The sequence below is a fragment of the Aeromonas sp. EU05-FHT14A05 genome (assembly GCF_058791175.1).
The window spans coordinates 344027-401697 of record NZ_JBYTDH010000002.1; the positions used below are offsets into that span (position 1 = coordinate 344027).

The following is a 57671-nucleotide window of genomic DNA, read 5'->3' on the forward strand; positions in this document are numbered from 1 at the left end:
GACCAAAATCGTCTGCACCATAGGTCCCAAGACCGAATCCAAAGAAATGCTCGGCAAGATGCTCGACGCCGGCATGAACGTCATGCGCCTGAACTTCTCTCACGGTGATTACGAAGAGCACGGCACCCGTATCCGCAACCTGCGTGAAGTGATGGCCGAGACCGGCAAGCACGCAGCCATCCTGCTGGATACCAAGGGTCCGGAAATCCGTACCATGAAGCTGGAAGGTGGCAACGATGTCTCTCTGGTCGCCGGCCAGACCTTCACCTTCACCACCGACCAGACCGTGGTTGGCAACAAAGACAAGGTCGCCGTGACCTACGCCGGCTTCGCCAACGACCTGCGCGTCGGCAACCGCATCCTGGTTGACGACGGCCTGATCGGTCTGGACGTCATCGAAATCACCGAGCGCGAAGTCATCTGCAAGGTGCTGAACAACGGTGATCTGGGCGAGAACAAGGGCGTCAACCTGCCGGGCGTCTCCATCAAGCTGCCGGCCCTGGCCGAGAAAGACAAGCGTGACCTCATCTTCGGTTGCGAGCAGGGCGTGGACTTCGTTGCCGCCTCCTTCATCCGCAAGAAAGAAGACGTGCTGGAAATCCGTGAGCACCTGAAGGCCCACGGTGGCGAAGCCATCCAGATCATCTCCAAGATCGAAAACCAGGAAGGCCTGGACAACTTCGACGACATCCTGGCTGTCTCCGACGGCATCATGGTTGCTCGTGGCGACATGGGTGTGGAAATTCCGGTTGAAGAAGTGATCTTCGCCCAGAAGATGATCATCACCAAGTGCAACAAGGCACGTAAAGTGGTCATCACCGCCACCCAGATGCTGGATTCCATGATCAAGAACCCGCGTCCGACCCGCGCCGAAGCCGGCGACGTGGCGAACGCCATCCTGGATGGTACCGACGCCGTCATGCTGTCCGGCGAATCTGCCAAGGGCAAGTACCCGCTGGAAGCCGTGACCATCATGGCCACCATCTGCGAGCGTACCGACGCCGTGATGCCGTCCAACCTGTCTGCTGCCAATGACAGCAACAAGCTGCGCATCACCGAAGCCGTATGTAAAGGCGCGGTCGAGACCTCCGAGAAGCTGGACGCCCCGCTGATCGTGGTTGCCACCGAAGGCGGCAAGTCTGCCAAGGCCATTCGCAAGTACTTCCCGAAAGCCTGGATCCTGGCCATCACCACCAACAAGAAAACTGCTGCCCAGCTGGTCCTGACCAAGGGTGTGGTTGCTCACGTGGTTGACAGCATCGCCTCTACCGACGATTTCTATCGCATCGGCAAGGAAGCGGCACTGCAAAGCGGCATGGGCCTGAAGGGTGACGTGGTCGTCATGGTCTCCGGTGCCCTGGTACCGAGCGGTACCACCAACACCGCCTCCGTTCACGTACTGTAATCAGTCCTGAACCATTGAAAACGGCGCCTTGGGGCGCCGTTTTTTTTATCTCTCCCCCCTGCTGCCTCCCTCGCGCCGGTGCTAGAATCCACGCGGATTTCCCCCCAGTGGGAAACCTCCCGAATCTCGCATAATCACCCGGACGTTTTATGCCCTCAATACAGTTCAGAAGAGCCTCGGCCACCCTGTTGCCGCTGCTCTGTTTACTCATCAGCCTCTGCGCCCCGCAAGCCATGGCGCAGGATCTGCCCCAGCGCGCCACCGTACAGCGGGCGCTCGATGCCCTCGGCAAGTCAGAGACCCTCACCGTCAGCCAGCAGGCGGATCAGAAGTTGCTGACCGACACCCTTGCCCTGCTCGACAGCATCGAGAAGGAGCAGGCCAAGGCCAAGGCGCTGGCACAGCGGGTTCGCTCCCTGCCCGGCGAAATGAAAGAGATAGGCGCGAAGATAGACTCCCTGGCCCAGGACAAGGGTCCTGAGCAGCTCAGGAGCGAATACGCCAGCATGAGCCTGGCGGAGCTGGAGAGCCGTCAGCCGGAGGTGCTGGCCAACATGCAGGATGCCCAGGAGGCCCTCGGCACCATCGGCAGCCAGATCACCAGCCTGCAGACCCTGCCGGAGCGGGCCCAGGCCAACATGAGCCGCGCCTATCAACGCAGCCAGGAGATCCGCACTCGCCTGAACTCCGGGGACGGCGTGAGCAGCGCCGAGAAGATGAAGCTCAATACCGAGCTGGCCTTGCTGGACTTGCAACTGGCCAACCTGCAAAAGGATCTGGACAACCGCACCAGCATGCAGGATCTGGCGGTCAAGCAGCGCGACTACCAGAGTGCGCGCCTCGCCCATGAAGAGCAGAAACTGCAGGCTCTGCAGGAGCAGAGCAGCGCCAAGCGCCTCGGCGACACCGAGAAGGCCGCCGAGCAGACCGGCGAGCTGGTCGCCACCCAGAACAACCCGCTGGTGCAAAAAGAGCAGGAGATCAACCACCAGCTCAGCCAGCAGCTCATCAGCGCCACCACCAACCTCAACCTGCTCGCCCAGAAAAACCTGCAGGCCAAGAGCTGGCTGGAGCGCGGCACCCAGACCGAGCGCAACCTGAACGAACAGGTGCAGATGCTCAAGGGCAACCTGCTGCTGTCACGCATCCTCTATCAGCTCTACCAGCAGCTGGAGGCCGCCCCCTCCACCCTGGTGAAGAACCTGGAAGAGCAGATAGCCGACCTGCACCTGGCCCAGTTTGAACTGAGCCAGCAACGGGATCAGCTGTTCCAGAAGGGCCAGTATCTGGACAACCTGATCGCCAACAGCAGGGAGACCGTCAGCGAAGAGGACAAGGCCATCCTGGTCAAGCTGATCGACACCCGCATCAGCCTGCTCGATCAGCTCAACCGCCAGATGGATGCCCAGCTGACCAACGCCATCAGCCTGCAGCTCACCCAGCAGCAGCTGACGCGCATCTATGCCTCCATCGAATTCACCCTGCAACAGCACATCTTCTGGGTCAGCAGCAACAAGCCCATCGATGGCAAGTGGTTCATCAACTGGCCGGGTCATGCCTACAAGCAGGCCTCCGACTGGGTGCTCAAGCCGGACTGGCAAGGCTGGGGCGACATGCTGCTGGCGGTCTCCCTGCTGGCCCTGCCGCTGCTGCTGGTGGGTGGCCTGCTGCTGTGGAAACGCCCGACCCTGGTCAAGCGCCAGCAGCGGATCGCCAAGGATCTCGGCCGCTTCCGCCAGGACAGCCAGTGGCACACCCCGCGCGCCCTGCTCTACACCGTATTGCAGCGCCTGCCGGGAACCCTCTTCATCCTGGCCGCCGGCCTGCTGCTGGCCTATTGCGGCCTGCTGAGCCCGCGCCTCATCTTCCAGATCACCCTGAACCTGGCACTGGGCTACCTGGTGTTCAGCGTCTACCTGTCGGTGATGCGCCCTGGCGGTATCGGCGAGAGCCACTTCCGCATCCCGCGGGACGAGCTGCAGGCCAAGCGCAACAGCATGCGTTATCTCTGGCTGCCCCTGCTGCCCCTCATCATGCTCTCGACCAAGGCGGTGGTGGAGCCCTCATCGCTGGGCAACGACGTCATCGGCCAGGCGCTGACCATGCTGCTGCTGGGGCTGACCGCCTACCTGGTGCTGCCCATCTCCCGCGCTCGCATCAAGGGCGAGGCCAGCATGCTGCAGACCATAACGGCCGTCGCCCTGGCGCTGGCGCCGGTGGCCCTGATGGTGCTGGCGGCGCTCGGCTACTACTACACAGCCCTGAAGCTGACCGGTCGCCTGATCGAATCCTTCTACCTCATCATCATCTGGAGCCTGGTCTATCGCACCGCCCTGCGTGGTCTGGAGCTGGCGGCCCGCCGTCTGGCCTACCGCCGCGCCGTCGCCAAGCGCGAGCACAAGCCTTCGGAAGATGCGGAAGGGGGCGAGGCCATCGAAGAGCAGCCCATGGATCTGGAAGAGGTCAGCCAGCAGTCCCTGCGCCTGACCCGCATCATGCTGCTGCTGGTGTTCGGCGTCGCCTTCTACTGGCTCTGGTCCGATCTGGTCGCTGTCTTCACCTACCTCGATAGCGTGGTGCTGTGGCACAAGAGCGAGGGCACGGGTGCCAACGCCGTGCTCTACCCCATCAGCCTGAGCGACGTGCTGACCGGCCTGTTCCTGTTCGGGGCGGCCCTGTCGCTGGCCCGCAACCTGCCAGGCCTGCTTGAGGTGCTGGTGCTCTCCAAGCTGCGCCTCGCCCAGGGCACCGCCTACGCCTTCACCACCATGCTCAACTATGTGCTGATCGGGATGGGCTCGCTCACCGCCCTGGCCATGCTGGGGGTCCAGTGGGAGAAGCTGCAGTGGCTGGCCGCCGGCCTCTCGGTCGGTATCGGTTTCGGCATGCAGCAGATCGTCTCCAACTTCATCTCCGGCATCATCATACTGTTCGAGCGCCCGGTGCGGATCGGGGATACGGTCACCATCGGCACCATCTCGGGCACGGTCAACAAGATCCGCATCCGCTCGACCACCCTCACCGACTTCGACCGCAAGGAGGTGATCATCCCGAACCAGCAGCTGATGATAGAGCGGCTGATCAACTGGTCCCTGTCCGATACCGTCACCCGGGTCATCGCCCGGGTCGGGGTGGCCTATGGTTCGGATCTGGAGCTGACCCGCAAGCTGTTGATGCAGGCGGCCACGGAGAACAGCCGGGTCTTGAAAGACCCAGCCCCCATCGTCTACTTCCTCACCTTCGGCCCCAGCACCCTGGATCACGAGCTGCGCTTCTTCGTGAGCGAGCTCGGGGATCGCAACCCGGCCATCGATGAGCTGAACCGCCGCATCGACGTACTGTTCCGTGAACACGGCATCGACATCGCGTTCAACCAGATGGACGTCCACATCAAGAACCGGCAAGGGGACGAGCAGAAGATAGAGTCCCGCCCGGGCCTGCCGCCGCCCAATGGTGGCAAGCCGGCCTGATGCCGACCTCCTGCCCCTGTAAACAGGCTCCTCATTGGAGCCTGTTTTTTTTACCCGGGCTGCCGGCCTTGAAAGCGGGAGCAGGCCCCCAATATAGGAAAGACAACGGAATGTCACCCACGAGGATCTCATGGACTATCTCTACGCCGTGGTGCTCTTTGCCATCTCGGCATCGGTCACCCCGGGACCGAACAACATCATGGTGATGAGCGCCGGCGCCAACTTCGGCATCAGGCGCAGCCTGCCGCTGCTCATGGGGATCTGCGTCGGCTTCACCCTGATGCTGTTGCTGGTGGGGCTGGGCTTCGGCCAGCTGTTCACCCTCTTCCCCAGCCTGCACTTCGTCATCAAGTGCGTCGGCACCCTCTATCTGCTCTATCTCGCCTGGCTGATTGCCCGCTCCGCCGACGAGGTGACGGGAGACACCTCCGCCCGCCCCCTGGGGTTCCTCAAGGGCGCCCTGTTCCAATGGGTCAATGCCAAGGCCTGGGTGGTCGCCACCGGCGCCATCGCCGCCTTCACCAGCGCAGGGGCCGACTTCCATCAGCAGAACCTGACCATAGCCCTGACCTTCTTCATCGTCTCCTTCCCCTGCGTCGGGCTCTGGCTGCTGTGCGGCACCCTGCTCAAACGCTGGCTGACCAATGCCCTCGCCCGCCGTCGGTTCAACCATGCCATGGCGGCCCTGCTGGCCCTCTCAGTGGTGCCTGTCATCCAGGAGATCCTGAGCCGGCCCTGACACCGCGCACATGAGCCCATCAAGAAACACAGGCCCCGAAGTGGGGCCTGTGTTGTTAGGTGTCAGCTATCACCCGGCGCGCATAAAGGCCGCCTAGCTGCAGGCACCGATCAGCTTCCAGGGGTCCCCTGCGCTCGGCACATTGCCACTGTTCCACCACTTGGCCTCATAGATATTGCCGTTGTAGGTCACCTGGTTGCCCGTGGTATACACAGACCCGGTGGCCCAGCTTGCCGGGCAACTGCTGCCCTGCTCGAAGCTGACCGACAGGCTATGGGCACCCTTCACGGCGGTGAAGGTGTAGCTACCAGCCACAGCCTGCGCCACACCATCGACGGTGAGGGATTTCACCTTGTAACCGGTATCGGGCAACAGGGTGACGGTGAAGCTGGTTCCCCCCTTGGCCTTCAGCACACCGTTCACCGGCGCTGGTGACAGAGTGCCGCCGACCCCGACGTTCACGCTGATGTCGAAGAAGACGGGAATGTCGATGGTGGCTTCGCTGTAGCTGCCGCTAAAACCGGCGAAGTTGGTCGCACTGAGGGTATTCACCGCCGTGTTCTTCAGCACTATCTGCTTGGCGTCCCCCTTGGCATAGGGTTCAACCAGGCTGATGACCACGTCGCTCCCCTCCTGGCTCAACTTGATGCCAGAGAAAGGCACCGGCTGGTTGCTCGGGGTGGTGATGACCGTCTTGGCCGGATCGAAGCGACTGACGACCAGCGTCATGTTCCAACCCCAGTTCAGCGAGCTAAGCGGCACTATATAGCCGAGGCGATCGTAGCTGCCGGTGACATTGGTGAACATCTCGGGCCTGATATCCTTGAGGGTCAACCCCACCAGCTCATAGGAGGAGTAGATGCCGCCATCCTCCGCCTGCGGGCCTATCACCACCGAGGTGGCCGTCTCATAAGCCTTCAGGTGTTTGAAGCCGATGCCGGCGCTGCCCGCAATCTTGTCGACCGCAGGATCGAAGCCCTGGACCACCTGCTTGCCCGAGTTCCAGGCCAGGGTGTAGATATCGGATTTGGTGATGACGGCAGCCGGATTGGCCTGCACCGACGCCGCGCTGACCCCCTTGAGCAGGACGCGCTGACCGGCAAACTGCAACTCGGCGCCATCGGCGACATCACCAATCACCAGATCCGCCAGGGGATCCGCCATGCTCCAGCCACGCAGCACGATGAGAACATTGCCTGGGGTGAAGTCATTGACTGTGGTCAGACCGTTCGTCTGCTCGTTGAGCAGGATCTGATCCTTGCCACCACCAGTGATGACAATGTCATTGCCCCAACCGGCCGTCAGCACCTCATCATAAGGTGAGCCCTGGGTGATGCTGTCACCAGGGGTGTCAAACAGGCTGTTGTAGTCACCAAACTTGTAGACGTACTTGGTGATGCAGGTCCCGAGCTCATCACAGGTGATCTGATCCTTGGTCAGCAGGGCGCCGACCCCCCAGGCGCCACGCAGGTGTGCCGCCGCCAGTATGCCTGACATGGTGGCACGGACCTGAATTGGCTGACCGTTGTCATCCTTATCGGGCCAGCTCTTGGCCAGGGCCTGGGCCCAGGTCATGTTGGCGTCCTTGAGCAGCTTGCTTATCACCTGATAGTTGAAATGCATGGCGTCGCGCATCACCAGCTCCTGCTTCTCCGGCAGGCGCAAGTCCGCCAGGGAGTTGACCCCATTCTTGCCGACGAAGGTTCCCTGCCAGCGGTTGACATCGGTCACATAGACCTTGTTGCCGCCCGAGCCCTCAATCTCGGCCAGGGCCTCGGTCTTGCAACCCGCCCAGGTGGAGTCCGGCACGAACATGTAGAAGCTGTCGTACTCCTTGCCATCGACAGTCACCTGTTTCGGGCTGTAGTAACCGGCATCGATCAACACCGCCTCACCCAGCTGATAACCGATAAAACCCCAAGCGTTCAAGGAGTTGTATTGCATCTTCCGGAACATGGCCGCATCGGTCGGGGTGGCGGAATTATAGATGTTTCCCACCCCCAACTTGTTGAAGAAGCCACTGATGGTGGTCGGCTCGGACAACATGCTGCCGGTCGAACAGTCCCGTACCAGACGACCCGGCGCCGTCACCTGGGCATAGGTGTAGACAGGGTTGTCGAGGTTTTGCAGATAAAAATCTGCCAGTGCCGGATTGATACCGGATTCAAAGTTGCGCAGCGCATCCAGGAAGTCCTGAGTGCCCCCCTTGGCCGCCAGAGCGGGGACAGCCAACGCGAGCAACACGGTTGCCGACACTATTTTCATGGTGCTTTTCAAAGCCTGAACCCTCTAATTAGTCCATTAATCACCGGGCAATTGCCCATGCAGGCTCCCAACAACAGACTCCTAGGAGAAATCCCCCGCCATCCGGGATGGCGGGAAAAGCAAAAGTTAACTGACCAGACTCACCGCCCGGCTGTGCTGGGTCGCCAGGGTGCCATTCAACACTTGCGCGGCGGCGCGAGCGCTCTCGGGGCGGGCCGAGTGGCTGCACAGGTAGTAGCGCACATCCGGATAACCGAGCAGGTCATAAGGGCTGCGCAGTGCCACCACTATCAGTTTCTCGACCTCGCGGCTGAGCCGGCGGACCAGGGCCTGGGCCTCCCCTTGGGCGAAGTCTTCTCCGGGCAGAGGATGGTGCTCGGTCACCACCAGCAGCCAGTCGTCGCCGACGGTTGCCAGCTGCTCGGGCGTCACGGACAGCACCCGTCGAGCGCCCTGGTCCAGAGCCGCAAGGAAATGATCGAAGGCAGGTTCACGCTGGTTGGGGCCTATGCCACGGGGATTGGTGAGGTTGTGATAGCTGGTCGCCGGTGTGGCGTTGAGCACATAAAAGGGCCCCTCGCCCAACTCGGGCACCTGGCGTAGCCAGGTGAGCGCCTGGTTGGCACAGCGGTTGGCCACCTGCTGGTTTGCCGCCATGTCGGTGGGTTGATAGAGCGCCATGGGCACCAGCTTGGCGAGCTTGAAGGCAAGGATGCGAGCCAGGGCGGCATCGATCACTGCCTCGTCCAGATCCCCCGCCGCCACCGCGGCCATGATGCCGTGGATCATGGCGAACTGCTTGTCGAGGTAGGAGTCGCTGTGATCGTAGTGCTCCTCGGAGAGCATGATCATGTTGATGCCCGCCTTGAGCGCCAGCACTGCCGCCGTGGCGGGGGAGTAGTGGTGTACGATGGCCCCCATGTTCATGCTGTCGGAGATGATGATGCCCTCGAAGCCCATCTCGGTGCGCAGCAGATCCTGCAAGATGATCGATGAGAGCGTGGCCGGGTGCTGACTGTCGAGCTGCGGATAGAGGATGTGGCTGGTCATGATGAGATCCACCCCGGCATCGATGGCGGCCTGGAAGGGCCGCAGATCCTGCTCGCGCAACTCGCTGAGGGACTTGTCGACCCTGGGGATCTCCCTGTGGGTGTCACCCTGGGTGTCGCCGTGCCCGGGGAAGTGCTTGCCGCTGCCACAGATACCCCCCTGATGCAGACCGCGCACCGCCGCCGCCGCGTGCAACGCCACCTTGGCGGGCCTGTCCCCGAAGGAGCGGCTGTCGATGATGGGGGAGCTAGGATTGAAGTTCACGTCGCAGCAGGGCCCCAGAATGCAGTTGAAACCGGCAAGGCGCATCTCCTCGGCCATGGCCTTGTACATGGCTTCGGTACCCTGCCCGGTCTCGGCCACACCGAGAGCCAGATTGCCGGGCCCAGTGGTGGACTCCCCCACCAGCACACCCCAGGCCCCCTCCTGATCCACTCCGAGCAGCAGCGGTAGGCGACCCTGCTCGGCACCTATGCTGGCCAGCTCCCGAGTCAATTGCTGGGCCTCGGCGAAGGTATCACCGTTGTCCTGGCTCAGGTAACAGCCTCCCAGGTTGTACTCGACTATCATGGTGCGCGCCTGCTCGGCGGACTTGCCCGGGAAGGCCAGGATGAACAACTGACCCACCTTCTCTTTCAGGCTCCAGCCGGAGATGATGCTCGCCACCTTGGGATCCATCTTCATGATCTCTTCCTTAAGCATCTGATAATAAACTTATTTTTTTCGCAGCTGCTTGAGCTGCCCCATGGTGAAGGTGACGGCGACGATGACGATGATGCCGCGCAGGATCAGTTGCTGATCCACGTTCAGCCCCATCAGGATCAGGCCATTGTTGACCATGCCCATGATGAGGGCGCCGATGACGGATCCCACCACCATGCCCTTGCCACCAAACAGATTGGTCCCCCCTATGATGACGGCGGCAATCACCAGCATGAGATCGCTCTCCCCCAGGGTATAGCGGGCGCTTTGCAGCCGCCCCGAGTAGAGGATGCCCGCGAGGGCGGCGAGAAAACCGTTGAGCATCAGCACGTAGAGCTTGATGCGGTTGATGTTGATGCCCGAATACATCGCGGAGATCTTGTTGCCTCCGGTAGCCAGCACCTGCTTGCCGAAGCGGGTGTTGCGCAGCACGAAGGCGCCTGCCACCGTCACCAGAATGGTCCAGATAAAGAGCACCGAGATGGGCCCTATGTCACCCGAGCCAAAGATGAACACATAGAGGTCGTTGTCGATGGGGATGGATTGCAGCGAGGTGGACCAGCGAGCGATGCCGGTGATGATGCCGGTGGTACCCAGGGTCACCAGGAAGGAGGGAATGCCGACCTGGGTCACGAACAGGCCGTTGATGGCCCCTATCATGGTGCCCACCATGAGCGCCGCCGAGACCGCCAGCAGAATGCTGTCCGTCTCCTGCAGGGTCAGCGCCGCGACTATGGCACTGAGTGCGACCGTGGCGCCGAACGAGAGATCTATCTCGGCGGCACTCAGCACGAAGGTCATGCCCACCGCCATGATGGCGATGGTGGCGGTCTGACGCGCAATGTTCATCAGGTTGACGGCGCTCAGGAAGCCCTTGTCATGCAATACCACGGAAAAGAACACGAAGATGCCGACGAACACCATGTAGATGATGTAGTCGCGCCAGTTGATACCGCGGCCCTTGGGCGCCGGCAGAGTTAAATCTTTCATCCTTGACTCCTTGCTTGTTATTGAACCGCCGCCAGCAGCGTCTCTTCATTCACCCGTCGCCCTTCCAGGCAGGCGACGACCCTATGTCCCTTGTTCACCACGCAGGGCTCCTTGTTTGTCATTGAACCGCCGCCAGCAGCGTCTCTTCATTCATCCGTCGCCCTTCCAGGCAGGCGACGATCCGCCCCTTGTTCACCACATAGATGAGGTCACAGAAGCTGGCGACCTCGGCATATTCACTCGACACGAAAATGGCCCCGTTACCGGCGGCGACATAGCTGTCCACTATCTTCATGATTTCGTACTTGGCATGGATATCGATGCCGAAGGTGGGATCGTCGAGCAGCAACACCTTGGCCTTGGTGGAGAGGCACTTGCCGATCACCACCTTCTGCTGGTTGCCGCCGGAGAGAAAACGCACCGACTGTTCGGGACCGCTGGTCTTGACCCCCAGGCTCTTGATCTGGGCCCGCACCATGGCGTCTCCCTTGAGCTTGTCCAGGCCCAGTCCCTGGGTGAGCCGGTCATAGGCGGCCATCAACATGTTGTCGGCCACCGAGAAATCGAGCACCAGGCCCTGGCTGCGCCGCTCCTCCGGTACCATGTTGATGCCAAGCGAGATGGCCTGCCTGGGTGAGCGGATCCGCACCGGCTCGCCATCGATGCGGATCTCGCCCGCCTGGATGGGTGTCAGGCCATAGATGGCCTCAAGGATCTCGGTACGGCCACTGCCCAGCAGACCCGCCAATCCCACGACTTGGCCCGGCATCACCCTGAGGGAGATGTCGTGCAGCTGTGCATTCGAGACGCCCTCCAGCTCGAGCAGAGGCACGGCATCCACGGCAGACCCCGGGCGTGACCAGCTCAGGCTGGTGTCACCCTTGCTGCCGAGCATGGCCTCGACCAGTGCCTCGACGCTGGTGTTGGCCGTATGGGTGGCAAGCACCGTATGGCCGTCACGCAGCACGGTCACGGCGTCGCAGACCCGCATGATGTCGCTGAGATAGTGGGTGATGTAGATGATCGACATCCCCTGGCCCTTGAGGGTGGCGATCACCTTGAACAGTTCGTTGATCTCATTGTTGGAGAGCGAGGCGGTCGGCTCGTCAAGCACCAGGATGCGGGCATTCTGGGCCAGGGCCTTGGCTATCTCGACGAACTGCTGCTGACCAACGCTCAGCCGCCCCACCTCGCAGTCCGGATCCAGATTGACACCCAGCATGGCGAGCAGGGGGGCGGCACGCCTGACCCTGTCCCGGTTGGAGATGATCGAGCCACTCTCGCCGCCGCCAGCCAGGAAGATGTTGTCGGCCACCGACAGGGTCGGTACCAGGCTGAGATCCTGATACACCATGGCGATCCCCTCGGCCTGCGCCTCTTTGGGGGTGGTGAAGCGGCAGGGTTTGCCAAACAACAGCACCTCGCCACCGTCCCGACCATGAAAGCCGTTGAGCAGCTTGACCAGGGTGGACTTGCCCGCCCCGTTCTGACCGACGATGGCATGCACCTCGCCTCGCTTGAGACGAAACGACACATTCTTGAGCACGGGGATGCCGTCAAACCCCTTCTTGATACCACTCGCCTCTATGGCGTACAGCTCCATGTGATAACTCCTTCCATGAGATGGCATGGGCCACTGCCTCAGGGCAGCGACCTATGGACTTATTGGCTGAGTGCCTTGGTAACGGCGGCCGGTGGATCCCGACGCAGCGCCTGTTGCCAGGCATCGGCCAAGTTGTCGCGGGTCACCGCATCGGCGGAGACGGTGACGAAGGGAGGGGTCTGTTCTCCCAGCTTGGCCAGGGCCCCCATGGTGGCCAGGGTCTGGCCGAGGTCATAAGGTAAATCCGTCACTATGCCGGCCACGTTGCGGCCCTTGGCCATGTCCAGGGCATTGGCGGCGCCCAGGTCCATGGTGATCACCTTGATGTCACTGCGTCCGGCGGCCCGCGTCGCGGCGACCACCCCTTCGGCGATGGAATCCCAGGGGGCATAGATGGCCTGGATGTCCGGGTGCTGGGTGATGAGAGCCGAGGCGACCACCTCACCATCATTGGCGTTGGCAATGCCCTGCTTGGCAAGGATCTGGACGCCCGGGTGGTGCTTGGCCAGGTTGGCCAACACCGCCTGATCCCGCTGATTGGTGACGTAATAGTTCGCCTCGTGGTAGATGAAGCCTATCTTTCCCTGCTCGCCCACCGTCTTGGCCAGCATGTCGGCAGCCAGACCACCCATCTCGAACAGGTCGTCGGTAACGATGCCGGCGTAATCCTTGCCATATTCAAATCCCGTTGGCAGGTTGCTGATCAGCACCAGCTTGCTGCCTTGCTGGACCGCGGGGCGAAAGGCCGCGGCGCCGGAGACGGGGTCGACCACCAGGGTAAGAATGATGTCGGGAGCCATGGCCATCACGGTTTCCACGTCCGTCCTCTGCTTGTTGGCATTGAATTCGGCATCGGTCACCGCCACCACTTTGACGTTCAAGTCATGGAATCTGTCTTTGGCACCCTTGATGAGGGCACTCGACCAGTCGGAGGTGGTGTGCATCAGGATGGCGGCCGTGTAATGCTGGGCCTTGACCCTGTCTTGCTGGGCAGTAGTGAGTGTTACCTGGGTATAAAGGGTTGGTTGTTCGCCATTGGGACCCAGGGTCGTGGTCGCCTCGGCGGCCTGGGCCCCGTTGCCGAGCAGCATGGCGGCGGTCAATGTCGCCAGTAAAAAGTGTGAGCGTTTTGCCAACATGGTATTCTCCCTATATCCATTGAGTGGTCGATAGGCATTATCTAGGTGTTTTATAGACTGTAATGAGAGGTATCTCACTAAAGAGCGCGATGTTTTTGCGACGCAGCTCACAGGATGTTCAGTTTTTGTTAATTAATGACAGGAAAAATCTGAGCGTCTGGGTATTCACTGGGTGAGCCGAACACAACAACAGGGATGAATGAAGGCGAAATACGGGGACTTATCACGAGATGCAGAACTGGAAGGAACATGAGTAACAAGCTGATCCCTATCGTCGAGCAGGGGCTCTGCCATCAACTGCTGGCGCGCAATGACATCTATTTCATCAGCTTCGATGAGCAGGAGCAGGTGGTGGCATCCAGCTATCCGGTGGATACCCTGACCCTCAATCGGCTAGACGATCTGGTGTTCCTGGTAGGTCCCGACTACCTGAAGGCCATACGCCAGCGGATCCGGGGCAACCTGCCCACCTTGCATTTCGAGATCCTTAACCTTGCCTTCGAGCTCTTCGCCCATGACGGACCGGACGGCACCCGCATCTGGTGCCTGCAGATCAAGCCGAGCGAGAGCCAGGACGCCTCAGGCATAGAGCAGGATCACCGGCTCATCAACGAACTCGCTCACTCCCTGGCCGCACTCAGCGACAGCCAGGGGGCGGCGCCCGGTGAGCAGCATCAGCAGCTGATCGCCCGCCACCTGCCCGAAGTGGAGCAAAAACTTACCCAAATTCAAGATCCGGCCCTCAAGATGTGCCTGGAGCTGATCCGCGCCAGCATGGAGAAGAGCCTGCAGGAAGACGGCAACCAACGCCTGCTGGAGGTGCTGACCCCCTCGGAGATGCAGGTGGCCGAGTTCATCCGCAGTGGCATGTCCAGCCAGGAGATCGCCAGCGCCCTCAATGTGGCGCGCAAAACGGTGGAGAATCATCGCAACAGCGTGCGCATCAAGCTGGGGCTGGCCAATCGCGGCGTCAACCTGCGCAACTACCTGCTGAGCCTGGAAAAATAACCCGTGCCACAACAAAGACAGGGTCGGCCAATCAAGACGATACCCTGCACAACTACTTGCCTGGCCTGGAGCAATCATCCGATGATGAGCGCCAGAGCATGAAGGAGATCACAATGCAGCAAGTCGTTTATGTCGCCAACCCGGTGAGCGGGTTGATCCATGTGTTTCGACTCGAGGATGGCGAGCTGGTCCCGCTGCAGGAAGTCCAGACCGGCGGCGAGGTGCAGCCCCTGGTCATCAGCCCGGACCAGCGCTGGCTCTATGCGGGGGTGCGCCCCGACTTTCGGGTGCTGAGCTACCCCATAGCCGCAGATGGCCGGCTCGGGACGCCCTGCTCGGCGCCGCTCGATGGTAGCGCCTCCCACACCTGCACCGATGGGACCGGGCGCTTCTTCTTTGCCGCCTCCTACGCCTTCGACCACCTCAGCGTCTCGCCCATGGATGACGCAGGTAGGGTGCTGGCCCCCCACCAGCGCATCGACCGGCTGATGGCCGCCCACTCGGTGACCCTGCTGACAACCAGCCAGGGTCACCAGGAGCTGCTGGTCGCCTGCCTCAAGGAGGATGTCATCCGCCGCTTCACCCTGGGAGAGGATGGTCAGCTGAGCCACCATCCCCTGGGTGACATCCACACGGCCCCCGGCGCCGGGCCTCGCCATCTGGCGCTGCACCCCACCAACGGCGATCTCTACTGCCTCAATGAGCTCGATGCCACCCTCAGCCGCTACCACAGGGAGGCGGATGGTCTCATCGGCGCGCGGGAGAGCCTGGACATGCTGCCCGAGGGTTATCAGGGAGAGCGCTGGGGGGCCGACATCCACCTGACCCCGGATGGGCGCTTTCTCTACACCAGCGAGCGGGCCAGCAGCCTGCTCAGCCTGTTCGAGATCGACCAAGGGGACGGCGCCCTGACCCTGCTGGGCCACTTCCCGACCGAAGCCTGCCCCCGCGGTTTTGCCATCGACCACAGCGGCCACTATCTGATCGCCACCGGGCAGAAGTCCCACAGCCTGGCCGTGCACCGCATCGCGGCGCAGACGGGCGAGCTCAGCCTCTCGTCCCGCCAACCCGTGGGGGAAGGGGCCATGTGGGTGAGGGTGCTGAGGCTGGACAAGCCCGCCTGACGGGCCTGAAGCCGCAGAAATGCGCGCGGCGCTCTGATGAGCGCCGCGCAGTGAACACTTGTGTCCGGGCCTTATCTGCTGCCGTTGAGCTCATCGTCCGGCCAGTACTTGTAACCCTGCATGGTGGCCTGCGCCGCCAGCCCCTGCTCGGTGAGCTGGTACATCTTCACCTTCTGGAAGTCGGCATTGGCCGCCTCGCTGACCACCACCTTGCCATCGTCCGCCGACTTGGCGGCCAGATCCGCCTGGGCGCTGGCATCGAACCCTGTGGTGATGAATCTGTCCAGGGCGGCGGCATCGTTGAAGATGATCACGGCCTGGAATTTCTTGATCCCCATGCCGATCCCCATGCCGGCGGTTGCCATCTTCATGTAGGTGTCGCGACCGGTGCGGTTGTCGCGAAGCACCCCATAGCCACTGCCGGCACTCAGTACCAGCAGGTTGTTGTTCACATTGGTGAAGACGGCATAACCCTTGGATCTTGCCACCTCCTGTCTGGTGCTCCCATCCTGAGCATACAGGGTGGAGAGGGTCTGCTGGCGCATCTGCTGAATGTGGTTGCGTTGCTCGGCGGGGGTATCCCCCTTGGCACAGCCAACCAGCAGCAGAACGGCCAGTATATGAATCCATAGACGCATGTCATTACTCCTTCGTGTCTCATGTGCGGGGGGCTGAGGGGGCCTCCCGATCCGGAACCGGATCAGAGGCCATCCGACCCGCTATCAGCGTTCACCGTCCGGTGCCCCGGGGCGCTGGCCAGATACAAGCCCCCCTTCGCGTCAGTATAACCAGCGCCACTGAACTTCTGCTGACCCGGCAAGCAGTGGGGCCCCGCCACCCTGGACTATCGGTGGCAAGATCCCGCTGCGCCGCCAACGGCTGCCCTACCCCTTGGTCACCTCGCCGAGAAACTCGGTGAAGCGCCGCCAGGACTTGGCATCGGCATCGGCGCGGTAATTGTCCGAGCCAAAGACGCTGAAGGCATGGGGGGCGCCGCTGTAGCTGGTCGCCTCGTGCTTCACCCCGGCGCTCTCCAGCTCGGTGATGAGGGCCGCGAACTGGCCCAGCGACACCGCCTGATCCGCGCTGCCATGCTGGATAAGCAGGCTGGCCCTGGTCTGCTCGTAGTTCTGGCCGGCCGGGGTCTCCAGCCCCCCGTGCACGCTGACGATCCCCTTGAGATTCGCACCGCTGCGGGCCAGCTCCAGCACGGCGGCGCCGCCAAAGCAGTAGCCCATCGCCACCGCATTGTCGAGGCGGCCGCCCTGCCTGCCCGCCTCGGCGAGTCCTGCCTGCAACAACTTGCGCATCCTGGCCCTGTCCTGATAGAGCGCCCCGGTGAGGCGCTTGCGCTCTTCCACGGCGGTAGGCCTGACGCCTGCTCCGAACAAGTCCACCGCGAACACGCTGTAACCGAGCGCCACCAGCATCTCGGCCCGCTTCACCTCGTAGTCCGTCAACCCGTCCCAGTCGTGCACCAGCACCACCAAAGGCGCCTGCTTGTCGGCGGCGGCCAGGTAATAGCCTTCGAAGGGCTGACCGTCGACCTGGTAGCGCACCGCACCGGCCTGGGCCGCGCCCCCCCAGATAATCCCCAGCAGGGCCAGGATCCATCTCGTCTTCATGTTCGTCTCCTTGACTGTGAACAACGCCCCTGATTGTAGTCGCCAGGCCGAACCCGATGGGTCAAGGCGCTCGCGGTGGGAGGCCACAAAAGCAAGAGGCCACCCAGGGGTGGCCTCTTGTCATCGGCATGGTGCGTCCAGGATCAGTATCAGTCCTTGGCCGACTCCATGGCCCCCTCTTCGGAGTGCTGGGGCAGGATGAGGTTCAGCAGAATAGCGGCCACCGAGGCCAGACCGACACCCGCCAGGGCGAAGTCACCTATCTTCATCTCCAGTGCGCCCACCCCCACTGTCAGGGTCACGGCGACGATGGCGATGTTGCGGGCCAGCCCCAGATCCACCTTGGACTCCACCAGGGTCTTGAGACCGATGGCGGCGATGGATCCGAACAGCAGCAGCATGATGCCGCCCATCACCGGCATGGGGATGGAGGTGAGCAGGGCGTTGAACTTGCCGAAGAAGGCCAGAATGATGGCGAACACCGCGGCCCAGGTCATGGTGACCGGGTTGAAGTTGCGGGTGATCATCACGGCACCGGTCACTTCCGCATAGGTGGTGACGGGGGGACCACCGATGAAACCGGCGAAGCAGACGCCGATGCCGTCACCGGCCAGGGTGCGGTGCAGGCCAGGATCCTTGGTGTAGTCCTTGCCGGTCACGCCGCCGATGGCCAGTACGCCGCCGATGTGCTCGATACAGGGGGCGATGGCCACCGGCAGCATGAAGAGGGCAGCGGCCCAGTTGATCTCCGGGGTCTCGAAGTGGGGCAGCGCCAGCCAGGGGGCATTGATCATGCCATCGAAGCTCACCTGGCCCATCAGCACGGCGGCCACATAACCGGCGATGACGCCGGAGAGGATGGGGATGAGCTTGATCCAGCCCTTGCAGAACACGGCCGCAATCAGGGTCACCGCGAGCGAGATCCCCGCCAGGGTCAGCGCAGTGGCAGGGGCCACCACTTGCTCGGCCCCGGCACGGCCCATGGCCATGTTGCAGGCCACCTGGGCCACCGACAGGCCAATCACCATGATCACGGGACCAATCACCACAGGGGGCAGCAGCTTGTGCACCAGACCCATGCCGCGCACGCGAATGATGGCCGCCAGGATGAAGTACATGAAGCCGGCGGCAAACAGACCGAACATGGTGGAGGGCAGGCCCCAGGTCTGGGTGGCATAGATGATGGGGGCGATGAAGGCGAAGCTGGAGCCGAGGAAGATCGGAACCTGGCGACGGGTGCAGAGCTGGAACAGCAGGGTGCCTACACCGGCGCCAAGCAGGGCCATGGAGGGGTTCAATCCGGTGAGCAGGGGCACCAGAACCATGGCACCAAAGGCGACAAACAGAATTTGCAGCCCGGCGACGCTTTGCTTGACCAAGGAAAACATGGGTATCCTTAATTTTTTGATAACTGACAGGGATAATTGACACTTTTCAGTCATCACAAGACTTTTTCAAGGCATGAGATGCGCCACTTGGCGTCATTCGTTACCTTTCACTGCTTGGGGAGGGCATGAAACTGGCTTTTTAGGCGGAATTCGTTGCTACAAGCATCGAGTATGCGATTTTACGCACTTTTGTGGCCGACGCCAATCGTTTTTCTGGCCGAATGTGATGACAAGGCTTTCAGCCCGGGCCGCCATTCACCGCCTGCTGCGGGCGCAAGTTCGAAAAAGGGTGGCATCCGCCGCCCCTCGCCCCTGTGGTGGCCGGGAGCAAAAAAAAAAACGGGGTGGCAGTGCCACCCCGTCGCGATTCCCGTCCCGTGTCAGACCCGGCGATAGGGCAGATAGACAGGCTCCCACATGTGGCTCAGGATGTGCTGCTGCAGATCCTGGCCAATCAGCGGATGGGAGGGGTCGCGTCGCACTATGTCCTTGAGCACGGCGGTCGCCACGTGTACCGAGATGTTGCGCAGCTCGCTGATCCTCGGGTAGACGGTGCCCCGGGCGAGATCCGCCTCATCCACGCACTCCGCCAGCGCGAAGGCCGCTGTGGTGAAGATGTCCGGGCTTATCTCGCGGATCTGGCTGACGATGGCGGCCAGCCCCACACCGGGGAAGATGAAGACGTTGTTGCCCTGGCCGACCCGGAACGTCTGGCCCTCATGGTGCACGTCCTTGAACGGACTGCCGGTGGCGACGATGGCGCGGCCCTGGCTCCAGCGGAAGATGTCTTCCGGCAGCGCCTCGCAGTTGGCGGTGGGGTTGGAGAGGGGGAACACCATGGGGCGCTCGCAGTGGGCCAGCATCAGCTGGATATGCTCCTCCTGGAAGGCGCCACCGGCCCCGCTGGTGCCGAGCAGCACGCTGATGGGCACGTGGCGCAGCACCTCGGTCAGCCCCGCCTTGCCCTGCAGATCCCACTGGGCCAGCAGCAGGCCCGGCTTGGCGTAGCGGCGCTTGTATTCATCCAGCCCCTCGCGGTTGTCGCACACCAGCCCCTGGGTATCCAGGATGTAGATGCGATCCCGCGCCGCCTGCGGGTCCAGCCCCTCGCGGATCATCCCAGCGCAGATCTGATCCGCCACCCCGACTCCGCCGGCCCCGGCCCCATAGACCAGGTAGTGCTGCTGACCCAGGGTCTCGCCCTTGGACTTGACGGCACCTATGATGCCCGCCAGCACCACGGCCCCTGTGCCCTGGATGTCATCGTTGAACGAGGGCAGCGTCTGCTGGTAGCGCGACAGATTGTTGAAGGCGTTGGACTTGCTGAAGTCCTCCCACTGCAACACGGCGTTGGGGAAGTGGCGCTTGACCCCGGCCACGAACTTGTCGATGAAGTCGTCGTACTCCTTGCCGCGAATGCGGCGATGGGGCTGACCCAGGTACATGGGGTCGTCCAGCAGCGCCTGGTTGTCGGTGCCCACATCCAGCGCTATGGGCAGACAGCAGGCGGGATGGATGCCGGCCCCCAGGGTATAGAGGGAGAGCTTGCCAATGGGGATGCCCATGCCCCCCACCCCCTGATCGCCGATGCCGAGGATCCCCTGGCTGTCGGTCACGACGATGATGCGCACCGCCTTGGCGTCCATGTGGCGGGCGAGAGAACCCATGTCATCGACGTTCTTCGGGGTGATGTAGAGGCCACGGGGCTTCTGGAAGCGGTGGCTGAACTCCTGGCACGCCTTGCCCACGGTCGGGGTATAGATGTAGGGGGTCATCTCCTCCACGTGGCGCGACAGCAGGGCGTAGAACAGGGTCTCGTTGCGATCCTGCAGGGCCCGCAGGTTCTGGTACTTCTCGATGTCGCTGCAGGCGCTCAGGAAGCCCTGATAGACCCGATCCAGCTGGGCTTCGAAGGTCTGCACCTGGGGCGGCAAGAGGCCGTCGAGCTCGAAGTCGGCCCGCTCCTGTTCGGTGAAGGCGGTGCCCTTGTTGAGGTTGCGATCGTTGAGCAGATCGGTGCCTGTCAGTGCAACGGGGCGAAAGTCCTCTCCCTGTGCGTCTTTCCACAGCAGATATTGTCCGGTAGCCATAGTCATTCTCTTTGATTTACATGAAGTTGCCATTCGGCAGGAGAGCAAGACTCAGATTGCAGGGATCATATGACGTTTGGGGATTCGGTTTTGTGAGCTTGGGCATACCCTGCGGCCAAAGCCCCCTCTCCTGCCGGACTCGTGGCCGCCGGGCTTGCCCCGGCGGGGCGCTTGGCGCAAGATCGGCAGACACTCGATGCCGCCAGCGCCCTGCTGCGCGGCATGCCACCCTAGAGACCCCAGGAGCCCCATGAGCCGCAGCGACCTCCCCTTCCCCGTCTCCGCCGTGATCCTGGCCGGCGGCCGTGCCACCCGCATGGGGGGCGACGACAAGGGCTGGGTGCCCCTGGCGGGCAAGCCCCTGATAGTCCATGTGCTGGAGCGTCTGCGCCCCCAGGTGGACGAGGTGCTGATCAACGCCAACCGCAGCGAGGATCGCTACCGGGCGCTGGCCCCCGTCATCGGCGACGCGCAGGCCGACTTCCAGGGGCCGCTCGCTGGCATGCAGGCTGGCCTTGCCGCCGCCCGCCACGACTGGGTGCTGTTCGTGCCCTGCGACGGCCCCGCCCTGCCCCGGGATCTGATGGCCCGCTTTCGCGCCGCCATGACGGCGCAGAGCGAGCTGGTGGTGGCCCACGACGGCCAGCACCTGCAACCCGTGGTCGCCCTGCTCCATCGCGCCCTGCTCCCCTCACTGCAACTGGCCCTGGCAGAGGGAGAGCGCAAGACCGGGGCCTGGTTTGCCCGCCACCGGATGACGGTGGTGCCCTTTGCCGACCAGCCCGATGCCTTCGTCAACCTCAACAGCCCGGCCGAGCTCGCCGCCTACGAGGCGAGCCTGCCGCATCAGGAGCCGCTGGCGGGGGGCGTGCGACCATGAGCGCCCCAGGGCCCCTGCTCGGCTTCGTCGCCTGGAGCGGCACCGGCAAGACCACCCTGCTGGAGCGCCTCATCCCCCTGCTCGGCCAGCGCGGCCTGCGGCTCGGGGTGCTCAAGCATACCCATCACCGCTTCGACATGGACAAGCCGGGCAAGGACAGCCATCGCCTGCGCCAGGCCGGTGCCCGCCAGGTGATGGCGGCCTCCTCCCTGCGCCACGCCCTGATCTGCGAGACCCCGGAGCAAGAGCCCTCTCTGGAGGCGCTGCTGGCCCGTTTCGACTGGGCGCAGCTCGATCTGCTGCTGGTCGAGGGGTTCAAGCATCGCCATTTTCCCAAGATAGAGCTCCATCGCCGCGCCCTCGGCAGGCCCCTGCTGTTCCCGGAGGACCCGGACATAGTGGCGCTCATCAGCGATGCGCCGGAGGCAACGACCCTGCCCCAGTTTCGTTTCGAGGCTCTGGACGCCATCGCCGACTTCATCTGCGCCCGGCTGCCCCGGGATGCCAGCAGCCAGCCCACCTTGCCGCCGCTGCAGCTGCTCGCCCTGGCTCTGGAGGCCATGCCCAATCCGGCGGGGGAGGCTTGCCTGCCCGGCCACCTCAGCCAGGATGCCAACGGCTGCTTGCAGGTGCGCCCGGCAAGTGCTTTCATGCCTTCTGCCCTGCCCCCGGCCAACTGTGTGATCGAGTGCCCTGCCCGATCGGCCATCACCCAGGGTGAACGGGTCCGGATCCGCCTCTTGCCGTGATGGGGAGCGTCCGCCGGCACGGCAACACGAGATGATCAACCTGACATGAGACGACTTCCTTGCGCCTGAACACGCCGCTCTCCCGCTTCGATCTGCTGATCTATGGTCGCTACCGCCTGGTCCACGGCCTGCGCATCGCCCTGGCCTTCACCCTCACCTTCCTGCTGACCCGGGAGCTCAAGCTGCCGGAGAGCACCTGGCCCCTCATCACCCTGGTGGTGGTGATGGGCCCCATCTCGTTCTGGGGCAACGTGCTCTCCCGGGCGCTGCAACGGGTGGTCGGCACCATCTTCGGTGCCGCCTGCGGGGTGGTGGCCCTCTATCTGGAGCTCGACTCCCTGCCCCTGATGCTGGTCTGGTGCAGCGCCATCATGTTCCTGTGCGGCTACCTGGCGCTCGGCAAGCGCCCCTATGTGGGGCTGCTCATCGGCATCACCCTGGGGGTCATAGTCGGCGGGGTGCCGGGAGACATAGAGACGGCGCTCTGGCGCAGCGGCGACGTCATCCTGGGATCCATGCTGGCCCTGCTGTTTTGCAGCATCTACCCCCAGCGGGCCTATACCCACTGGCGGCTGCAGATGCACGACAGCCTGCAGCAGGCGCAACGGATCTATCACACCCACCTCTCCCCCAATATCCTGGAGCGCCCCAGGCTGGCCCAAAGCCACGCCCGCCTGCTCACCAAGATAGTCAGCCTGCGCCCCCTGCTGACGCCCGCCGTCAAGGAGACCCGTCTCAACAGCTCACTGTTCGAGGCCGTCCAGACCACGATGCGCAACACCTTCTGCACCCTGGAGATGCTGGCCAACACCTACTGGCGCGATCGCCAGAGCCACTTCCTGATGCAGAGCCACCCCGGCCTGCGCGCCTGCCAGCAGGCCACGGAGGCGGTGATCATCCAGCTCGCCCTCATGCTCAAGAGCGGCGACAGCAGCGCCGCCGAGCAGGCCATCGCCCGATTGCAGGCGGCGGCCGCCGAGGTGCAGGCCGAGGTGCGCCCGGGGGCCGACGACGAGGCCACCATCAGCGGCTACCTCTGGCTCAACCTGCAGCTCACCGAGCAGATAGCCCACCTCCACCGCCTGCTGGGGCTGGTGATGAACCCGCCCCGCAGCCAGGGCGGCAAACCGGGCTAACAGAACGCCCCGCATTGCGGGGCGTTCCTGTCTTTGGTCTCCGTCCCCTCGGGCCATGACGACGCCGTCGGCCTTAGCCGGCCTGCGCCAGGGGCTGCTCGGGGCTGAGGTAGAGGGAGAAGTCCCGGATCCCCGCCTGAAGGGCGGCGAAACAGTCGGGATCGATGGCGCTGCCCAGATGCTCGGCCATCATCTCCAGCGCCTGGGGCACAGGGATCGCGTCCCGATAGGGGCGCTTGGCGGTGATGGCGTCGAAGATGTCGGCGGTGGTGATGATGCGCGTCTCAAGGGAGATCTCCGCCCCCTTGAGTCCCTTGGGGTAGCCCTTGCCGTCCAGCCGCTCATGGTGGGCCCCGGCCACCTGGGCCAGCTCCTCGAAAGCGCCGATGCGGCTCAGGATCTCCTCGGTATAGGCGGCATGCAGCTGCACCGCCGCCCACTCCTGCCCATCGAGCTTGCCCGGCTTGTCGAGGATGGCGTTGCTCACCCCGAGCTTGCCCACGTCGTGAAGCAGGGCCCCCCGCTTGAGCCAGCGCCGTCTCGATGCAGACAAGCCCATCTGGGCGGCGAGAATGTCGGTATAGAGCGCCACCCTGCCGCTGTGACCCGCGGTATAGGGGCTCTTGGAGTCCACCACCTGACCGAAGGCCGCGGCGATTTCGTCCAGATAATCCTCATCGAGCGCCACCTCCCCCTGACCTGCCGGGTGGTCGAAGACCCACTCGGTCAGCCTGGGATCCACCAGCCCCTGCCAGAACGCCTCGTTGGCCAGCGCCTCAAACTCGGCGACCAGGGCGGGATCAAACCAGCTGCCGCTGCGCTCGCGCAGCTCCCTGAGCGCCGCATCCGGCCCTGCGGCGGCATGAAACACATCCACCACCTGACAGAGCAGGGCGATGCGGGAGAAGAGCGGGATCGCCTCCCCCGCCAGTTGCAGCGGCCGCCCCTTGCCATTCCAGTGCTCATCGAGGGAGAGGATGCCGTTGGCCACCTCGTCACTGAAACGCAGCTGGCGAGCGATGTCCGCCCCCCGGTGACAGCGGGTCTGGATCAGCTCGTTGGCTATCTGATCGCCGTTGCGAAAGATGTGGAACAGGCTGCGAAAACGGCCGAGCAGATCCGCCTGCAAGCCGGTGTGACCCAGCACGAAGTTGACCACCTCGGAGAGGGAGCCATCCACCAGTTTGAAGTCGCGCTTGAAGTGAAGATCGTCGGTGAGATAGAGCTCGCAGATGCGGGCGGCATTGCTGCTGCACCCCAGATCCTTGAGCAGCAGGGTGTAATAGAGGTCATGGCGCTGCCGGGCATCCAGTCCCAGCCGCTCCCCCAGACGGGCACCTATCCAGCAGCAGCGGATGCAGTGTCCTCGTGGTTGACCCTCGGTCATGTCCAGGGCATGACTGAGGGAACCAATCAATTCAGCCAACCGCAATCCGGTCACCGCCATAGCCTGCTCTCCCTTAGACATAATGGCGATCTTGCCAGCCGCTTGATGGCGATCTTGCCAGCCGCTTGTTTATACCCTTTTCAGATGGAAAAAGATCGGCTTTCTGACGAAGTTACACTTCCACCTTGCCTGCGCCTGCCTTTTCGTCCAGCTGCTTGCGGGTCAGGGTCGAGACCAGCTTGTCGTCCAGGTAGATGTCCAGCAGCTCGCCGCGCATCTCCCCGCGCATCATGTCGCGATGGCCGTCGATATAGTGGATCTCCATCTGGGCCGTGCGCTCGTCCGGGTAGCTCACCTTCACCTCGCGCACCCCTTGCGGCAGCATGGCGAGCGGCACCTTGTTGAGGGCCGGATCCAGATGCTGGTTGACCTTGATCACCGCATCGGCCTTGTGATCCACCAGGGCCGGGGACTTGCCGGTGATGGGGTTCTTGCCAGACCAGAATTCGATGGTGTTGAACACGAACAGATCCGCCGTTGCCGCCAGGCCATAGACGGGGGAGAGCAGGACGAAGACACCGGCACGGCCGTAGCGATTGTCCACCACGCTGAGGTTGCCCTTGGTCACCATGGAGGAGAGCCCCATCTGCCCCATGCAACCGCCGAGCCCCATGCTCGCCACCGTCCCCAGCAGCAGGGCCAGGGCCCTGCCTTTCTGTCGTACTGCCATTGTTCTCTACCCCTCAATGAAAAATGAGGCGGCAGCCTAAACAAGGGGGCGGGGCGCCACAATTCACAAGGCCGGGGTGGTACAGCCAGGGTTCAGCTTGGTGGCTTGTTCGCTCACTCTTTTGGCGATCTCGCCAGAGGGTGTCGCAACCGCAGGCGGCTCAGATGGAGAGTGCCGAGACCGTCTGGGAGACCCGGCTCGCCTCCTGGTGGATGTCGTTCATCAGCTTGTCCACCTCGCTGATTTGCTGCTTGCCGAGTTCGGCGCTGCCCGCCACCCCGGCCATGTCGTCGGTCACCCTGGCGGTCAGCTCGCGGTTCTTCTGCACCACCTTGGCTATCTCGGCGGTGGAAAGGGAGGTGCGGGCCGCCAGCTGGCGCACCTCGTCCGCCACCACGGCAAAACCCCGTCCCTGCTCCCCCGCCCGCGCCGCCTCGATGGCGGCGTTCAGAGCCAGCAAATTGGTCTGATCGGCGATGGCGCTGATGGTCGAGACGATGGCCTCTATGCTCCTGGACTGCTCGTTGAGCTGGCCGACGAGGGCGATGGCCTGATCCACCTGGGCGGCGATGAGGGAAGAGGTATCGACCACGGCGCGCAGCAGCTCGGCCCCGGCCTCGGCGCTGCAGAGGGTCTCCTGCGCCGTGCTGTGGGCGAGGCGGGCCGCTTCCCGGGTGGCGTGGTTCTGCTCGATGCGGGCCGTGATGTCGCTGGCGAACTTGACGACCTTCACCACCTTGCCGCTCTGATCCCGGATCGGGTTGTAGGTGGCCTCCAGCCAGACGGCGTCTCCCCGGCTGTTGTGGCGCATGAAGAGACCGGACTTGAACTGGCCACGGGCCAGCTCCTCCCAGAACCTGGGCTGCTCGCGCAGGAAGGCCTCATCGCAGAAGATCCTGTGATGCTTGCCCGCAATCTCGTTCAGGCGATAGCCCATGGTGTCCAGGAAGTTGGCGTTGGCGCCGATGATCTCGCCGCTTGGGGTGAACTCTATCATGGCCCGGGAGCGGTCCAGCGCCTGGGAGAGCGCCTCCAGGTGTTGCAGCCGCTGATGCCGGGCCGTCACATCGCTGGCCAGCTTCACCACCCGGGTCACCCTGCCCTGGGTCTTCACCGGGAAATAGCTCGCCTCCAGCCAGCGGGTCTCCCCCTGCCTGTTCACCCGCTCGAAGGTGCCGGACTGCGCCTCCCCCTGGGCGAGGCGGCGCCAGAACTGCTGATAGTCGGTGGAGCCGGTCCAGCCTTCGGGGCAGAGCAGGCGGTGGTGGCGCCCCTGCAGCTCGCCCGCGCCATATCCCATCAGGCTCAGGAAGGGCTCGCTGACCTCCAGGATCTCCCCGTCCGGGCTGAAGATGATGGTCGCGGCACTGCCCTTGATCGCCTGGGCGAAGCCCTGCTCTTCCTCGAGCCGAGCCTGACAGGCCTGCAACTGCGCCTTGAGTTTGTGATTGAACATGACACTCCTACCTCGTTGACGATCCGGATCGGCACCACAGCCTCCCCCACTGACTGTATCGGCCCCGCGAGTCTCAAGATGAGTGGTCAGATGACCTTGGACCACGGGGCGCGCAGTGTAGAGAAAAGCAACGCCGCCGCCAAGAGCGCCAGTACGTAAAAGAATCGACTCAGGATCACTGCGCCTCGCTCAGGGCGCCGGGCACCACTCCAGGCAGGCCGGGTTGGAAACAAAACCGAGCCGCTCGTAGAGCGGACGCCCCTGATCGCTGGCGTGCAGCCACAGCTTGCCCAGCCGCTGTTCCCGGGCGTGGGCCGCCATGGCATCGAGCAGGACGCTCGCCATGCCCCGCTTACGCCAGGCCGGCCGGGTATACATGTTGAGCAGATAGGCCTCGCGCCCCGCCAGGTTGCCCGGATAGGGGGGCCGCACGAAGAGCGCCAGGGTGCCGCACGCCACCGCCTCCCCTTCGACCTCCACCAGCCAGGAGCGGGCGCTGCCCTCTTCCTGTGCCCGGGTGAAATAGGTCAGCGTCGCCTGCCAGAGGGCGGGGTCCTCATCGGGCCGGGCAAGCTCCCCCATCTCGCAAAAGAGCGCCATGCGAAGATGCACCAGGGCGGGAATGTCGGCGGCCAGGGCCTCGCGAACCATCATCTATATCTCCTTCGGTGACATGACAGGAAGGGGCCCGCAGTCCCCTTCATCTGGCAGCCACGTTAATGGCCGCTGCGCCCCTTTGCAAGGCGCCAGCTGTCCAGCGACAGGGGGCCAGCCCCCCACACCGCCAGGGTCAGCAGCATCCAGCCCCACAATTGGTGATCGTGAAAGCCCCCCGCCCACAGGGTGGGATAGGAGATGACCGCCATGGCGTTGAAGCCAAACAGCAGCAAGGCGACCGGGCGGGTGAAGAGCCCCGCCAGCAGGAAGAGCGGCAGCAGCAGCTCGGTCGCGGTGCCCGCGTAGGCCGCCCACTGCCAGGGCAGCAGGGGCACCTGATACTCGAACTCGAACAGGTAGAGGGTGGAGTCCCAGGCCGTGAACTTGAGCCAGCCGGATCGCAGGAAGACGGCGGCGACCCAGAGCCTGGCCAGCAGCAGCAGGGCGCCGCTGCACCAGGGCAGAATGCGCTCGGCAAAGAGGCCAAGCGGCTTGGTGAGAGTCTGTGTTGTCATGGGGCAAGCTCCAGATCGACCAGCAGATCGAGGGTGATGAGGGGGGTCAGGTGTTCGGCCATGGTCGGCTCCCGGGCCAGCAGGCTGGCCAGCGGCCTGCCCTGCTGGCAGCCTTGCAGCAGGCGCCAGGCGGCAGCATCCAGGGGAATGGGCTCGACCCTGTGGCCGGGGCGTTTTTTCAGGGCCAGCCAGCAGGGGGCATCCAGCCCGCTGACCGTCTCCCCGCCGTGCAGGGCCATCTGCCAGAGCGCCAGCACCGGATGACGGCTCTCGAGCAGCAGCAGATCGCAGGCGGGATGCAGCACCAGCCGATCCCACTGGGCCGGGGCAAGGGCGGCGAGCCGCTCGGCGGGCCAGCGCCTGGACTCTGGCGCCAGCAGGGAGGCGCGCTCCAGCAGCCACTCGAAGCGGGCCAGCTCCCCGAGCCAGGGCAGAGCCCGGGTGGTGGGCAAGCCTTCGAGCCAGTCGCCAAAACCCTCCCCATAGTCCATGACGCTCCCCTCCTCCAGGGGGGCGGTCAGCACGAACCCTCGCGCCGCCGCCTCAAAGAAGGTCTCCCCCACCATGGCGCGTACCGCGGGATAGCTGCTGGCGAGCACCTCGGTGAGGCCGAGGATGAAGTTGTTGCGATAGATCTGCAGCAGGGCGTCGGGGGCAAAGCGCCCCGGCTGGATGTGCGCGAGGATGGCGTCATCCTCCCCGAGCAGACCGCTCGCAAAGCAGCTTTGCAGGGAGGCCAGCTCAGACATGGGTGGCCTCCCGGGAGGTTGGCTGCGCCGCGCTCAGTATGGCGTCGGCACGTCCGGCCTCTTCCAGCAGCACAGGCAAGGGGGGTATCTCCAGATCCCACTCGATCAGGGTGGGGATGGCGCAAAGCCCGCAGATCTGCCGATAGAGCGCCCACACCGGCTCGGCCACAGGGGCGCTGTGGGTGTCGATATAGAGGTGCCCCTGGGGCAGGGCCTTGTCGGTAAACCCGGCCAGGTGGATCTCCCCGACCGTCCCGAGATCGATGGTGGCCAGGTAGTCGGCGCAATCCAAGCCGTGATTGACGCTGCTGACATAAAGGTTATTGAGATCGAGCAGGACGCCGCAGCCGCTGCGCCGCGCCAGCTCCGCCAGAAACTCAGCCTCCCCCATCTCCCCGGGCAGCTGCAGGTAGGAAGAGGGATTCTCGATGAGCAGTTGCCGGCCCAGGGCCTGCTGCACCCGCTCTATCTTGTCGCTCATGTGCGAGAGGGCCTCGCGGGTGTAGGGCATGGGCAGCAGATCGTTGAAATAGCGCCCGCCTATGCTGCCCCAGCTCAGGTGCTCGGAGACCCGCACCGGCGAGATGGCCGCCACCAGGGCCGCCACCAGGGCCGCCAGCTGGCGCAGGTGCGCAGGGTCGAGCGGGTCGGCGGAGCCAAGGGACATGCCGACCCCGTGCAGGCTGACGGGGTAGTGCCCGGCGAGCTCGGCCAGCACCTCGAAGCCCTTGCCGTGGCGCTCGAAGTAGTTTTCGCTGTGCACCTCGAGCCAGCCTACCCCGGGCAGGGTCTGGCGGATCTCGTCATAGTGGGGGGGGCGTAAACCTATACCGATCAAGGGGTTCATGGCGGGGCTCTCTCAAAAGATGAGGGCCATGATGTGGCGGGCGCCACACCATGGCACAGTGCTTACTTGGGTTGCAGCGACCCGCCAGCGAGCTTCTCGCACAGGCCCTTGGGCACCACCACGAAGGCATCCCCCTGGGCATCCATCTTGGCGGTACCGGCGCAGGAGCCCCCCTTGGTGGCGCAATCGTTCTTGCCCGCCTTGACCACGCCGTAGCACTTCTCCTTGTCGTCCGCCGCCATGACTGGCGCGGCGATGAACTGGGCACCCAGGGCCAGCAGACCCGTCATGGCAGAGGCAATGGCAGTACTCTTTTTCACGTTCATGTCCATTTTCCTTATTGTCGTGAGTGGTGTCTCCGGCGCATCTCATCCGGTTACGTCCAATAGAACCGGACGAGGGGAGAAAAGATTTCCCCAAAATTGAAAAAATCCTGAAAAAAAGCCAACAAAAAACCAATAACATATTGTTTTAAATGAATATAAATTTAATCGAAAAATGGGGATATGCGGCGGCGCGGCCATCCCTTGTCAAGGGGGCCTTGCTCCGCCACCGCACAGGCACCACAACAAGAGAGGGGCACATGGCCCCTCTCTTTTCCCAGACGAGCACCTTCCCAAGGCGCTCGCTCACCCCTTGCCCCTGGGCTCAGGTGGTCTTGACACACTTTTGCACGAAGCTGTTCTTGGCCGCCCCGACGAGCTTCTTGTCGGCGGCCGCCTTCTCGCACTGGGCCGCCTTGTCGGTGGCGGCGTCCGTCTTCACACACTTCTGGATAAAGCTGTTCTTGGCCGCCCCGGCCAGCTTCTTGTCGGCGGCCGCCTTCTCGCACTGGCTCGCCTTGGTGCTGGCCGAGGCATCCTTGACGCACTTGCCCACAAAGCTGGTCTTGGCGGCGCCCGCCAGCTTCTTCACCGCGGCCTGCGCCTCGCACTCCTGCTGCGCCGCGCTGTGGGCCGTCCCCATACCGAACAAAATTACCGTCATCAGGATGGCAATGAATTTCATCTGGCAAACCCTCGTTGTTGATTTGATTGTGATTCTGGCGACAAAGGGACAAGGCTCAGCGCCCCTCTCCTTTCAGGTTGCACTATAGTCGCCCCGTTTGAAGACAACCAAGCCGCCCCCCTGTGTTCCGCCAGAGGCGGGAGCGGGCGCACCTGGGGGGAGCGACCAGAATGCCCGCTCTTTTAGTCTCTTTTGTGAACAATGGCCCTATAGTGTCTTGAGTCCCTCTACCCAAAGGTGCCCCATGAACGCTCCTCGCCCCCCCAGATGCACACTGTCACTGCCCATCTTCATCCCGGGTCTGCTCTTCATCCTGGGGCTGCTGGCCGTCTGCTCCCTGGCGCCGGAGGCGGCCGCCCGCTTCTTCGGCAGCGGCCAGAGCTGGATAGCCGATCACTTCAGCTGGTTCTATGTGCTGGTGGTCGGCATGTTCCTGATCCTGCTGCTGGTGCTGGCCTTCAGCAGCTACGGCAACATCCGGCTCGGGCCGGACGACGCCAGGCCCGAGTTCAGCTTCACCTCCTGGCTCGCCATGCTGTTTGCCGCCGGCATGGGCATAGGGCTCATGTATTTCGGGGTGGGCGAGCCCATGACCCACTTCGTCTCCCCGCCCCAGGCGCCCCCTCTGACCCCGGTGGCCGCCCGCGAGGCCATGGTCACCACCTTCTTCCACTGGGGCTTTCACGCCTGGGCCATCTACGCCATCGTCGGCCTGGTGCTGGCCTACTTCGGCTTTCGCTACAACCTGCCCCTGACCATACGCTCGGGCCTCTACCCCATCTTCAAGGAGAAGATCCACGGCCCGCTCGGCCACGCGGTGGACGTCTTCGCCCTGGTGGGCACCATCTTCGGCATCGCCACCACCCTAGGTTACGGGGTCTTGCAACTGTCGGCGGGGATCACCCGGCTCACCGGGATGGACACCTCGGGGGAGCTGTTCCGCTTCGGCCTCATCGGGGTCGTCATCGCCCTGGCCGGTCTGTCGGCGGTCACCGGGCTCGACAAGGGGGTCAAGCGCCTCTCCGAGCTGAACCTCTTCCTCGCCATAGTGCTGCTGCTGTTCGTGCTGGTGGCCGGCCCCACCCAGTACCTGCTGGGGGCCCTGTCCGAGAACATAGGCAACTATGTCTCCTCTTTGAGCCAGCTCACCTTCCGCACCTTCACCTACAGCGAGACCCGCCAGGCGGGCTGGTTTGGCAACTGGACCCTGCTCTACTGGGCATGGTGGATCTCCTGGTCCCCCTTCGTCGGCCTCTTCATCGCCCGCATCTCCCGCGGGCGCACCCTGCGCGAGTTCATCCTGGGCGTCTTGTTCGTGCCCACCGCCTTCAACCTGCTGTGGATGACGGTGTTCGGCAACGCGGCCATCTGGGCCAGTCAGCAGGAGGGGGGCCAGACCCTGATCGACTCGGTCGGCAACATAGACACCCTGCTGTTCAACTTCTTTGACCTCTTGCCGGGGGCCGACATCACCTCGGCGCTGGCGGTGATCCTCATCAGCGTCTTCTTCGTCACCTCCGCCGACTCGGGGGCCTTCGTCATCGACAACATCGCCACCCAGGGCAAGGAGGGCTCCCCCATCTGGCAGCGCCTGTTCTGGGCCCTGCTGCTCGGTGTCACCGCGGGCACCCTGATGAGCACGGGGGGGCTGGCGGCGCTGCAATCCATGACGCTCATCGCCGCCCTGCCATTCGCCTTCATCATGGTGCTGCTCTGCCTCGGTCTGGTGCGCGGCCTCATCGCGGACAAGGAGCACTCGGCCAGGCGCCTCTCCCCCGCCACCGATTTTTGGAACGGCAAGCAGTGGCGCACCCGCATGGATCACCTGCTGAGCCCTTCCACCGAGGAGGATGCCCGCAGGTTCCTGCGCGAGACAGCCCTGCCCGCCCTGACCGCCCTGTGCCGGGAATTCGAGGCCCGCGGGCTCACCAGCCGGGTCGAGCAGGATGCGGATCAGTGCCACCTGCTGGTGCCTCAGGAGGGACGGCGGGACTTCTGCTACGGGGTGCGCATCGAGGCCCGCCCCGCCCCCGCCTTCAACCCCCTGGAGGCGACCCACAACCACGATCCCGAGGCCCGCATCTTCGAGCCCATCACCTTCTTCGCCGACGGCCGCGCCGGTTACGACATCCAGTACCTGACCCGGGACGAGCTGAGCGCCGACGTCTTGCGCCAGTACGAACGCTATCTGGTGCTGAGCCAGGACCAGGGGCAGGATCTGCTAAGCGCGGCACCGGAGCACAGCCCGCCGGAGTCTGGGACCTGATGGCCCGTCGGGGCGGCGGTTAATCAGGCCTGCTCCGGGGAAGGAGACGGCCATATAATCAAGGGATAGAAGGCAGCCTAGGCACTAACTAACGCTTGATAAAAAGAGAAAGGGCCCAAGGCCCCTCTTGCTACACTGTACTCCTCGCCAGAGTCCAGCGATTTTCACGCACTTTCCGACAAAGCTGGTCTTGGCTGTCCCCGCCAGTTTCTTAGCCACAGCCTACGCCTCGCATTGCTGCTGAACCTAGTCTTGGGCAAAAACCAAGTTGATCAACAGGGTACCGCTACGGAGCAGGCCGGACAGGATGGCAATATGCTTCATATGACGTTCCTATTGTGATGTGTTTGCAACTGCTGATTGTTGCCGCTGATCCTCTGTATCGCCAAGAGCCGATGACCAGACAGGGAGCCCCCTAACAAGCCTCCTCCCAACGACAAGCCTTTCCCCTCTTCCTCACCAGCACCAATAAAATCGAGGGAGTGTATGTCGAATTGCTATTCGATGAGATTGGTTGAATCGAGGCAAAAAATGCGATTTTTCTGATAGTTACATTACCTTTTGACTGGCAAGCGCAGATAAAAACGGCGTAATATAGCAAAATGGTGCCTATTGAATTGCAGTGGGCAACAGCCCTCGCTGGTCAATGGAGCATATTGGAAGCTGTAATCCACGGGCGGTAGCGTTAATTTTGAACATTACCATTACCATTACCATTACCACTTACATGCTAGAGAGTAAGATGAGTAAGGGCATTGATAATAGATCTCGCCAGATGTAATCCACTACATTTATACTTGTAAGCTTTTAGGCCAGTTGACATTATGTATTCATCTAAGTGATGAATAACAGTACGACCGTTACTTATTATCCCCTAATTATATAGCAGCATTGTAAACAAGCAGGTTTTCATGTGCCAAACTAAAAAACGAAAGCAGCCAAAAGGGCAAACAACATCCAAAAGATTATATTTGAATGTTAATTGCCAACTCGATTATCTAAAAACGCTGTATCTACTCTATCAAAAAAATCGAGAAGTATTCGAATCGTCAATAAAGTTTCTCATATCTAATCCGATTAGCTTTCAACATATTCAATTTCAAGACGAAATATTCAAACGCAGCCTACATAAAACACATTATGTAGTGACGAGTAAAGATGTTCGCCAGGTTATCTATTTAATACTAGAGATATTAAGCAAATCCTCACGTCAAGTTCAAAGCTATTTGAGATGTAAAGGAAACATTGAAAACCTCATTCTTTTAGGTAAATACAACGACGCATTAAGCCTTTTAGATGAACATAAGTCTGAGTTTGGAATATCTTATTGGTACTTTGAAAACTTATTTGGAATTTATTCTATCCAAGATAAGAAATTAGAGGCATACAAAATATATGAATACTACTCCAAGACGATGACTGACGTTGAGTCTCGAGATCTCAACCTACTTTTAGAACGCTCAAATAAGTCTGTTTCTGCCGAAAGGTTTGACTTTATCACTAACAGTCTAATTGATAGCATAGACCAGACAAGCATAGATCGAAAAATAATTAATTTTATGTTTAACTTTGATGCTAGCTCTAGCTATGACATAAAATCCGCTCTGGAGTTTTCATTAAAATTAAATCTCCCCGATGTATACAACATAATATCACGCTCTTTAGCATATTTATCTGCTTATCAGGTTGGTCACTTCACCGACATTTGTAAGCTTATTAATATATCAAGAAATACAACTAATAGTGATCTATGGTTAAATAAAATACTTAAAAGTGAACACTTGAGTTTTGATTATATTTCATGCCTTACAGTGTATTTATCTGGAAATAATTCAAACTCTAAACAATGGTCTCTTACACAGATAAAATCAAATCCTAGAAACTATATCTATTTTGACGTTTTTATCAAATCAAGCGCTTTGTCAAATGAAAAGCATGAGTGCTTCAACTTAATAGATAATTATTTATCTTCTTGTATTGACTTTCTATTATCATATAGGATTGATGAACTAGATAATGCAATAAAAATCTCTCAGCAGTTCAATAGCATGAACTGCTTGCAATATATTAATATTTTAAAATCAAAAGAGAATTATTCTTTCTTAAATGATAAGCCTAAAAACATAAAGCGATTTTTATATTTATTGTCAGTGATTGAGAAAACAGACTCTTTCGATTTAGAACTTAATTATCATATTAATAATTTAAGATTATCAAAGAATGATTCATTTCCAAAATATAGATTAAACAAATGGATATCAGATTCCGACTTTGAGCGTAAACACTATGATGCTTACTTGGAAAAAGTTGTCACTTATGAGGCCTACCCGCAGCATATGATGAACGAAATAATAGAAAAAACTATTTATGCAAAATATAAGTTAGATAGGTTAGATGACGTAATTCTTGATATTGTTAGTTTGCTAGTAAAAAAAGATTTAATGTTGAAAGCAAATTTTATTTCTGCTATCTATGAGCCATCAAAATACTGTTTTGATAAAATTAGTGAAATGACACTAATATTTAACTTCATACTTTATAAATCAAAATTAATAACCCTGCAAAGGTTGGCATTATACTGTGACTCTTTCCTTAAACTTAATAGCCTTAATTCTTTCGAAAGCTATGTTCCGCGTGATGCTTTTGGTAACTTCGTCTTAACAAAAGTTATTACTTTAGATTTGATAAAAAAACAAAGAATGAAGTTTGACTCGGATCATCTTATTGTAAGAGCAACAGTTCTAAAAAATGCAGACAAAGCATCTCCGCTTTCAGATCTTGATAGACGAGAAATTGATCGTTTGGTCAGAGAATACGCAAGAAAAATTTCATTGGTTAATATCGGAAATGGTAAGTTGTACTTGAATGAAGATTTCCTGATAAATGAAATGTATCAGTATTTATTTGATGACTTTCTAGCAATAGAGCATTCAGTTGGCTTAGAGAAAGATATTTTTTCTACATTAACAATTGAGTCTCCAGAAACAAAATCACATGAGCTTGCGGTTGATTTTCTTTTTAAAGCTAGAGATATTTATGCTGTTAATGAGAAATTTGGAATTGAAAATTCATTAAACACTCATTTTAGGCATAACAGTATAGTACCCACTCTAAGAGCTCCTTTAGTTAGAAATAGGTTAGAGTGCTCTTTATTATCAGGTGAATACACAGATAACAAAATGCTTGAAGATCGTTTTCTCAGGTCATTTAAGAGACAACCATATGATGAACTTCAAACACTTTCCAAATCGCTATCTTCAAATATAGATACCGCACTTAATTTTTTGAAAGATACATATCTACATGTTTATCTTAATGATCTACAGGATAAACAAATGTTGTTTAAATATGAGATCTCTAAAGAAGACACTTTCACTTTCATCTCATTAATCAATGCGGGTTCCACATATGAAGACATGCTTGGTTGGTGTGTATCACTATTCAATAAAAAAACTGACCAATTGCTAGAAATAGGAAGAAATTATATTTGCAGCACCCTTTGCTCCGATTTATTATGTCAGGTAAATGATTTCAAAGAAAAATTAGTAAAATATATAGACAAAGATGACCTTATATTTAAATCTATTGGTGAGTTAGAATCTGATATATTTAAAACATGCCAAGATGTTTCAGAATGGTTCAGTTTCATTAAGCAAGTAAGGCAAGATTTTCAAATATCAGTACCAATAGAAGAAGCTATGGATTTTGTAAAAAAAACAAATCCATATAAAGATATATCCATTAATATGGATATGAAGTATAATCATTTGGTGAAGGGTGTATATCTCTTTAGCTTAATAAACATTTTTATTATTCTATTCCAAAATGCAGTAAAAAGTAATAGAGAAAAATGCAACGTAAATGTAGATATAAAAGAACATAAAGATAAGTGCCTGACAATTAATGTATCAAATTTTTATGACATAACTAATTTGGAAAAAGTTATAGAGATATCATCCAACATCAGAAAGGGTAATTTTCTAAAAGGTGCAAAAGAGAATTCCGGCAGTGGAATATATAAAGTTTATAGACTAATGCAAATCGAAATGAGGAACGTTAAAAACGTATCTATCAGAATTAATGAGGGGAATAAAAAACTTTCTGTTGAATGGACGATGAGTACAGGTTTTGAGGAGAGATTATGAAAATTCTAATTATAGAAGATACTGATGAAAAGTTAGACAATATTATCTCTTTTTTGGATGAACAACATCATAAATACTCTATTGCTAAAAGCAGACACAAAGCTCAAATGATGGTGGAGGATTTAAGCTTCGACTTTATTATACTAGATATGACCCTTCCAGAAGATGACGCAGTAAATTCTGAGTTAGTTCCTTTAGCTGGATTAGATATTCTAGAAATAATGAGCTTTGAGGGAATACCTACTCGGACAGCGATATTAACTGGCTATGATCGATTCGGAAGGCATCATAATTCAGTGTCTATCAATGAACTATCTAGTGAAATATCTAATAGTTACTCTAAAATTGTAACCAATGTTATATATTACGATGGATATTCCGAAGATTGGAAGTCAGAATTAAAAAAATGCTTGGATAAATTATGATAAGAGTTTTAGTAATTGAAGACTCAGAAAATAAGCTGGCTGGTATACGACAACACATCGAGTCGATTGGGGTACATAAAGATCTTATTCATGAAGCAAAATCAATAAACACCGCACTATCCGAATTGGAGAGAACAAACTTTGAAGTGGTTATTGTCGATATGGCACTCCCTCAATCAGATGATGATTACGAGATAGATAAAAAGGCTGGCATTGCGATTCTTGAGTGTCTAGCACAAGCAGTTTCAGACCGAAGTCTAAGGATACCGGACAGCTTAGTAGTATTAACTCAATATCCTGAACTAATTTCAAAATATGCGGAAAATCTAAAAAACTGTCGAATGTACGCAACGTTATATGAACACGCTAGTGATGATTGGAAAGAAGAGATAACTAATGTAGTTCAAAATAGAATAGCAATATTCGATCAAAAGGAACCTGTAGCTTTTGATCAAAATGTTGTTGTAACCATTCATGGTATTAGAACTTATGGTGGTTGGCAAAATAAAATAGAACAGAAATTTCAGAATGGATATATCGTTAAATCATATGGATTTAACTTTCATAATGCGATTGATTTTTTTTCTGAGAAATCATCAAAAAATGAAATAAAACTATTTGTAGACTACTTGGAGAATCTGAAAAAAGAATACCCTATAGCAAACCTGCATATTATATGCCATAGCTTCGGCACATATATTACATATCATGCCTTATGTAATATGCAATCAAGATTAAACATTGGTAGTTTAATTCTAGCTGGAAGTATTCTTAAGCCAGAGCAAAATATAAACGAAGTTTATAAAAAACATAATATAAAACGAATAGTAAATGATTGCTCTTTAATCGACATCCCTCTTCTTTTGGCTCAACTTATCAGTAATAGATATTCACTAGCAGGTATTGTCGGGCTTAAGGGCGATAAAGGTAGAATAAATAATAGATATTTTTCAGGTGGGCATTCATTGTACTTTAGTGACACACACATTGATGGTTGGCAATCTATTATTATCAATGATTCTAGTTTTAAGTTTAGTGATAAAGGATGTGATAATGTCCTGATGGATATATACTATGGAGTAATTGTAAATAAATTTAGATTTAGATTGGCCATAACCTTGTTACTTTCATTGCTTTTTTTTATTTTACGCATTAATAACTAGACCATGAAATGATTATATATTTCACCATGTTCTAAAATTAAAATTACAGTTCTTTATTGCGTAAGAATTTTATAATTTACAATACAAATAACACTGGCGACATTTTATACAAAAATTAAAGCTATAATTTAGTTTCAAACCAGCCACCGTAAGCTGCCATGCACTGCTATCTTGACCACATATAGCCTAGGCAAGCTATCCGGAATAAAAATCCCCCGTTGCCGGGGGATTTTTATTCCTATCGGTTAGCCAAGGGCAAAGACTTAAGCCCGCAGGAAAGCTCGCAGCGGGGCAAACTCCGCCGGCAGGTTGTGGGACAAGAGCGGCAGGGCGGCGTGCTTGGCGAGCGGGCCTGGCAGCGGCACGTCCAGCCCCAGGATCCCGTCCACCGACTCCTTGAACTTGGCGGGATGAGCGGTGCAGAGGAACACCCCCACTTCATCCTCACCGAGTTGCTCCCCCAGCAGATCCCAGGCAATCGCCCCGTGGGGTTCGCACAGGTAATCCAGCTGGTGCAGGCGTTTGAGCGCATCGCGGGTCTGGGCATCGTCACGCATGCCTGAGCCCAGAGTTTCCAGCGCCCAGTCATTGCGGCGGCACAGCTCTTCCACTCGCGGCCAGTTGTTGGGGCGGCTCACATCCATGGCGTTGGAGAGGGTCGCCACCGTCTGGTGCGGCTCCCACTGGCCGGATTTCAGGTAGCGCGGCACGGTATCACGGGGAAACCTGGGACACCCACCTTTCTGAGCCAGCCATTACTCGGCTGGCTAGCTCCCTCATCACACATATCTCCTCCAAGAGCCCGCTAGAGATCGGACAAGCAAGCAATTTTTACCTGGCGGGCCGCGTGTTCAGACGTGGTAATGCCTGACACCACACAAATGCCAAGGGAACAAAAACCTGGGACACCCACCTTTCTGAGCCAGCCATTGCTTAGCTGGCTATATCTCTCATCACACACAGCTCCCCCCAAGAACCCGCTAGAGATCGGACAAGCAAGCGATTTTTACCTGGCGGGCCGCGTGTTCAGACGTGGTAATGCCTGACACCAAACAAATGCCAAGGAGGGTAAAACGGGATCTAACAGATTAACAAGGTGGCTGATAACAAAATCTGGGACACCCACCTTTCTGAGCCAGCCATGGATGAGGATCTGGGAGATGAGGATCTGGGACACCCACCTTTCTGAGCCAGCCATTACCTGGCTGGCTATATCTCTCATCCACAGCTCCCCCAAGAACCCGCTAGAGATCGGGTAAGGAGAAATCTGGGACACCCACCTTTCTGAGCCAGCCATTACCTGGCTGGCTATCTCTCTCATTGGTAAAATCTAGGACACCCACCTTTCTGAGCCAGCCATTACCTGGCTGGCTATATCTCTCATCACACACAGCTCCCCCAAGAACCCGCTAGAGATCGGGTAAGCAAGCGACTTTTACGTGGCGGGCCGCGTGTTCAGACGTGGTAATGCCTGACACCACACAAATGCCAAGGGGGGGTAAAACGGGATCTAACAGATTAACAAGGTGGCTGATCACCAAAATCTGGGACACCCACAATTCTGAGCCAGCCATTACCTGGCTGGCTATCTCTCATCACACACAGCTCCCCCAAGAGCCCGCTAGAGATCGGGTAAGCAAGCGATTTTTACGTGGCGGGCCGCGTGCTCAGACGTGGTAATACCTGACACCAGACAAATGCCAAGGGGGGTAAAACGAGATCTAACAGATTAACAAGGTGGCTGATGGCATCGTCGCTGGCCGCAGTGCCAGGCAAACTGCTGGCAGTGGTCTTTGTCACCCACCACTCTGATGCCCTGGCGCCTGAACAGTGTCACTTGTTTCAACCAACGGGCACCATCAAGGCCCAATCGCGCCAGAATGGGAGCCAGGTGAGCAGGGATATAGCCCCGCTTGTCAGCTCTTATCGCGCGACCTGTCCAATCCACCAGCATTAGATAATCGGTAAAGGCATAAGGCAGGCCCTCCGGTTGGGCTTGGCTTGCGAATGGCAGCAACAAAGGTGGCAATGGCGCGTCTGGTTGCTCTCCCTCAAAGCGTTGCTTGATGCTGGTGTAATCGCTCTCCTCAGGTCGGTCCGCCAATGCCGCCCGTATCGGGTTGAGATCAACGTAGGCCATGCAGGCCAGCAGGGCTGATTCGGTGAGCAGGGCCTAAGATCTGGGACACCCACCTTTCTGAGCCAGCCATTACCTGGCTGGCTATCTCTCTCATCACACACAGCTCCCCCAAGAACCCGCTAGAGATCGGGTAAGCAAGCGATTTTTACGTGGCGGGGCCAGTGTTCAGATGTGGTAATGCCTGACACCACACAAATGCCAAGGGGGGTAAAACGAGATCTAACAGATTGAGAAATCTGGGACACCCACCTTTCTGAGCCAGCCATTACCTGGCTGGCTATATCTCTCATCACACACCGCTCCCCCAAGAGCCCGCTAGAGATCGGGTAAGCAAGCGATTTTTACGTGGCGGGCCGCGTGTTCAGACGTGGTAATGCCTGACACCACACAAATGCCAAGGGGGGAAAACGGGATCAAACGGATTAACAAGGTGGCTGATGGCATCGTCGCTGGCCGCAGTGCCAGGCAAACTGCTGGCAGTGGTCTTTGTCACCCACCACTCTGATGCCCTGGCGCCTGAAGAGTGTCACTTGTTTCAACAAAAAATCTGGGACAAAAAATCTGGGACACCCACCTTTCTGAGCCAGCCATAACCTGGCTGGCTATATCTCTCATCACACACAGCTCCTCCAAGAACCCGCTAGAGATCGGTTAAGCAAGCGACTTTTGCTTGGCAGGCCGTGTGTTCAGACGTGGTAATGCCTGACACCACACAAATGCCAAGGGAGGTAAAACGGGATCTAACGGATTAACAAGGTGGCTGGTGACATCGTTGCTGACCACAGTGCTGCGCAAACTGCTGGCAATGCTCCCTGTCACCCACCACTCTGATGCCCTGGCGCCTGAACAGTGTCACTTGTTTCAACCAACGGGCACCATCAAGGCCCAATCGAGACAGAATGGGAGCCAGGTGAGCAGGAATATAACCCCGCTTGTCAGCTCTTATCGCGCGACCTGTCCAATCCACCAGCATTAGATAATCGGTAAAGGCATAAGGCAGGCCCTCCGGTTGGGCTTGGCTTGCGAATGGCAGCAACAAAGGTGGCAATGGCGCATCTGGTTGCTCTCCCTCAAAGCGTTGCTTGATGCTGGTGTAATCGCTCTCCTCAGGTCGGTCCGCCAATGCCGCCCGTATCGGGTTGAGATCAACGTAGGCCATGCAGGCCAGCAGGGCTGATTCGGTGAGCAGAGCCTGACTCTTGAAGCGCCCTTCCCAGAAATGGCCCTTGCAGCCATCCTCCCGATTCGCCTGCCGTGCCAGGTTTTCATTGAGCAGCCGCACAAACCAGCTGATGGAATGAAGCCGCTCCCGCCACTGCCCTATCAGTTGTTGCACCACAGTCCGTTCGGGCTCAATCAGGGATTCCCCCTGATACCAGCGCCGCACCAACAGCGGCCACTGGAACAGTGCCGCCCAACGTTCGGCCACCTCCCGCTCACTCCAACTTGCTGCGGTGTCGGGCTCCACTTTGAGCACCAGGTGATAGTGGTTGCTCATCACCGCATAAGCGCAAATACCGATGGCAAACAGTCGCGACAGTTGGCCCAGCTTGTCGACCACCCACTGGCGACGATGCTCGTAACTCTGACCAGAATGGGCATCTTCCCCGCACAGAAAAGCTCGCCGCACGCAGCGGCTGACCACATGGTAGTAAGGCGTATCTTGCAGGCTGATTTGACGTGAACGGGCAATGGTCATGGCTCACCCCCTGGGCTGTAACCTCTCAAGCCAAGTACACGACTAAACCGCTGTCAAAAAGGTGGGTGTCCCGACTTACACGCCGTGTCAAAAATGTGGGTGTCCCAACTAACCCCTCCCAACTAACCCCTCCTCCTCCAACTTATCCCTCCCAACTTCCCCCTAATCGTTTGCAGGCCGATCGCCGGGCTGCTGCGCCGCCAGCAGCGTTGTGCCGTAGGAGTTGTCCACTGTGCAGCGCCACTGCCCGCCGGGCTCTTTGCGAAACACATAGGTGGCGCGGCGGGTTTCATCAATCCAGCCCTCGCCGCCCGGGTAGCGCAGCCGGGTCTCCATGATCACCAGGGCGTTGTCGGCCCCCTCTATCACCTCCATGGCCCCCTGGGTCACCTCAAGGCGGCCGTCAAAGTACTCGGAGATGGCGGTGAAGGCGCGGCGGATGGCGGGAATGCCGCGCACCACCATGCCGGGTTTGACCACCAGGGCAGCGTCTTCGGCGTAGAAGGTCATCAGGGCGTCGAAGTCGCGCCGGGAGATGGCGGCGTCGCAGGTCTCGATCAAGGTGCGAAGGGGATGCTGGCTCATGTCGTGCTCCTTGTTTCAGGGTCATCATCCAGGGCGGGGTTTCCCTCCCTCTGCCAGACATAAAAAATCCCCCGCTCTCGATATAAAAACGGGGGATCTTCAGCGTCTCATGGCGACTTAGCCGAGCAGGAAGGCCTTGAGGCGGCCAAAGTCTGCGGGCAGGTTGTGGGAGAGCAGCGGCAGCGCGGCATGCTTGGCAAGCGGGCCTGGCAGCGGCACATCCAGATTCAGGATCTCGTCCACCGACTCCTTGAATTTGGCCGGATGGGCGGTGCACAGGAACACTCCCACTTCATCTTCAGCCAGCTGCTCGTTCAGCAGATCCCAGGCAATGGCGCCGTGGGGCTCGCACAGGTAATCCTGCTGGTGCAGGCGTTTGAGCGCATCGCGAGTCTGGGCATCGTCACGCATGCCAGACCCCAGGGTCTCCAGCGCCCAGCCTTCACGGCGGCACAGCTCTTCCACCCGTGGCCAGTTGTTGGGGCGGCTCACGTCCATGGCATTCGACAGCGTTGCCACCGTCTGGTGCGGCTCCCACTGGCCGGTTTTCAGGTAGCGCGGCACGGTATCGTTGGCGTTGGTGGCGGCGATGAAACGCTTCACCGGCAGCCCCAGCGCCTTGGCGATGAGACCCGCGGTGAGGTTGCCGAAGTTGCCGGACGGCACGCTGATCACCGCCTTGGCGCGGTCGGCTTTGGGCAGCTGGGCCACGGCCTCGAAGTAGTAGCAGACCTGGGCCAGCAGGCGGCTGATGTTGATGGAGTTGGCGGAGTTAAGGCCAATCGCCTTCTTCAGCGCCTCGTCGTCAAAGGCATCTTTGACCAGCGCCTGGCAGGCATCGAAGTCGCCGTCGATGGCGATGGTGCGGATGTTGCCGCCGAGGGTGCAGAACAGCGCCTCCTGCAGCGGGCTTATCTTGCCCTTGGGGTAGAGAATGACCACCTCGATCCCCTCCAGGCCGTAGAAGGCGTGGGCCACGGCGGCGCCGGTGTCGCCGGAGGTGGCGGTGAGGATAGTGATCTTGTCGTTGGTCCTGAACGCGGCGAGGCACTGGGCCATAAAGCGGCCGCCGAAGTCCTTGAACGCCAGGGTCGGGCCGTGGAACAGCTCGAGGGCATAGGTGCCGTCTTTGAGCTTCACCAGGGGCGCCGGGAAGGTAAAGGCGGCATTGATCAGCTCGCTCACCTTAGGCTTGGGCACTTCGTCCCCCAGCAGGTGGCTGATGATGCGCGCGGAGCGCTCGGCGAGCGGCAGCTCCAGCAGGGCATCCACGTCGGCCAGGGGCGCGATGGTTTCGGGGAAGAAGAGCCCCTGCTCGCGGCCCAGCCCCTGGCGCACCGCCTGGGCGAAGCTCACCTGTTCGCTGTTGTCCTTGATATTGTAAAGATTCATAGCTCGCTTCCTGTTACCCGTGCCCCGGCCATGTCCAGTTTGCAGACCCGGGCAAATCCATCTTCATTGCGCACGAAATGCGCTTCCATCCACTCTTTCATCCGCTCGGCCTGGGCCAGATCCTTCATCACCACGAACACGCTGGGACCTGAGCCCGAGATGCCGGTGGCGAGCGCCCCGTTCTGGGCCGCCTGGGCCCGCACCTCGTTGAAGCCCTCAATCAGGGCCGCACGGTAAGGCTCGGCGATCACGTCCTTCAATACGCTGGCCGCCAACCCCTCCTGCCCTGTGTAACTGGCGTGCACGAAGGCCGCCAGGCGACGGCCATAGGTGAGGCAATCCTGACGGCGATACTGGGCCGGCAATATGGCGCGGGCGGCGGCGGTGGATACTACTGTACCCGGATAGCAGACCACCCAGTACCACTGCTCGAACACCGGAATGCCCTGGCTGATGACGCCGTGCTCTTCCAGCACCAGCTGCATGCCCCCCAGATAGCAGGGAGCCACGTTGTCGTAGTGGACGGAGCCGGAGATCTTGCCTTCCATCTCCCCCATCAGCAGCAGCATGTCGTGTTCATTGAGGGGGGCGCCGTGGAAGGCGTTAAGGCCTTCGAGTGCCGCCACCACGCTGCAGGCGCTGGAACCCAGACCCGAGCCCACCGGCAGGTTCTTCTCCAGCACCATCTCCAGCGGCTTGAGTCTCAGGCCGCGCTTCTCCAGGGCCTCCCCATAGGCAAGCCAGCAGTCATGGAGGATGTTCTTCTTTGGGTCATCCGGCAGCTTGTGGGCATAGCGGCCCACGGAGGAGAGAGCAAACGCCACATCGGCCGCCTTGACCTGGACGCGATCCCCCAGCAGGGAGCCATCCACGGGGGCGAGCGCCGCCCCCAGTACGTCGAAGCCCACGCTCAGGTTGGCGCTGGAGGCCGGGGCATAGGCGACCACGCTGCCGCCCTGCGCCATGGCATCTTGTTCAAAATCGGGGTTCATCGCTGAACTCATGTTACAGCTCCTGCTTCCAGTTCTGGGTGCGCAGCACGTCGGCGAAGACACCGGCGGCGGTCACTTCGGTCCCTGCGCCATAGCCGCGCAGCACCAGGGGGATGGGCTGGTAATAGGTGGAGAAGAAGGCGAGCGCGTTCTCCCCGTCTTTTACCTTGAACAGGGGCTCGTCGGCACCGACCGCCTTGATGGCGACCTTGCACTTGCCACCCTCGATGGAGCCGACGTAGCGCAGCACCTTGCCTTCCCGCTGGGCGGCCGCGAACTGGTCGCGGAACCAGCCGTCGGCTTCCGGCAGGCGGGCCATAAAGGACTCCACGTCGCCGCTCACATCAAAACCGGGCGGCAATGCCTGCTCCACTTCCACATCACAGAGCTCCAGCGCCATGCCGGCCTCGCGGGCCAGAATGAGCAGCTTGCGGGCCACGTCCATGCCGTTGAGATCGTCGCGGGGATCCGGCTCGGTGAAGCCGTTGCCACGGGCAATATTGGTCGCCTCGGAGAACGCCATCCCCTCGTCCAGCTTGCCGAAGATAAAGGAGAGCGAACCGGACAGCACGCCGTCGAAAGCGCGCAGCTTGTCGCCGGCCTTGATCAGGTTCTGCAGGTTCTCGATGACCGGCAGGCCGGCGCCCACGTTGGTCTCGTAGAGGAACTTGCGGCGGGTCTGGCGGGCGGTGCGGCGCAGCGCCTTGTAGTAATCGAGCGAGCCGGTATTGGCCTTCTTGTTCGGGGTGACCACGTGGAAACCGGCGGCCAGGAAGTCCGCATACTGGACGGCAACGGCCTCGCTCGAGGTGCAATCGACGATCACCGGGTTGATGAGGTGACTCTCTTCCACCAGCTTCTTCACCGCCTCCAGGCTGAAGCTGTCACGGGCTTCCACCAGCTGCTCACGCCAGTTGGCGAGGCTCAGGCCATCCTTGTTGACCGCCATCTGGCGGCTGTTGGCGATACCCACCACCCGCAGGCCGGTGCCCTGCTCGGCCAAGACCGGCTGCTGGCGGGCAATCTGATCCACCAGGGCCGCGCCGACGCCACCCACACCGACCACGAAGAGATCGATGAACTGCTGGCTGCCGAAGAAGTTCTGGTGGCACGCCTTGATGGCTTCCGCCACCTTGCGATCCCGCACCACGGCGGAGATGGAGCGCTCGCTCGAGCCCTGGGCGATGGCGACTATGTTGATGGAGGCCTGGGCCAGAGAGGTGAAGAAGCGCGCCGCCATCCCCTTGGAGGTACGCATGCCATCCCCGATGAGAGAGATGATGGCGAGATCTGTCATGATCTCGAGCGGATCCAGCAGCTGGTTCTTGAACTCCAGCTCGAACTCGCGCTCCAGCACCTTGCGGGTCTTGTCGCTGTCATAGCTGTGGATACAGAAGCTGACGCTGTACTCGGAGGATGACTGGGTGATCAGCACTATGCTGACCCCGGCGCGGGAGACGGCGGAGAAGATGCGACCGGCCATGCCCACCATGCCCTTCATGCCGGGGCCGGAGACGTTGAACATGCACATGCCGGAGAGATCCGAGATGGCCTTCACTTTCAGGTCGTCATCCCCCTGCTCGACGCCGATCAGGGTGCCCGGCCCTTGCGGGTTGAAGCTGTTCTTGATGAGGCAGGGAATGTGGAACTGGGCCACGGGGGCGATGGTTTTCGGGTGCAGCACCTTGGCGCCGAAATAGGAGAGCTCCATCGCCTCTTTATAGGAGAGGGTTTTCAGCAGGTAGGCGTCTGGCACCAGGCGCGGGTCGCAGTTGTAGCAACCCTCCACGTCTGTCCAGATCTCGCAGCACTCGGCGTCCACGCAGGCGGCCAAGACGGCGGCCGAGTAATCCGACCCATTACGGCCCAGCAGCACGGTTTCGCCCTTGTCGCTGCCGCCGGTGAAGCCCGGCATCAGGTAGAGGCAGTCGGAGCGCAAGCCCTTGGCGGCAAAGCGCAGGCGGGAGGCCTCGATGTCGACGTGAGCCTCCAGATAGCCGCCGTCGGTGACCAGCAGCTGCTCCGGCACGATGAGATCCAGCTCGAGACCGCGCACCCGCAGCAACTCGTGCATGAAGGCGATGGAGAGGTTCTCCCCCCGGCTCAGGATGCGGGCCTGGACGTTGTCCGGGCAGAGCCCCAGCAGGCGGATGCCCTGCATCAGGCGCTCCACCTGATCCAGCTCGGCGGTGAGACGAGCCTGCAGCGCCTTGTCATCCAGCGCCGGGTAGGCTGCCTTCAAGCCCGCCAGCAGGCGGGAGAAGATGCCGTTGATCTCGAACAGGGTACTGCTTGCATCCATGCCGCGACTGGTCTGTTCCACCAGGGCGACCAGGTGGTTGGTCACCTTGGCCGGTGCCGACAGCACCAGGGCAACCTGGGATTGGCCGTGGGTGTTCACCGCGATATCGGCGACCCGTAAGAAACGCTCTGCGTCGGCCAGTGACGACCCGCCAAATTTCAACACTCTCATCGCTTTCTCTCCCTGTAAATCTATGAAATTCAATCTAAAAACCAATCCAACAAAAAGGCCCGTACTGGGTGGGTACGGGCCTTTTAAGATTTCTGTGCTTGTTCGTCAGCGCATCAACCGGCCCCAGTGCCACCTGTGGTGGTACCGGTAATAATGGTGATGGTGATGATGTTGGTGAATAGCTGCATAACGAACACTCTTGAACGAAACTGGTTGTTAGCAATACCTTGCCGGACCTTGGGCTGTCAACCTAAACCTCCTTGCCAAACTTGCGGGCGAGGTCTTTGCAGAGCAGATGCAGCATATTCAGATCCCGCTGCGGCAGCATGGGCACTCGGTCCATCACCCATTTATGCAGTTTTTCATCCTGAGAAACTCCGAGTTCACCAAGCAATTCTGCTGTTTTTGATTTGAGTACGCGAACCTGCCCGGCACCATCAAAATTTTCTGCTACTGCCTGGGGTTCGTCCAGCAGGGGACTCATCTCGTAGGCATACAGCATGATCGCCTGCCCCAGATTCAAGGACGGATAACTCACCTTGAGGGGCAGATAGCTGATGAGATCCACCTGGGCAAGCTGTTCGTTGGAGAGACCCGACTCCTCGCAACCGAAGACGATGGCCACCTTCCCAAGGGAGGGCTTGGCGCGGATCTGATCGCGGATCTCGGCCGGGGTGAGGTAGTGCTGATAGCGCCCGCGCTGGCGGGCCGTGGTGGCGACCACCAGATCCATGTCGGCCAGGGCCGCTTCCAGGGTGTCGAAGGCTGCTGCCTCGGTCAGGATCTCCTGGGCGCCATGGGCGACCCAGCTCGCCTCCTCCTCTTCGTGTACCCGGCTCCCTACCAGTCGCATGGCATCGAAGCCCATGGTTTTCATGGCGCGGGCGGCCGCACCCACGTTCGCCGCGCGAGCGGGGGCCACCAGTACAAAATAGAGTTTCATCGGGTTTCTCCTGAACAGGGCCAGCGCCGCGAACTGCAGCAAACCGCCGGCAAAACAGGGGCGCAATCTACCGTTTATCCCCGAACATTGCCACTTGAACAGATGTTTGGATGTTGCCATAGTGGCCGGACGAGTGAGCCCCTTGCCTAGCGGCACAGACGCCATGGGCCCGATACATCACAAGGAAGAGAGAGATGCAGCAGCCATTGGAACAGGCGGTCGCCGAGACGATCTTGCAGCGTTTCGAATCGTTTTACAGCCGCTTTCTCGAGATAACCCAGGGCAGCAAGAGCCGCTTCGAGAACAGCGACTGGTTGGGGGTGCAGCTCGCCGGGCGCGAGCGCATTCGCCTCTATGATCATCACGTCGGCGCCACCACGGCCCTCATCAAGCAGATGATGGGGGAGCAGCTGCCGACCCAGGCCCTGCTCAAGCAGGTGAAGGGGGCCTTCAGCGATCTGCTGCCCCGCTGCGAGAACTTCGAGGTGGCGGAGTCCTTCTTCAACTCCGTCTATCGCCGGATCTTCCGCCATCGCAACATCCGCGACGAGAACCTCTACATCCACCCCTTTCGCAGTCGGGGTGAGCACCCGGATCTGAGCGCCTTGCTGCGGGTCTATCGCACCGACCTTGCCCACCTGCCCCAGACCCTGAGCCAGCTGCTCGGGGATTACAGCTTCACCCTGCCCTTTGAGGACAAGCAGCGGGACATCATCGACATTCATCGCCATCTGGCGGAGAGCGGCCCGGCCATACTGCACGAGGAGCCGTTCGCCATCGAGCTGCTCAAGGAGGTGTTCTACCGCAACAAGGGGGCCTACCTGGTGGGGCTCATTCGGGTGAAGGACGAGGTGCATCCCTTCATCCTGCCCCTGCTCAGCACGGGCCAGAGCATCTATGTGGACACCGTCATCTTCGAGCCTGAGCTGGCCTCCATCGTATTCGGCTTCGCCCGCGCCTACTTCATGGTCTATGCCCCTGTGCCGGCCCTGTTCGTGCTCTTCCTGCGCCAGATCATGCCCCGCAAGCCGGACTACGAGATCTACAACGCCATCGGTTGCCAGAAGCACGGCAAGACCGAACTCTATCGTCACTACCAGCAGCACCTGGCCCAGAGCCGGGAGCAATTCGTCATCGCCCCCGGCATCAAGGGGATGGTGATGAGCGTGTTCACCCTCCCCTCCTACGACGTGGTGTTCAAGGTGATCAAGGACGAGTTCACCCCGCCCAAGGATGTGAGCCACGAGCAGGTGAAGGCGAAATACCGGCTGGTGAAACAGCACGACAGGGTGGGCCGCATGGCCGACACCCAGGAGTTCACCAACTTCGAGTTTCCCCTGGACCGCATCTCCCCCGAACTGCTGGCCGAGCTCAAGTCGGTGGCCCCCTCGGCGCTCACCATCACCGCCGACAAGCTGGTGATCAAGCACCTCTACACAGAGCGCAAGATGATCCCGCTGAACCTCTATCTGGATCAGGCGGACGAGCAGCAGACCCGGCTCGCCCTGGAGGAGTACGGCAACGCCATCCGCCAGCTGGCGGCGGCCAACATCTTCCCCGGGGACATGCTGTTCAAGAACTTCGGCGTGACCCGCCACGGCCGGGTGGTCTTCTACGACTACGACGAGATCTGCTACATGACGGAGTGCAACTTCCGCCAGATCCCGCCGCCGCGCTACCCGGAGGACGAGTGGAGCGCCGAGCCCTGGTATTCGGTGGCCCCGAACGACATCTTCCCCGAGGAGTTCGCCACCTTCCTGCTGCAAAAGCCCCAGGTGCGGGAGATCATGATGCAGCTGCACAAGGAGCTGTTCGATGCCAACTACTGGAAGATGCTGCAGGGCAACATCAAGGAGGGGGTGTTCGAGGATGTCTATCCCTACAGGCGCAAGAAGCGCTTTCGCTTTCAGCGGGGCGGATGATCCCGGCTGAAACAGCAAAAAGGGACGCCGTGGCGTCCCTTTTTCTGGCGTCAGGCTGCGACAGCCCCTGACGACAAACCCGCTTATTTCACCGCATCGAAGGTCAACAGCGTGGCCTTGTCGGCATCCTTCAGCACCAGCTGTTTGCCGCTTATCTGGAAGCTCGCCACCTTCTCCAGCGTCTGCAGGTAGCTCATCTCCTTGCCGGCCAGCTCCCCCGCGCACATCATGCGCGTCGAGCCCATGGCGCCCAGCGTCAATACCCCGTCGCCCTGCTGGGTGATGCCGCCAAAGTAGCGGTTGCAGCCGCCCTTGCCCGCCACCTTGTCGCCGGCGACCTGCAGGGTGAAGGTATCACCGCTCGCCCCTTGCAACTGCCAGGTGGATGCTTGCAGCTCTGCCAGGGTGGAACCCGTTGCCATGGCGCAGCCTCCCAGAGCCAGCGCGGCCAGCAGGGTCAGTTTCTTGTTCATGAGTTCACCTCGTGATGGAGAAAGTCGTGAAGACACAGAGTGAGGGGGCCTGTTTATCACGACTCTGGCGCCGATTAAAACTCTTTTATTGTGATCGGGGTTCCCTTTACTCCCTGCTGGCATGTGCCATGCTTGTAGTCCTGTTCGGACCCAGGGAGGGGAAACGAATGGTCAAGTCTCTCGTTATCGCACTCGCATCAAGCCTCGCCTTTTCGGCCCAGGCTGCCGACTGGAGTCTTCTCCAGACCGAATCAGACAGCCAGCTCTACGTGAAAAGCTATTCCGGCGTATTGCTCGGCAACCAGACCCATACCGGCGACCATTTCGATATCTGGCTCATCAACACCGGCTACCAGTATCCGGTAGAGGATGACATCAGCCTCTACATGGAGGCCGGGCCCGCGGTGGGCCGCCACAGCGAACAGGCCGGCTTCAATATCAGCTCGGGGGTGCGTTACCGCCTCTCCCCCTCGCTCAACATTGGCAGCCAGCTCAAGCAGCTGGAGGTGAGCAAGGCTAGCACCCTGGTGGAGCTCAACAGCAGCCTGCTGGTGACGCCGCAGCTGGCCATCACGGCCAACTACGGCCTCAGTGCCTTCAGCACGGAGCAGTTCCTCACCCTGGGGGTGGGGTTCAACTTCTGAGGGCTCAGAGGAGCCTGGCGCCACTGACCAGCACGCCATTGAGATCGGCGTAGACATAGTCCCCTGGCGCTATGCTCACCCCGGCAAACGACAGCACCACATCCAGCTCCCCCTGTCCGCGTTTCTCGGTCTTGACCGGACAGGCCGCCAGCGCCTTGACCCCGAGCGCCAGCGTCGCCAGGGTGCCCACATCCCGCACCGCACCGTGGATAAGGATCCCTTCCCATCCCTGCTCCACCGCCTTGATGGCCAGCTGATCCCCCAGCAGCGCCCGGCGCAGGGAGCCGCCCCCGTCGATCACCATCACCTTGCCATGACCTGGACGGTTGACCAGTTCGCGCACCAGGCTGTTGTCCTCGAAGCAGGAGAGGGTGACCGCCTGGCCGTAAAACAGCGGCTTGCCGCCATAATCGTGAAACAGCGGCTCTGCCACCTGCAGGGCATCGCCATGTTGATCGCAAAGGTCGGGCAGTAGATCCAACATTGTCAGCATCCTTCCATGGAGTGAATGAGTCCGCTCATTCTTTCATCATGTGGACAGCCTGACAATCCAGCAAGCAGCCGCTATCCCCGTATGGTGTAACCCGTTCAGCCTCTCATCATGCAGAGGTTCTGAGAGTCCAGCGGGACGCCAGCTTGCCAAGGTGGCATGGTGCTCCCTTCAGCAGGACGGGCACCAGCCAGAGTTCGCCCTCCTCCACCCAGTAGAGGGCGTTCTGGCCAAAGCGGGTGGCTAGCCGAATGGCCTCGGCCCGAGGAAGACGCAGCAACAGGGATGCCTCCTGCCAGCGCTCATCCGGATCGCTGCCCCACACGGGCCCCATCACCAGGGCATCGGCAAGCTGACGTGACAGTGCGCGTTGACGCCGGGCGTTGCGGCGTATCCCCAGCCACCGACTCGCCGGATTCCAGGCCGTGACGATGGCGTAGGCAGGCCAGGGGGGCGGGGCGAAGGGGGCAATAAAACACACATTTCTGTAGTTTTCCCACAAAGTCATGTCAACCACATGTTGCATCCCATTACATTTCTTAAGGGCGAAAAAGCGGGCCAGCCCAAGTATGATGCAGCGAACCTCGGGATTGACTTATATCAAACCTGAGTTAAAAAGTTGCTATCTGACGGCAAAGAGTGTTGTTATGCGCCTGTTAACTGATAAAATGCAGCAACTTTTGTAATGGACTACCCTTCCAGGCTCCTCTCGATCAGACTTGTTGAGAGCCTATGTGCGGCACAGGGATGTTTGCCAACATAGATACCAAATTCGCGATGATTCGACCTGATATTCATACCCAGGATGACGTAATAAATTTTCAGGACCGGTCGGATAACGCCAAAGAGTGTTAAAATTTCGATAATTAACTGATAAGAATCTGGGAATACTCATGCAAACACCACATATTCTGATCGTCGAAGACGAGCTGGTCACCCGCAACACCCTCAAGAGCATCTTCGAGGCCGAAGGCTACATAGTGCTGGAAGCCAACAATGGCGACGAGATGCATCAGGCCCTGACCAGTCACACCATCAACCTGGTGATCATGGACATCAACCTGCCGGGCAAGAATGGCCTGCTGCTGGCACGCGAGCTGCGTGAAGATGACAACATCGCCCTGATGTTCCTGACCGGCCGTGACAACGAAGTGGACAAGATCCTGGGGCTGGAGATAGGCGCAGATGACTACATCACCAAGCCGTTCAATCCCCGCGAGCTGACCATACGTGCCCGCAACCTGCTGAGCCGCACCATGAACGTGGCCGCCGGTGGCGAAGAGAAGAAGCTGGTGGAGCGTTACCTGTTCAATGGCTGGGCGCTGGACATCAACAGCCGTGCCCTGGTCAGCCCGGCGGGCGACATGTTCAAGCTGCCCCGCTCCGAATTCCGTGCCATGCTGCACTTCTGCGAAAACCCGGGCCAGATCCAGACCCGTGCCGAGCTGCTCAAGAAGATGACAGGCCGTGAGCTCAAGCCCCACGACCGTACCGTGGATGTCACCATCCGCCGCATTCGCAAGCACTTCGAGAGCGTGGGCGACACCCCGGAGATCATCGCCACCATTCATGGCGAAGGCTACCGCTTCTGTGGCGAGCTGGAGCAGGAATAATCCCTGCCCGGTGAAGCGAGAGGCGCCTGCGGGCGCCTCTTCTGTTTCCGGCCGCCGTCACCGCGCGGATCCGCCAAAACAAAAAGCCCACTCAGTCGAGTGGGCTTTTTGCATGAAAGCTGGAGCGGGCAGCGGGAATCGAACCCGCATCATCAGCTTGGAAGGCTGAGGTAATAGCCATTATACGATGCCCGCAAGGCATCAGGAACGCAGCAGATACAAGGCATGGAATCGGCGTCTGAAGAGACGTGCCAGAAGGAGGCAGCAACGAGACGGGACAGGTACCGGGTATCAGAAAATGTGGAGCGGGTGATGGGAATCGAACCCACGTATGCAGCTTGGGAAGCTACCGTTCTACCATTGAACTACACCCGCGTCAGTGGCCTCTACTATATGCATTTTGCCGGCGAGCGCAATCACCGCCTTCGTGTTTTTTGCCATAAATCAAGCTGTTCGGCCAACTATTGAGCATGGCGCTGCTTTTTCAAACAAAGACGTTCACACTCCCGGATCTGCGAGGTTGCCAAGCCGTGGGGGCGACGATAGTCTTGCGCCACTCGACCGAGGAGGGTGATAATGGACAAGAACAAGCAGAAACATCTCTATGGCTGGTTGCGCAAACAATCGGGCCATGGCCGGCGCTGGATCGGTCTTTCCATTGGTCTGGGCATGGGCCAGGGCATACTGATGGTGATGCAGGCCTGGTTGCTGGCCACCCTGCTCCACGGCTTCATCATCGAGAGCACCACGCCCGAGCAGTCCATTCCCCTCTTCATTACCCTGCTGCTGGTGACCCTGACCAAGGCCGCGCTGGCCTATGGCCGTGAGGTGGCGAGCTTCAGGGCGGGCAGTGCGGTGCGCCAGGCCATCCGCGAACTGGTGCTCACCCGCCTCGCCCGCCTCGGCCCTGCCTATATCCAGCGCCGCCCAGCCGGCAGCTGGGCCAGCCTGCTGCTCGAGCAGATCGAAGAGATGCAGGAGTTCTTCTCCCGCTATCTGCCCCAGATGGCCATAGCCGTCTTCATCCCCCTGGTGATCCTGGTGGCCGTGTTCCCGGTCAACTGGGCCGCCGGCATCATCTTGCTCGGCACCGCGCCCCTCATCCCGCTCTTCATGATCCTGGTTGGCGTCGGCGCCGCCGATGCCAACCGCCGCAACTTCCAGTCCCTGGCGCGGCTCTCCGGCCACTTCCTCGATCGCCTCAAGGGCTTGCGTACCCTGCAGCTCTTCATGCGTACCCAGGCGGAGGGTGAAGCCATTCGCGACGCCTCGGAAGATTTTCGGGAGCGCACCATGGAGGTGCTGCGGCTCGCCTTTCTGAGCACGGCCGTGCTGGAGTTCTTCGCCGCCATCGCGGTGGCCCTGGTGGCGGTCTACTTCGGCTTCTCCTACATAGATCACCTCAACTTCGGCAACTATGGCGTCAAGGTAACGCTCTTTACCGGCCTGTTCGTGCTGTTTCTCGCTCCCGAGTTTTACGCGCCACTGCGGGAACTCGGCGCCCACTACCACGCCAAGGCGCAGGCCATAGGCGCCGCCGAGCAGTTGCTGGAGTTTCTCGAGGCCGAGGTCAGCGAACCGGCCTCAGGGAGTGCTCCCTTCCAGGCCGATGGCCCCATCAGGGTGGAGGCCCGCGCCCTGGAGGTGCTGAGCGCCGAGGGCAAGGTGCTGGTCGGCCCCATCGATTTCACCCTTGAGGCCGGCACGCGCACAGCCCTGGTCGGGATCAGCGGGGCCGGCAAGAGCTCCCTGGTCAACGCCCTGCTCGGCTTTGCCCCCTATCGCGGTTCGCTTCGTGTCAACGGCCAGGAGCTCGCCGAGCTGGACATGAGCCAGTGGCGGCTGCAACTGGGCTGGCTCTCCCAGAACCCCCAGCTGTTCCACGCCTCCCTGAGAGACAACCTGCTGCTGGCCAGGCCCACGGCCAGCGACGCCGAGCTGGAAGCCGCCCTGGTGCGGGCCCAGGCCTGGGAATTTGCCAGGGAGAAGGGTTTCGACTATCCGGTCGGGGATCAGGCAGGGGGCCTCTCCGTCGGCCAGGCCCAGCGCCTCGCCCTGGCCCGCACCCTGCTCAAGTCCACCCAGTTGATGGTGCTGGATGAACCCACTGCCAGCCTGGATCGCCACTCCGAACGCGCCATCATGAGCACGCTCGAAGACGCTGCGAAAGGCCAGACCCTGCTGATGATCACCCACCGCCTCGATCAGCTCAGCCAGATGGACAACATACTGGTGCTGGAGCGCGGCCAGCTGGTGGAGCAAGGCCACTTCGCGCAACTCTGCCAGGCACAGGGGCCCTTCGCCCGTCTGCTATCCCAACGTTCAGGGGATTCTCTCGATGACTGATCTACTGCCGTTCCTGCGTCTCTACCGCCAGCACTGGCTCAGCCTCTCCCTCGGCCTGCTGCTGGCCCTGGTCACCCTGGTGGCCGGGATGGGGCTGCTCTCCCTCTCAGGCTGGTTCCTCTCCGCCGCCGCCGTGGCAGGGCTGGCGGTCGCCAGCCGGGACACCTTCAACTACATGACCCCGGCCGGCGGGGTGCGCTTCTTCTCCATAGTGCGCACCGCCAGCCGCTGGGGTGAGCGGGTGGTGAGCCACGACGCCACTTTCCGGGTACTCACCCGGCTGCGGGTCTGGTTCTGGCAAAGGCTCTCCCCCCTCTCCCCCGGCACCCTGGCCGGTTTTCGTCAGGCGGATCTGCTCAACCGTCTGGTGGCCGACATCGACGCCATGGATCACGTCTACCTGCGCCTCGTCACTCCCATCGGAGCGGCCCTGCTCAGCTGTGCCGGGCTGGTGTTCTTCCTCTCCTTCTTCGACAGCCGCCTGGCGCTGACCCTGGGGGCCATACTGCTCTTTGGCATGCTGGCCCTGCCGCTGGTGTTCTATTTCGCCGGCCGCGCCCCCGGTCGTCGACTCATCGCCGAGAAGTCCACCATGCGCACCCGCATGGTGGATTACCTGGACGGCCATGCCGAGCTGCAGATGTTCGCCGCCGCCCCCAAGGCGCTGGCCGAGCTGCAACAGGCCGAGCAGGCCCTGATCCAGGCCCAGGCCCGCATGGCCAGGGTGAGCGGCCTCGCCAGCTTCTCGGTCCAGCTGCTCAGCGGCTGGACCCTGACCCTGATGCTGTGGCTCGCCGGTCACGGCGTCGGCGGTGGCACCCCGGATCCCATCACGGCGCTCATGGTGTTCGCCACCCTGGCAAGCTTCGAGGCGCTGCTGCCCCTGGCGGGCGCCTTCCAGCACCTCTCCACCAGCCTCACCTCGGCCCGTCGTCTCAACGAGATACTGCAGGAGGCCAAGGCACCAGAGTGGGGAGAGGAGCAAGCCCCCGCGACTCAAGGCGCCTTGCAGATACGGGATCTCCACTTCACCTATCCGGGCCAGGACGGCCCCGTGCTGCGAGGCTGCACCCTGCAACTGAACCCCGGCGAGAAGCTGGCGCTGCTGGGGCAGACAGGGTGTGGCAAGTCCACCCTGATGGGGCTGCTGACCCGGGAGTGGACGGCGCAGACCGGCGAGATACTGCTGGATGGCAAGCCCCTGACCCGGTATGGCGAAGGGGCACTGCGCGCCTCCTGCTCGGTGGT

At 59.7% G+C, this 57671-nt stretch carries 44 protein-coding genes, 2 tRNA genes and 3 pseudogenes (2 of these 49 running past the window's edge); 17 read left to right on the forward strand and 32 right to left on the reverse strand.

Going from position 1 to position 57671, the window contains the following annotated elements:
- From pykF to AC3WR3_RS04810, 3 genes are all read left to right on the forward strand, one after another.
- A protein-coding gene (gene pykF, locus AC3WR3_RS04800) for a pyruvate kinase PykF (RefSeq protein WP_202046793.1) crosses the window boundary here: on the forward strand, positions 1 to 1405 show its 3' portion. The gene continues 8 nt to the left of window position 1, outside the view; only the last 1405 of its 1413 coding nucleotides appear in the window; its start codon lies beyond the left edge, outside the window; the stop codon is at positions 1403 to 1405.
- A 149-nt stretch (positions 1406 to 1554) separates the two neighbouring features.
- The gene (gene mscK / locus AC3WR3_RS04805; protein ID WP_492291315.1) at positions 1555 to 4875 is read left to right on the forward strand and encodes a mechanosensitive channel MscK; all 3321 of its coding nucleotides are present in this window, start codon (positions 1555 to 1557) and stop codon (positions 4873 to 4875) included.
- A gap of 130 nt (positions 4876 to 5005) precedes the next feature.
- Entirely contained in the window at positions 5006 to 5614 is a 609-nt protein-coding gene (locus AC3WR3_RS04810) for a LysE family translocator (protein ID WP_234570284.1), read from the forward strand.
- 93 nt (positions 5615 to 5707) lie between these two features.
- Here the strand turns inward: AC3WR3_RS04810 and AC3WR3_RS04815 are convergent, their stop codons facing one another.
- From AC3WR3_RS04815 to AC3WR3_RS04835, 5 genes are all read right to left on the reverse strand, one after another.
- A complete protein-coding gene (locus AC3WR3_RS04815) occupies positions 5708 to 7879 on the reverse strand; it encodes a carbohydrate-binding protein (RefSeq protein ID WP_492291316.1) in 2172 nt (723 codons plus the stop codon).
- A gap of 126 nt (positions 7880 to 8005) precedes the next feature.
- A complete protein-coding gene (locus tag AC3WR3_RS04820; protein WP_492291317.1) occupies positions 8006 to 9613 on the reverse strand; it encodes a glycoside hydrolase family 3 N-terminal domain-containing protein in 1608 nt (535 codons plus the stop codon).
- 30 nt (positions 9614 to 9643) lie between these two features.
- The gene (locus tag AC3WR3_RS04825) at positions 9644 to 10621 is read right to left on the reverse strand and encodes an ABC transporter permease (protein ID WP_492291318.1); all 978 of its coding nucleotides are present in this window, start codon (positions 10619 to 10621) and stop codon (positions 9644 to 9646) included.
- Positions 10622 to 10739: 118 nt separating this feature from the next.
- A complete protein-coding gene (locus AC3WR3_RS04830; protein ID WP_492291319.1) occupies positions 10740 to 12224 on the reverse strand; it encodes a sugar ABC transporter ATP-binding protein in 1485 nt (494 codons plus the stop codon).
- A 59-nt stretch (positions 12225 to 12283) separates the two neighbouring features.
- Complete coding sequence (locus AC3WR3_RS04835) at positions 12284 to 13363, reverse strand: substrate-binding domain-containing protein (RefSeq protein ID WP_492291320.1); 1080 nt, start codon at positions 13361 to 13363, stop codon at positions 12284 to 12286.
- 249 nt (positions 13364 to 13612) lie between these two features.
- Between AC3WR3_RS04835 and AC3WR3_RS04840 the strand changes: the two genes are divergently transcribed.
- Together AC3WR3_RS04840 and pgl are read left to right on the forward strand one after the other, a co-directional pair.
- Positions 13613 to 14371 (forward strand): response regulator transcription factor, encoded by a 759-nt coding sequence (locus AC3WR3_RS04840; protein WP_492291321.1) that lies wholly within the window; start codon positions 13613 to 13615, stop codon positions 14369 to 14371.
- A gap of 113 nt (positions 14372 to 14484) precedes the next feature.
- A complete protein-coding gene (gene pgl / locus AC3WR3_RS04845; RefSeq protein WP_492291322.1) occupies positions 14485 to 15495 on the forward strand; it encodes a 6-phosphogluconolactonase in 1011 nt (336 codons plus the stop codon).
- 71 nt (positions 15496 to 15566) lie between these two features.
- On the opposite strand, the gene AC3WR3_RS04850 is transcribed toward pgl, so the two are convergent.
- The 4 genes from AC3WR3_RS04850 to AC3WR3_RS04865 all read right to left on the reverse strand — a co-directional run bounded on the left by AC3WR3_RS04850 (position 15567) and on the right by AC3WR3_RS04865 (position 20598).
- Entirely contained in the window at positions 15567 to 16133 is a 567-nt protein-coding gene (locus AC3WR3_RS04850; protein ID WP_342058194.1) for a lipid-binding SYLF domain-containing protein, read from the reverse strand.
- A gap of 246 nt (positions 16134 to 16379) precedes the next feature.
- Positions 16380 to 17120, reverse strand: a complete 741-nt coding sequence (locus tag AC3WR3_RS04855; protein WP_492291323.1) for a dienelactone hydrolase family protein — start codon at positions 17118 to 17120, stop codon at positions 16380 to 16382.
- A gap of 149 nt (positions 17121 to 17269) precedes the next feature.
- Positions 17270 to 18508 carry a uracil-xanthine permease family protein gene (locus tag AC3WR3_RS04860; RefSeq protein ID WP_162519309.1) on the reverse strand — a complete coding sequence of 413 codons (1239 nt, stop codon included), beginning with the start codon at positions 18506 to 18508 and terminating at the stop codon, positions 17270 to 17272.
- Between the two features lie 380 nt (positions 18509 to 18888).
- The gene (locus AC3WR3_RS04865; RefSeq protein WP_492291324.1) at positions 18889 to 20598 is read right to left on the reverse strand and encodes an NAD-dependent malic enzyme; all 1710 of its coding nucleotides are present in this window, start codon (positions 20596 to 20598) and stop codon (positions 18889 to 18891) included.
- A gap of 250 nt (positions 20599 to 20848) precedes the next feature.
- On the opposite strand from AC3WR3_RS04865, the gene mobA reads away from it, so the two are divergent.
- The 3 genes and pseudogenes from mobA to AC3WR3_RS04880 all read left to right on the forward strand — a co-directional run bounded on the left by mobA (position 20849) and on the right by AC3WR3_RS04880 (position 23363).
- Positions 20849 to 21478: a molybdenum cofactor guanylyltransferase MobA gene (mobA, locus tag AC3WR3_RS04870; RefSeq protein ID WP_492291325.1), complete on the forward strand. Its 630-nt coding sequence runs from the start codon at positions 20849 to 20851 to the stop codon at positions 21476 to 21478.
- Positions 21475 to 21963: pseudogene (gene mobB / locus AC3WR3_RS04875) on the forward strand (molybdopterin-guanine dinucleotide biosynthesis protein B); the annotation flags it as partial. The gene mobA and the pseudogene mobB, both read left to right, overlap by 4 nt.
- A 323-nt stretch (positions 21964 to 22286) precedes the next feature.
- Complete coding sequence (locus AC3WR3_RS04880) at positions 22287 to 23363, forward strand: FUSC family protein (RefSeq protein WP_492291326.1); 1077 nt, start codon at positions 22287 to 22289, stop codon at positions 23361 to 23363.
- 73 nt (positions 23364 to 23436) lie between these two features.
- Here AC3WR3_RS04880 and AC3WR3_RS04885 read toward each other — a convergent pair whose 3' ends face one another.
- From AC3WR3_RS04885 to AC3WR3_RS04925, 9 genes are all read right to left on the reverse strand, one after another.
- Positions 23437 to 24810: an HD-GYP domain-containing protein gene (locus tag AC3WR3_RS04885; protein WP_492291366.1), complete on the reverse strand. Its 1374-nt coding sequence runs from the start codon at positions 24808 to 24810 to the stop codon at positions 23437 to 23439.
- A 112-nt stretch (positions 24811 to 24922) separates the two neighbouring features.
- Positions 24923 to 25480 (reverse strand): DUF3332 domain-containing protein, encoded by a 558-nt coding sequence (locus AC3WR3_RS04890; RefSeq protein ID WP_265435435.1) that lies wholly within the window; start codon positions 25478 to 25480, stop codon positions 24923 to 24925.
- Positions 25481 to 25640: 160 nt separating this feature from the next.
- Positions 25641 to 26936 carry a methyl-accepting chemotaxis protein gene (locus AC3WR3_RS04895; protein WP_319918257.1) on the reverse strand — a complete coding sequence of 432 codons (1296 nt, stop codon included), beginning with the start codon at positions 26934 to 26936 and terminating at the stop codon, positions 25641 to 25643.
- Positions 26937 to 27125: 189 nt separating this feature from the next.
- On the reverse strand, positions 27126 to 27590 hold the full coding sequence (locus tag AC3WR3_RS04900) for a GNAT family N-acetyltransferase (RefSeq protein ID WP_492291327.1): 465 nt from the start codon (positions 27588 to 27590) through the stop codon (positions 27126 to 27128).
- A 62-nt stretch (positions 27591 to 27652) separates the two neighbouring features.
- Positions 27653 to 28108, reverse strand: a complete 456-nt coding sequence (locus tag AC3WR3_RS04905; RefSeq protein WP_479758711.1) for a DoxX family protein — start codon at positions 28106 to 28108, stop codon at positions 27653 to 27655.
- Complete coding sequence (locus AC3WR3_RS04910) at positions 28105 to 28857, reverse strand: HvfC/BufC family peptide modification chaperone (protein ID WP_492291328.1); 753 nt, start codon at positions 28855 to 28857, stop codon at positions 28105 to 28107. Before AC3WR3_RS04910 ends, AC3WR3_RS04905 begins: the two co-directional genes overlap by 4 nt.
- On the reverse strand, positions 28850 to 29704 hold the full coding sequence (gene bufB / locus AC3WR3_RS04915) for an MNIO family bufferin maturase (RefSeq protein ID WP_492291329.1): 855 nt from the start codon (positions 29702 to 29704) through the stop codon (positions 28850 to 28852). The genes AC3WR3_RS04910 and bufB overlap by 8 nt, the downstream gene beginning before the upstream one ends.
- A 62-nt stretch (positions 29705 to 29766) precedes the next feature.
- Positions 29767 to 30030 carry a BufA1 family periplasmic bufferin-type metallophore gene (locus tag AC3WR3_RS04920; RefSeq protein ID WP_139439338.1) on the reverse strand — a complete coding sequence of 88 codons (264 nt, stop codon included), beginning with the start codon at positions 30028 to 30030 and terminating at the stop codon, positions 29767 to 29769.
- A gap of 322 nt (positions 30031 to 30352) precedes the next feature.
- Positions 30353 to 30712 carry a hypothetical protein gene (locus AC3WR3_RS04925; RefSeq protein WP_492291330.1) on the reverse strand — a complete coding sequence of 120 codons (360 nt, stop codon included), beginning with the start codon at positions 30710 to 30712 and terminating at the stop codon, positions 30353 to 30355.
- A 244-nt stretch (positions 30713 to 30956) separates the two neighbouring features.
- Between AC3WR3_RS04925 and AC3WR3_RS04930 the strand changes: the two genes are divergently transcribed.
- Positions 30957 to 32978 carry a BCCT family transporter gene (locus AC3WR3_RS04930; protein ID WP_492291331.1) on the forward strand — a complete coding sequence of 674 codons (2022 nt, stop codon included), beginning with the start codon at positions 30957 to 30959 and terminating at the stop codon, positions 32976 to 32978.
- Between the two features lie 126 nt (positions 32979 to 33104).
- Here AC3WR3_RS04930 and AC3WR3_RS04935 read toward each other — a convergent pair.
- Positions 33105 to 33331 (reverse strand): annotated as a pseudogene (locus AC3WR3_RS04935) (hypothetical protein); the annotation flags it as partial.
- A gap of 558 nt (positions 33332 to 33889) precedes the next feature.
- Here AC3WR3_RS04935 and AC3WR3_RS04940 point away from each other — a divergent pair.
- Genes AC3WR3_RS04940 through AC3WR3_RS04950 form a run of 3 tightly spaced genes read left to right on the forward strand, consistent with a single transcriptional unit; the run spans position 33890 to position 38711 of the window.
- Positions 33890 to 37123 carry a hypothetical protein gene (locus AC3WR3_RS04940; protein WP_492291332.1) on the forward strand — a complete coding sequence of 1078 codons (3234 nt, stop codon included), beginning with the start codon at positions 33890 to 33892 and terminating at the stop codon, positions 37121 to 37123.
- The gene (locus AC3WR3_RS04945) at positions 37120 to 37548 is read left to right on the forward strand and encodes a hypothetical protein (RefSeq protein ID WP_492291333.1); all 429 of its coding nucleotides are present in this window, start codon (positions 37120 to 37122) and stop codon (positions 37546 to 37548) included. The genes AC3WR3_RS04940 and AC3WR3_RS04945 overlap by 4 nt, the downstream gene beginning before the upstream one ends.
- Positions 37545 to 38711 (forward strand): lipase family protein, encoded by a 1167-nt coding sequence (locus AC3WR3_RS04950; RefSeq protein WP_492291334.1) that lies wholly within the window; start codon positions 37545 to 37547, stop codon positions 38709 to 38711. The genes AC3WR3_RS04945 and AC3WR3_RS04950 overlap by 4 nt, the downstream gene beginning before the upstream one ends.
- 263 nt (positions 38712 to 38974) lie before the next feature.
- On the opposite strand, the pseudogene AC3WR3_RS04955 reads toward AC3WR3_RS04950, so the two are convergent.
- The 8 genes and pseudogenes from AC3WR3_RS04955 to AC3WR3_RS04990 form a co-directional block, all read right to left on the reverse strand.
- Positions 38975 to 39427 (reverse strand): annotated as a pseudogene (locus AC3WR3_RS04955) (threonine synthase); the annotation flags it as partial.
- A gap of 1013 nt (positions 39428 to 40440) precedes the next feature.
- Entirely contained in the window at positions 40441 to 40851 is a 411-nt protein-coding gene (locus AC3WR3_RS04960; RefSeq protein WP_492291335.1) for a hypothetical protein, read from the reverse strand.
- Positions 40852 to 41599: 748 nt separating this feature from the next.
- The gene (locus tag AC3WR3_RS04965) at positions 41600 to 42550 is read right to left on the reverse strand and encodes a transposase (RefSeq protein ID WP_492291336.1); all 951 of its coding nucleotides are present in this window, start codon (positions 42548 to 42550) and stop codon (positions 41600 to 41602) included.
- Between the two features lie 162 nt (positions 42551 to 42712).
- Positions 42713 to 43135, reverse strand: a complete 423-nt coding sequence (locus AC3WR3_RS04970) for a YybH family protein (RefSeq protein WP_492291337.1) — start codon at positions 43133 to 43135, stop codon at positions 42713 to 42715.
- A 117-nt stretch (positions 43136 to 43252) separates the two neighbouring features.
- Positions 43253 to 44527, reverse strand: a complete 1275-nt coding sequence (thrC, locus tag AC3WR3_RS04975; RefSeq protein WP_492291338.1) for a threonine synthase — start codon at positions 44525 to 44527, stop codon at positions 43253 to 43255.
- On the reverse strand, positions 44524 to 45492 hold the full coding sequence (thrB, locus tag AC3WR3_RS04980; protein WP_492291367.1) for a homoserine kinase: 969 nt from the start codon (positions 45490 to 45492) through the stop codon (positions 44524 to 44526). Before thrB ends, thrC begins: the two co-directional genes overlap by 4 nt.
- A 40-nt stretch (positions 45493 to 45532) precedes the next feature.
- The gene (thrA, locus tag AC3WR3_RS04985; RefSeq protein ID WP_247626947.1) at positions 45533 to 47992 is read right to left on the reverse strand and encodes a bifunctional aspartate kinase/homoserine dehydrogenase I; all 2460 of its coding nucleotides are present in this window, start codon (positions 47990 to 47992) and stop codon (positions 45533 to 45535) included.
- A 250-nt stretch (positions 47993 to 48242) separates the two neighbouring features.
- Positions 48243 to 48935, reverse strand: coding sequence for a tRNA/rRNA methyltransferase (locus AC3WR3_RS04990; protein ID WP_492291339.1), 693 nt, complete (start codon positions 48933 to 48935; stop codon positions 48243 to 48245).
- A 194-nt stretch (positions 48936 to 49129) separates the two neighbouring features.
- Between AC3WR3_RS04990 and aceK the strand changes: the two genes are divergently transcribed.
- Entirely contained in the window at positions 49130 to 50857 is a 1728-nt protein-coding gene (gene aceK / locus AC3WR3_RS04995) for a bifunctional isocitrate dehydrogenase kinase/phosphatase (RefSeq protein ID WP_492291340.1), read from the forward strand.
- An 83-nt stretch (positions 50858 to 50940) separates the two neighbouring features.
- Here aceK and AC3WR3_RS05000 read toward each other — a convergent pair whose 3' ends face one another.
- Entirely contained in the window at positions 50941 to 51330 is a 390-nt protein-coding gene (locus tag AC3WR3_RS05000; RefSeq protein WP_319918190.1) for an META domain-containing protein, read from the reverse strand.
- A 167-nt stretch (positions 51331 to 51497) separates the two neighbouring features.
- Between AC3WR3_RS05000 and AC3WR3_RS05005 the strand changes: the two genes are divergently transcribed.
- On the forward strand, positions 51498 to 51974 hold the full coding sequence (locus AC3WR3_RS05005) for a hypothetical protein (RefSeq protein WP_205641327.1): 477 nt from the start codon (positions 51498 to 51500) through the stop codon (positions 51972 to 51974).
- A 4-nt stretch (positions 51975 to 51978) separates the two neighbouring features.
- Here AC3WR3_RS05005 and AC3WR3_RS05010 read toward each other — a convergent pair whose 3' ends face one another.
- On the reverse strand, positions 51979 to 52458 hold the full coding sequence (locus AC3WR3_RS05010) for a putative 4-hydroxy-4-methyl-2-oxoglutarate aldolase (protein ID WP_247626951.1): 480 nt from the start codon (positions 52456 to 52458) through the stop codon (positions 51979 to 51981).
- Positions 52459 to 52573: 115 nt separating this feature from the next.
- Entirely contained in the window at positions 52574 to 52972 is a 399-nt protein-coding gene (locus tag AC3WR3_RS05015) for a DUF3293 domain-containing protein (protein ID WP_492291341.1), read from the reverse strand.
- A gap of 385 nt (positions 52973 to 53357) precedes the next feature.
- Here AC3WR3_RS05015 and arcA point away from each other — a divergent pair, with 385 nt between their 5' ends.
- Positions 53358 to 54077 (forward strand): two-component system response regulator ArcA, encoded by a 720-nt coding sequence (arcA, locus tag AC3WR3_RS05020; protein WP_010673581.1) that lies wholly within the window; start codon positions 53358 to 53360, stop codon positions 54075 to 54077.
- A gap of 120 nt (positions 54078 to 54197) precedes the next feature.
- Here arcA and AC3WR3_RS05025 read toward each other — a convergent pair.
- Together AC3WR3_RS05025 and AC3WR3_RS05030 are read right to left on the reverse strand one after the other, a co-directional pair.
- A tRNA-Gly gene (locus AC3WR3_RS05025) sits at positions 54198 to 54272 on the reverse strand.
- Positions 54273 to 54378: 106 nt separating this feature from the next.
- Positions 54379 to 54452, reverse strand: a tRNA-Gly gene (locus tag AC3WR3_RS05030).
- A 201-nt stretch (positions 54453 to 54653) separates the two neighbouring features.
- On the opposite strand from AC3WR3_RS05030, the gene cydD reads away from it, so the two are divergent.
- Together cydD and cydC are read left to right on the forward strand one after the other, a co-directional pair.
- Positions 54654 to 56423: a heme ABC transporter permease/ATP-binding protein CydD gene (cydD, locus tag AC3WR3_RS05035; RefSeq protein WP_492291342.1), complete on the forward strand. Its 1770-nt coding sequence runs from the start codon at positions 54654 to 54656 to the stop codon at positions 56421 to 56423.
- Positions 56416 to 57671, forward strand: partial view of a heme ABC transporter ATP-binding protein/permease CydC gene (gene cydC / locus AC3WR3_RS05040; RefSeq protein WP_492291343.1) — the 5' portion only. The gene runs 490 nt beyond the window's last position; only the first 1256 of its 1746 coding nucleotides appear in the window; its start codon is at positions 56416 to 56418; the stop codon falls past the right edge of the window. Before cydD ends, cydC begins: the two co-directional genes overlap by 8 nt.

Bases quoted from the DNA above. Each gene is read 5' to 3' on its own strand.
- mscK (WP_492291315.1), top strand. From the start codon at position 1,555: ATGCCCTCAATACAGTTCAGAAGAGCCTCGGCCACCCTGTTGCCGCTG.
- AC3WR3_RS04810 (WP_234570284.1), top strand. From the start codon at position 5,006: ATGGACTATCTCTACGCCGTGGTGCTCTTTGCCATCTCGGCATCGGTC.
- AC3WR3_RS04815 (WP_492291316.1), bottom strand. From the start codon at position 7,879: ATGAAAATAGTGTCGGCAACCGTGTTGCTCGCGTTGGCTGTCCCCGCT.
- AC3WR3_RS04820 (WP_492291317.1), bottom strand. From the start codon at position 9,613: ATGAAGATGGATCCCAAGGTGGCGAGCATCATCTCCGGCTGGAGCCTG.
- AC3WR3_RS04825 (WP_492291318.1), bottom strand. From the start codon at position 10,621: ATGAAAGATTTAACTCTGCCGGCGCCCAAGGGCCGCGGTATCAACTGG.
- AC3WR3_RS04830 (WP_492291319.1), bottom strand. From the start codon at position 12,224: ATGGAGCTGTACGCCATAGAGGCGAGTGGTATCAAGAAGGGGTTTGAC.
- AC3WR3_RS04835 (WP_492291320.1), bottom strand. From the start codon at position 13,363: ATGTTGGCAAAACGCTCACACTTTTTACTGGCGACATTGACCGCCGCC.
- AC3WR3_RS04840 (WP_492291321.1), top strand. From the start codon at position 13,613: ATGAGTAACAAGCTGATCCCTATCGTCGAGCAGGGGCTCTGCCATCAA.
- pgl (WP_492291322.1), top strand. From the start codon at position 14,485: ATGCAGCAAGTCGTTTATGTCGCCAACCCGGTGAGCGGGTTGATCCAT.
- AC3WR3_RS04850 (WP_342058194.1), bottom strand. From the start codon at position 16,133: ATGCGTCTATGGATTCATATACTGGCCGTTCTGCTGCTGGTTGGCTGT.
- AC3WR3_RS04855 (WP_492291323.1), bottom strand. From the start codon at position 17,120: ATGAAGACGAGATGGATCCTGGCCCTGCTGGGGATTATCTGGGGGGGC.
- AC3WR3_RS04860 (WP_162519309.1), bottom strand. From the start codon at position 18,508: ATGTTTTCCTTGGTCAAGCAAAGCGTCGCCGGGCTGCAAATTCTGTTT.
- AC3WR3_RS04865 (WP_492291324.1), bottom strand. From the start codon at position 20,598: ATGGCTACCGGACAATATCTGCTGTGGAAAGACGCACAGGGAGAGGAC.
- mobA (WP_492291325.1), top strand. From the start codon at position 20,849: ATGAGCCGCAGCGACCTCCCCTTCCCCGTCTCCGCCGTGATCCTGGCC.
- AC3WR3_RS04885 (WP_492291366.1), bottom strand. From the start codon at position 24,810: ATGGCGGTGACCGGATTGCGGTTGGCTGAATTGATTGGTTCCCTCAGT.
- AC3WR3_RS04890 (WP_265435435.1), bottom strand. From the start codon at position 25,480: ATGGCAGTACGACAGAAAGGCAGGGCCCTGGCCCTGCTGCTGGGGACG.
- AC3WR3_RS04895 (WP_319918257.1), bottom strand. From the start codon at position 26,936: ATGTTCAATCACAAACTCAAGGCGCAGTTGCAGGCCTGTCAGGCTCGG.
- AC3WR3_RS04900 (WP_492291327.1), bottom strand. From the start codon at position 27,590: ATGATGGTTCGCGAGGCCCTGGCCGCCGACATTCCCGCCCTGGTGCAT.
- AC3WR3_RS04905 (WP_479758711.1), bottom strand. From the start codon at position 28,108: ATGACAACACAGACTCTCACCAAGCCGCTTGGCCTCTTTGCCGAGCGC.
- AC3WR3_RS04910 (WP_492291328.1), bottom strand. From the start codon at position 28,857: ATGTCTGAGCTGGCCTCCCTGCAAAGCTGCTTTGCGAGCGGTCTGCTC.
- bufB (WP_492291329.1), bottom strand. From the start codon at position 29,704: ATGAACCCCTTGATCGGTATAGGTTTACGCCCCCCCCACTATGACGAG.
- AC3WR3_RS04920 (WP_139439338.1), bottom strand. From the start codon at position 30,030: ATGAACGTGAAAAAGAGTACTGCCATTGCCTCTGCCATGACGGGTCTG.
- AC3WR3_RS04925 (WP_492291330.1), bottom strand. From the start codon at position 30,712: ATGAAATTCATTGCCATCCTGATGACGGTAATTTTGTTCGGTATGGGG.
- AC3WR3_RS04930 (WP_492291331.1), top strand. From the start codon at position 30,957: ATGAACGCTCCTCGCCCCCCCAGATGCACACTGTCACTGCCCATCTTC.
- AC3WR3_RS04940 (WP_492291332.1), top strand. From the start codon at position 33,890: ATGTGCCAAACTAAAAAACGAAAGCAGCCAAAAGGGCAAACAACATCC.
- AC3WR3_RS04945 (WP_492291333.1), top strand. From the start codon at position 37,120: ATGAAAATTCTAATTATAGAAGATACTGATGAAAAGTTAGACAATATT.
- AC3WR3_RS04950 (WP_492291334.1), top strand. From the start codon at position 37,545: ATGATAAGAGTTTTAGTAATTGAAGACTCAGAAAATAAGCTGGCTGGT.
- AC3WR3_RS04960 (WP_492291335.1), bottom strand. From the start codon at position 40,851: ATGGCCTACGTTGATCTCAACCCGATACGGGCGGCATTGGCGGACCGA.
- AC3WR3_RS04965 (WP_492291336.1), bottom strand. From the start codon at position 42,550: ATGACCATTGCCCGTTCACGTCAAATCAGCCTGCAAGATACGCCTTAC.
- AC3WR3_RS04970 (WP_492291337.1), bottom strand. From the start codon at position 43,135: ATGAGCCAGCATCCCCTTCGCACCTTGATCGAGACCTGCGACGCCGCC.
- thrC (WP_492291338.1), bottom strand. From the start codon at position 44,527: ATGAATCTTTACAATATCAAGGACAACAGCGAACAGGTGAGCTTCGCC.
- thrB (WP_492291367.1), bottom strand. From the start codon at position 45,492: ATGGCGCAGGGCGGCAGCGTGGTCGCCTATGCCCCGGCCTCCAGCGCC.
- thrA (WP_247626947.1), bottom strand. From the start codon at position 47,992: ATGAGAGTGTTGAAATTTGGCGGGTCGTCACTGGCCGACGCAGAGCGT.
- AC3WR3_RS04990 (WP_492291339.1), bottom strand. From the start codon at position 48,935: ATGAAACTCTATTTTGTACTGGTGGCCCCCGCTCGCGCGGCGAACGTG.
- aceK (WP_492291340.1), top strand. From the start codon at position 49,130: ATGCAGCAGCCATTGGAACAGGCGGTCGCCGAGACGATCTTGCAGCGT.
- AC3WR3_RS05000 (WP_319918190.1), bottom strand. From the start codon at position 51,330: ATGAACAAGAAACTGACCCTGCTGGCCGCGCTGGCTCTGGGAGGCTGC.
- AC3WR3_RS05005 (WP_205641327.1), top strand. From the start codon at position 51,498: ATGGTCAAGTCTCTCGTTATCGCACTCGCATCAAGCCTCGCCTTTTCG.
- AC3WR3_RS05010 (WP_247626951.1), bottom strand. From the start codon at position 52,458: ATGTTGGATCTACTGCCCGACCTTTGCGATCAACATGGCGATGCCCTG.
- AC3WR3_RS05015 (WP_492291341.1), bottom strand. From the start codon at position 52,972: ATGACTTTGTGGGAAAACTACAGAAATGTGTGTTTTATTGCCCCCTTC.
- arcA (WP_010673581.1), top strand. From the start codon at position 53,358: ATGCAAACACCACATATTCTGATCGTCGAAGACGAGCTGGTCACCCGC.
- cydD (WP_492291342.1), top strand. From the start codon at position 54,654: ATGGACAAGAACAAGCAGAAACATCTCTATGGCTGGTTGCGCAAACAA.